Genomic DNA, 54,010 nt, shown 5'->3' on the forward strand with positions numbered 1-54,010 from the left:
ATCGCATCCTGGCCGATATCGCCCGAGCTGCCGAACACGAAGGTCGGAACCGAGGGAAGCGGGTTGATGTCGACCCGCGGAATGATGAGAGACAGGCTGAGCTCGGTCTGCCAGCCCGGCGCCATCGTAATGACGGCGGGGTTCCAGAACATCGAGGACAGGTTGCCCGAACCGGAGGCAGCGCCGGCGAAGGAGTAACCCTGAGCCGAGGCGCTTTGCTCACGGATGGCGAAAGCGCCCGCCTGAGCGCCGCCCTGGGCGACAACGATAGCTGCAAGAGAGACCGCAGCCAGGGTCAAAGAACGAGAGAGACGGCTCATGAAGGATTTCCTGCCCTTATGCATTTTTTGTGCGGGAGAATCCCGCCTTGAGAGCAGTCTGCCAATGCTTAATTTCTGCCGCAATCTATTATTCAAAGCGAATTGAACGGTTAACGTTTTCTTACAATGGCGCCAATGAATATGATTATACTTGCAAATACATGAGGTGGAAAAACATTCGTCGAACCCTACCCCAATGGTTTATATGTAAACAAATGTATTGAACCGCCCCCTACTCGATTTTACTAACCCCATCGGAGAGGTGGAAATCCCACACTTTGTGGCTGCTCGTGGCAAAACAGCAACATCTTTACGGCTAGAACATGCATTGTAGCCCGGCGCAGTCGCGCCAATTATGCACATGACCTAACGAGAGGAGCGCCTGATGAAGCTGGTGAGATTTGGGGCAGCCGGACAGGAGAAACCGGGACTGATCGATGCGAACGGACAGGTTCGGGATCTCTCCGGGATCATTCCCGACATTACCGGGGCAACGTTGTCGTCGGAACACCTGGACCGGGTCCGCCAAGCCGATCCCGATACGCTTCCCCTTGCTCCTTCGGGCGAGCGCCTGGGTGCCTGCGTCGGGCAAGTGCGCAACTTCATCGCCATCGGATTGAACTATGCCGACCATGCAGCCGAGACAGGCGCGGCGATCCCGGCCGAGCCCATCGTGTTTAACAAGGCCCCTTCCTGCATCGTGGGCCCGAACGACGACGTGATCATTCCGCGCAAATCCGTGAAAACGGATTGGGAGGTGGAGCTCGCCATCGTCATCGGCGAGCGCGCCTCTTATGTCGGGGCCAACGAGGCCCTGGAGTTCGTGGCCGGCTACTGCGTCTGCAACGACGTGTCGGAGCGCGAATACCAGCTGGAGCGCGGCGGCACCTGGACGAAGGGCAAGGGCTGCCCGACCTTCGGGCCTCTCGGCCCCTGGCTCGTGACCAGGGATGAAATCCCCGACGCGCAGAACCTGTCCATGTGGCTCGATGTGAACGGCGAGCGCATGCAGAACGGCTCGACCCGGACGATGATCTTCAACGTGGCGCAGATCGTGTCTTACGTGTCGCACTTCATGATCCTGGAGCCCGGCGACGTGATCACCACCGGCACCCCGCCCGGCGTCGGCATGGGCATGAAGCCGCCGCGCTACCTCAAGGCAGGCGATGTCGTGTCGCTCGGGATCGAGGGCTTGGGCGAGCAGCGCCAGCGCTTCGTGGCGTTCGAGGACAACGCGAGCGCGCTGGATACTAGCAAGAGCTGGAAGGGCCACTGATCCGACCCGGATCCGGCCCAAGAACTATCTTTTAACGTGATGGCCGGGCATGTCCCGGCCATTACGTTCAATAGAGCGCCGCACCTCCCCTGTCGGGATCACCGGCAAAAGGCCGGTGGCGACAGGTGCTATATCAGCCCCAGCATGAGCTGGATGTTCTGCACCGCAGCCCCCGACGCGCCCTTGCCGAGATTATCGAGCCGGGCGACCAGGACAGCATGGTTGTAGCTGTCGTGCTGGAACACGAAGAGCTCCAGGCGGTCCGTATCGTTGAGCGCCTCCGGCTCGATCCGCTCGATCTTCTTTCCATCCCGTATGGTGGGCACCACGGTGACGAGCCCCCCCTCCTGATAGTGCCCCAGGAGCGCCGCCTCGAGATCGGCCGCCTTCGGCTTGCCCGGCAGCAAATCGAGATGGAGCGGCACGCTGACCAGCATGCCCTGCCGGAAATTGCCCACGGAGGGAATGAAGATCGGACGCCGGGTGAGGCCGGTATATTTCTGCAGTTCCGGCACGTGCTTGTGCTCGAAGCCGAGGCCATAGAGCTCGAAGGACGGGCCCGTACCGGCCTCGTAGGCCTCGATCATGGAGCGTCCGCCGCCGCTGTAGCCGCTGACCGCATTCACGCTGATCGGATAGTCAGCCGGGACGAGCCCCGCATCCACCAAGGGGCGGATGAGTGCGATCGCGCCCGTGGGGTAGCAGCCGGGATTGGCCACCCGGTCCGCCTTTGAAACGGCGTCCCGCTGCGCGGAGTCGAGTTCGGCAAAGCCATAGACCCAGCCGGGGCTGACCCGGTGCGCCGTGCTCGCGTCGAGAATGCGGGGCTTCTTGCCGCTCAAGTCCTCCACAAGGCCTACGGTCTCGCGGGCGGCATCGTCATGGAGGCAGAGCACCACGAGATCGACCTCGGCCAGGATCTCGCGCTTCGCGGCCGGATCCTTGCGCCGCTCCGGATCGATGCTCCTGATGGCCACACCGGGCACGTCTTTCAGGCGCTCGCGGATGCCGAGGCCGGTGGTGCCCGCCTCCCCGTCGATGAAGACGGTCCTGGTCTCAAGGCCAAGGCCGGATGATCTGTCGAGCGTCGAAGTCATGGTCGATCCAATCTGTCGTCGAGGCTGAGATAGGGCGAAATCGTTTCGTCCCACAAGGTTTCGAAAAAACAAAAAAGCCGCGCAGAGGGCGCGGCTTGCGAGCGGACCTTCAGGCAGCCGTCATCGCAGGCGCGCAGGCGCGGCGAACAAGCCCCATCGGATGTTTGAAACGATCAACATGAGACGATCTATGCGCCGGAAGCTTCGCTTGTCAAGAAATCGTGCGTTCGGCCGCTGTCAGGAACCCGGGGGAGCCGGTGAAGTTGCCCTCGCAACCTTGAAACGACAGGCGGTTTCCATGGCAGGCACGGCGCAGAAGACCAACCCCAAGCTCTGGGAAAAGGTGAAGGCGAAGATCACGAAGGGCGACAAAGGCGGCGAACCGGGTCAGTGGTCCGCCCGCAAGGCCCAGATGGCTGTCGCCGAGTACAAGAAGGCGGGCGGCGGCTACGCCGGCCGGAAGTCCTCTGACAACCATCTTCAGCAATGGCAGGAGGAGGATTGGGGCACGAAATCCGGCAAGCAGAGTTGTGACACGGGCGAGCGCTACCTGCCGCGCAAGAGCCGGGAGGCATTGACGGAAGGCGAATACAAACGCTCGACCGAGAAGAAGAAAGCCGACACCCGAAAGGGCAAGCAATTCTCCAAGCAGCCGCGGGACGTCGCCAAGAAGGCAGCCGCCGCGCGCAAGAGCGCCAGTAACGGCCGCGCCGCCTCCGGGACGACGAAGGCCCAGCTCATGGAGCAGGCGCGCAAGCAGGATATTCCAGGCCGCTCGCGTATGTCGAAGGCAGAGCTGGAACGCGCCTTGTCCTGAATGCGAAAAGGTCCTGAATGCGAAAAGGGCGGCCCTGAAGCCGCCCTTTCCAAAATTCTTGCCTGAATAAGCCTTAGCGCTTCGAAAACTGGAAGCTGCGGCGGGCCTTCTTCTTGCCGTACTTCTTACGCTCGACGACGCGCGGATCGCGGGTCAGGAAGCCTTCCTTCTTGAGCGGGCCGCGAAGCTCCGGCTCATAGTAGGTCAGCGCCTTGGCGAGACCGTGACGAACGGCACCGGCCTGGCCGGAGAGACCGCCGCCATCGACGTTCACCGTGATGTCGTACTGGCCGTCGCGGCTGACGAGCTGGAGCGGCTGCGCCAGGATCATGCGGAGCACGGGGCGGGCGAAGTAGACCTCGACTGCGCGGCCGTTGATCACGATCTTGCCGGAGCCGGGCTTGATCCACACGCGGGCCACAGCGTCCTTACGCTTGCCGGTCGCATAGGCGCGGCCGAGCGAGTCGAGCTTCTGGACGTGCTTCGGGGCTTCCGGAGCGGCGGTCTGGGGGGTGCCCAGATCGGCGAGAGACTGGAGGGTCGCCATGATATTAGACTCTCACGTTCTTGCTGTTGAGGGCACCAACATCGAGCGCTTCCGGCTGCTGGGCCGTGTGCGGATGCTCGGCGCCCTTGTAGACGCGCAGGTTGCCCAGGATCTGGCGGAAGAGCGGGCCGCGGGGGAGCATGCGCTCCACAGCCTTCTCGACCACGCGCTCGGGGAAACGGCCGGCGAGGATGAACTTCGCGGTCCGCTCCTTGATGCCGCCCGGATAACCGGTGTGATGGTAGTACACCTTCTGCTCGCGCTTGCGGCCGGTGAACACCACCTGATCGGCGTTGATGACGATGACGTTATCGCCGCAATCGACGTGGGGCGTGTAGTTTGCCTTGTGCTTGCCACGCAGGCGCATGGCAATAACCGAAGCGAGACGGCCCACAACGAGGCCCTTCGCGTCGATCACAACCCACTTCTTCTCGACGTCGGCGGGCTTCAGCGAAGTCGTAGTCTTCATTGCGCTGTTTCCCATTGGAGCCTCACGGCTCAGGTTCTGAAAAAGACAAACCGCCGCGAGATGCGGCGGCGAGTGACGGCTGTTTAGTGGCTTCATGGCATGAAGTCAACCGCGAAATGAGCACGCCCGGCAGCGCAAAAACCCTTACAAAACTTGGACTTCAGCAGCAGAGGTATTTTTATACCACATATACGGTATCAAAACACCACATCTGATTTTGGCTCTGCGGCAAACCCGGTTATGCTCGCCCGCATCCTTGAACGGGGTTGGCCCGAAGGCTGAGGAAGAGCTCTTGATGTCCGATGACCTGATCTTCTACACGAATCCCATGTCCCGCGGCCGCATCGTCCGCTGGATGCTGGAAGAAACGGGCTGCGCCTATGAGGCCAAGGTCCTGGGCTATGGGCCGGAGATGAAGGACCCCTCCTATCTCAGCGTCAATCCCATGGGCAAGGTGCCGGCGATTCTCCACAAAGGAACGACTGTTACCGAGGCATCGGCCATCTGCGCCTATCTGGCCGATGCCTTTCCCGAGGCGAACCTCGCGCCTCCCGCCAACGATGCCCGCCGGGGCACCTATTACCGCTGGATGTTCTTCGCGGCAGGCCCCGTCGAGGCAGCCTTGAGCAACAAGGCTTTCGGGTTCGAGGTTCCGCCGGAACGGCGGGGCACAATCGGCTATGGGTCCATCGAGGATGTGGTCAACGCCCTGGAGCATGCCGTATCCCAATCCGAATACATCGCAGGCGATCGCTTCACGGCGGCGGACGTCTATGTCGGCTCCCAGATCGGCTGGGGCATGATGTTCGGGACGCTGGATAAGCGGCCGGCCTTGGAAGCGTATTGGAGCCGGATCGGCTTCCGCCCGGCGGCCCTTCGGGCGCGGGAGATCGACGACGCACTTCTCCCGCCGAAAACGTGAGCTAGAGCCTCCGGGCTATCGGCGATCCGGGATCGAATAGGTTCCGGTCGCATGGCAGACCACATCGGCACTGCCTTCGGACGAGATGGACACCTCCCCCACCGCCAGGCGCTTTCCGAGCTTCAGGAGGCGGCAGTGGGCGACGAGCGCGCGGGGCTCCGGCTTTCGAAGAAAGTTGAAGTTGAGGCTCGTCGTGACGGCGAGCGCCACGGGACCGATATGGGCCAGGATCGCCGCGTAAAGAGCTAGGTCGGCCAGCGCCATCATGGCCGGGCCGGAGATGGTGCCGCCGGGGCGCAGGTGGCGCTCGTGATAGTCCATGCGCATCCGGGCCGTGAGCGGCCCGATCTCATCCACGAAGTAGGTGCGCCCTCCCAAATGGATCTGCGGGAATTCCCGGTCGAGGAAAGCCGTCAGCTCGTCCAGGGTCATGATGGGATGATGGGATGCCATTAATGTGCGATGCTCATTGAACTGCCCTGCCCTATCCCATACGTTCCCGTCATGAGCCACGACAATTACCCGAACGAATATATCCGCGGCATCCTCAACAGCGTGAAGACCATCGCGCTCGTGGGAGCCTCGCAGAACCCCGCGCGCCCGAGCTGGATCGTCACGAAGTACCTGCTGGAGCGGGGCTACGACGTGATCCCGATCAATCCGGGCTTGGCGGGCAGCGAGCTTCTCGGCAAGAAGGTCTACGCTTCCCTGGCGGACGTGCCGGGCCCCATCGACATGGTGGAGGTCTTCCGCAACTCGGAAGCCGCGGGCCCCATCACGGACGAGGCTCTCGCCCTCGATCCATTGCCCAAGGTGCTTTGGATGCAGCTTTCCGTGCGCAATGACGAGGCCGCCGCCAAGGCCGAGGCCAAGGGCTTGAAGGTCGTCATGGACCGCTGCCCGAAGATCGAGTTCGGGCGTCTCTCCGGCGAGATATCCTGGCAGGGCGTGAACTCACGCATGCTGAGCTCCAAGAAACCCGTTCTGTCGGGCAAAGGCTTCCAGAAGCTCAGCCTCAACCGGCCTTGAAACCTCTCCATCCGGCAGCCTCCCTGAGCCCTCATCCTGAGGAGCGTAACGGTCCGCAGGACGAGGGCGCCCCCAGTGCTCTCTGAACCCTCCTTCGACACGCCTGCTGCGCAGGCTCCTCAGGATGAGGATGGAGAAAATAGAGCCACTGCAAACGCCTCCTTGACGGAAGAACGATACGTTCTTTAAATAGAACGCATGTCGTCTCACACAGGAACAGGCCTCGCCCCATGACTGACCGTCTGCCCGGTTTCAACACGCTCGCCATCCATGCGGGAGCCGCTCCCGACGCGGCGACCGGCGCCCGCGCCACACCGATCTATCAGACCACGTCCTTCGTCTTCGACGACGTGGATCATGCGGCTTCGCTCTTCGGCCTTCAGGCGTTCGGCAACATCTATTCGCGCATCGGCAACCCGACCTGCTCCGTTCTCGAGGAGCGGGTGGCGGCGCTCGAAGGCGGGACGGCCGCTCTTGCTGTCGCGTCCGGCCATGCGGCGGAGTTCCTCACATTCCACACTCTCCTGCAGCCGGGCGACGAGTTCATCGCGGCCAAGAAGCTCTATGGCGGCTCGATCAACCAGTTCAACCACGCCTACAAGAACTTCGGCTGGAACGTGGTCTGGGCCGACTCGGACGATCCGTCCTCGTTCGAGGCCGCCATTACCCCGAAGACCAAGGCGATCTTCGTCGAATCCATCGCCAATCCGGGCGGCGTGATCGTCGATCTTCAGGCAATCTCGGCTATCGCCAAGAAGCATCGCATCCCGCTCATCGTCGACAACACGATGGCCTCCCCTTACCTGATCAAGCCCTTCGAGCACGGCGCCGACATCGTCGTCCACTCGGCCACCAAGTTCCTCGGCGGCCACGGCAACTCGGTTGGCGGCGTCATCGTGGACGGCGGATCGTTCAACTTCGCGGGCGACGACCGTTATCCCATGCTCTCCAAGCCGAGGCCTGAATATTCCGGCATGGTGCTGGGCGAGACCTTCGGCAATTTCGGCTTTGCCATCGCCTGCCGCGTGCTCGGCCTGCGCGACCTTGGCCCCGCCCTGTCGCCTTTCAACGCCTTCCTGATCCTGAACGGCATCGAGACCCTGCCGCTGCGCATGCAGCGCCATTCGGACAATGCTCTGGCAGTAGCCGAGCACCTTGCGAGCCACAGCAAGATCTCCTGGGTCAGCTATCCGGGACTGCGGTCGGACCGCTACCACAACCTTGCCAAGCAGTACTGCCCCAAGGGTGCCGGCGCGGTGTTCACCTTCGGCCTGAAGGGCGGCTACGAGGCGGGCGTGAAGCTGGTGTCGAACCTGAAGCTGTTCTCGCATCTTGCCAATATCGGCGACACCCGCTCGCTCGTGATCCACCCGGCCTCCACCACCCACCGCCAGCTTTCCGACGAGCAGAAGACCCAGGCCGGCGCCGGCCCGGAGGTGGTGCGCCTGTCCATCGGTCTCGAGGACAAGGAAGACCTGATCGACGACCTGAACCAGGCCCTGGACGCGGCATAAGGCGCCCCATCCGGAAAACGAAAAGGGCGGCTTCGAGCCGCCCTTTTTGCTGGAAGAAGTCCGTTGCTTCAGGCGGCCCGTGAGGCGCCGGATTTCTTGTAGGTGTTGTGGATGGCATTTAGCGAGCGCTCGAGGGCTGTCCAAAGGCGACCCATCTCGTCGGCTCCTTGCGAGTCCGCATCGTATTCCCGCGCGCCCTCGCCGGTCGAGAGGGAGAGCGTGAGTTCAGGGCGGTGCGTGATCTGGCCAGCCCAGACGGGAACCTGGAGGGCATTCAGCGCGCCGCGGGCGTCGGCCACCACGGGCGCTTCCGTGTCCCCGCGCTTGGCTGGAGCGGCGTTGATGACGGCCGCATAAGGCTTGCGCAACTCCCGCGCGATCGCCACCGTGTCCTGAAGCGCCGCGATATCGAACAGGCTTGCGCGGGTGGGAACGATCACCAGCGTCGCGTGCTTGATGGCTTCCGCCACAATGGACGACTTGTTGGGCGGCGTGTCGATGAGCACCCAATCGTAGCCCTCGCGCTTGGCCTCTTTCAGCGCCTCGCCAAGGTTCCGAACATTGTGCTTGAGGCCTAGATATTCCTGGTTCCGGATCTTGTGCCAGAGCGACAGGGACCCCTGCGGGTCGTTGTCGATCAGCAAGGTAGGGCGTGAAGGGTTGGCGATATAACTCGCGAGATGAGCAGCGAGCGTGCTCTTTCCCGAGCCGCCTTTCCGCGAAGCAAAGACCAGCACATTCATGCCTGACTCCTCATAAGGCTTTTCCTACAGCCCTGCGTTCAAGGGTTAACGCCATCTTAATATTGTTCACCTGTAGCAGAGCAAGTACTGATTTCCTAATTCCTGCCCTGATCTCTCTGTGAATATCCTCATGAGCCATCGACCATGGCTGCTTTCCGATCTTCGAGAAGCCTTCGTCTCGTCCGTTGATTCTCTCGCAAAGCACCCGCCCGCAGCATCGGAGCGAGCGCACAAGGCACTGTATACGTTTGGTAATCCGGGTTTCCGGCAATCCCATGCCTGAAGATTAAGCCCGGTTCGATGCGCCTTGGAGAACAGGATCGGCCGACGCGAGGCATTTTCAGGGATTTCGCGCATTTTGCAGTATCGGCCGATGATCGATGATGCCCGTCTGTTTCCGCAGGATCTTGGCCTGAGCTGTCTCGTCCTTGGGACCTCGGCTGGCCTTCCGACACTTTGATTCCTAAAATCGAAACAAGCTGACAAAGGCGGAACCACGCTTTCGCTTGCTCGTTAAGCTCCTAACTTCACCAGTTTAGGAGCTGACAAATGTCGAAGAAGATTCTGTTTGCCGGTGCTCTTCTCGTAGCCCTGGCCCCTGTTGGCGCTTTCGCTCAGTCGGGCGGCGCAGCAGCCGGCGCAACGACGGGTGCCGTCGGCGGCGCCATCGTCGGCGGCCCCATCGGCGCAGCCGTGGGTGGCGTGACGGGTGCTATCGTGGGCGGCCTTGCCGACCAGCAGCAGCCCCGCTTCCGCCAGTATGTGGTGACCCAGGACGTCCCGTCCTATCGCTACCAGGAAGAGGTTCGCGTCGGTGCGACCCTCCCGGCTTCCGGCGTGCAGTATTATGAGGTTCCGGCCGAGTACGGCGTCAGCAACTACCGCTACACGGTGGTCAATGACACCCCTGTTCTGGTCGATCCCGGCACCCGCCGCATCGTCCAAGTTGTTCGCTAATCTCCAGCGGAACAGCTGAAATGGGGGGCGGCCCTTGGGCCGCCCTTTTTCATGTCAGCCGAGGCTCACGCGGGCATGGACAACCGCCATGGCGAGCACTGCCATGGCAAAGACCTGATGCGCCAGTCCGGCCCAAAGCGGCACCACGAGCAGCAGGGTCACGATGCCGAGAACCATCTGTGCCAGCGTCAGGCCGGCCATGGCCGTTGCTCGGCGCGCCGTCTTCGAGGCGGCCGCCAGACGGCGGATGCTCCAGGCATGCCACAGGGCGAATGCGACGATGGCATAGGCCACGAGACGGTGGTTGAACTGAACCAGGATCACGTTGTCGACGAAGTTCTCGATCCAGGGGTTCATCACGAACAGGGCAGAGGCCGGAGGCACGAGTGCGCCGTCCATGAGCGGCCACGTGTTGTAGCTGAGGCCCGCCGTCGAGCCCGCAACCAAGCCGCCCAAGGCGATCTGGAACAGGATCAGCCCGACGAGAATCCGGGGCGCAACGCCTGCCGCTCTCTCCTCGCCGGGCTGCTGGGATCGATCCTTCAAACCGGCCGCCACCCAGACGAGGCAGGCCAGGATGATGCTGGCAACCGTCAGGTGCAGGGCAAGCTTGATCGGAGCCACGGCCGTCATGCCGGGCTCAAGCCCTGACGCCACCATGATCCAGCCGATGGCGCCCTGCAGTCCGCCAAGAGCCCCGATGCCGAGAAGGGTCAAGGCGAGTCGGCGCTTGATGGCTCCCCGTGCCCAAAACCATACAAGCGGCAGGAAGAAGACCAAGCCGAGCAAGCGGCCAAGCTGCCGATGGCCCCACTCCCAGGCATAGATGAATTTGAACTCGGACAAGGTCATGCCCTTGTTCACGAGCTCGTATTGGGAGATCTGGCGATACTTCTCGAACTCGACGGTCCAGGCCTGTTCAGTCAGCGGCGGGATGGCTCCGGTGACGGGCCTCCACTCGGTGATGGAAAGGCCGGAGCCGGTCAGGCGCGTGGCTCCGCCCACCGCGACCATCAGGACGACTAGTGCGGCAAGGCAATAGATCCAGGCTCGGACGGCGGACAGGGATTGGGTCCGGGGCATGCGCGCCAGCGGCATGCCCTCGGTGGAGGCTGCGACAGCCATGCTCACTCTCATCGTGGATTAGGGCTTGAACCCAGAATACGAGCTGTCACATAAAGGCAATGCCTCTTGGAGGCAATTCATGCCAGTGACGCACCGCTACGACGAAGCGTCTGACAAAAGGAACTCGGCCATGGGCGTGCGCCTGCGCAAGCTGATCGGAACAGTGGTGATGCTGGCCTTCATCCTGTTCTATGCGCTGTTCGCCATGGCTGTGGCCGAGGGCAGGATCACTCAGGCACCCAAGCTTGTGCAGACTTTGGCCTACATCGTCCTCGGGCTCATCTGGGTGGTTCCCCTGATGCCGCTGGTGCGCTGGATGGCAAAGCCCGACAAGCCCTAGGCGCCGCCTACCCCTTCGATGATCTTGCCCGTGCCGCCGCAGTTCGGGCACGACGTCACGCCGATGCGCCCGCTGCCCTTGCACTCCGGGCACAGGTTCTCGCCGGTCCCGGGCGTTCCGGGCTCGGCTTCATCGCCAGGGTTTAGCTTCGTCCCATTTGAAGCGGCTTGGTCTTTCGGTGTGCTGGTCATGGCTAAGCTCGCGCTGGATCTCCTGCGATCAACGCAGCAGCGGAATCTGGGTTGCTTGACTGGCCAAAAGAAAAGGCCCGCCTGAAGCGGGCCCTTCCGGAAATCTTAGCGGCAAACCCTGCGGCTGCGGTGCTCCCAGCCCCAGCCGGGCACCCATTCCCGGTATCGCTCGGTCTCGCAATGCTCCACGTAGACACGCTCCCGAACCGGACGCTCGTAATAGACCGGCGCCCGCTCCTCGACGTAAACCGGCGGAGGGGGCGGAGGAGCCCGATAGACCGGAACCGGCGCCGCATAAACAGGAGGAGCAACGGCGGCCCCAACGGCAGCGCCGACGGCGAGCCCACCCAGGGCGCCGATGGCCACGGCCGCCCCGGGGGAGAGGCGATCTCGCGCTGCGGCCGGTTCGGCGGCAGCCAGGCCGGCGACCAACGCCACAGCAGCGGCAGTACCGGAAACAAAACGGAAGACCTTCATGATCAGCACCTACGACCCGAGGGAGGTTACCTGGCTCCCTCTTCCTGCCATCAGATATACTGTTCGAAACCTCTCCAGAAGCTGAATGAAATATTGCAAAGCCCCGGTTGGGCTTGAATTTGCAGCGATGGTAATCGAGCCCTTAACGGGCTCGCTACAGCTCTCCCAAGAGCAACTGTGCCTGGGCGGTCAGTCAGCTACCGTTCGAAGGGGCTCCGCAGCATGGGACGTTGTTCCCAATCCGAGCAATCCCGCTAAGGACAAGATCAATGTGAGGCAGCGCATAAATGCCTACTCTGAGAGAGATTATAATAAAACATACAACCTTTGGCGAATTTTTACCAAGAAATCCAGTGCCGGGCGTCCGAATAAGGGACTGCCCCCTTTTGACGCATTCATCCGGCGCCCAGGTTTCGGCGGACTTTGAAGAAGATCATCCATAGACCTGGAAAGCCGCATCTTGGTTCAGGTCCCGATCAATCTCCCCGGGACGAACAGATCCTTTAGAATTCCAAGCGGGCTTCCATATACGATCAATCTAATATTACGTTTCATCAATCCTTGAGATCCGCCCCTTACGAATATTTTGCAAGCTTGGCTGGTCACGCTATATTGCGGCCGCACAAGGGCAGGATCGACGTTCAGCGATTTTGCAAAAAGGAGACCAATATGCGCAAATTCGTTACGGCTCTGGTCGGCACGGCAATGCTTGTCTCAGCATTGCCGGCGAGCGCAGCCCCCCTCCAGACACGGTCGATGCCGGAAGTTCAGGCGGCATATCCCAACGAGAGCTACGCGCAGTATTACTACCGCCGCGGCTACCATCACCGTCCCTATTACCGCCATCGGCACTACAATCGGGGTAACGGCGCGGCTGTTGCGGCCGGTGTCGCAGGGCTCGCTGCCGGCGCTCTGATCGCCGGCGCCATCGCCAGCCAAGCCCAGCCGGCAGCTGCTCCTCCGCCTCCAGGAACCGTGGATCCGACGGTCGCGGCCTATTGCGCGCGCAAGTACCGCTCCTACGATCCGGGAACAGGAACGTTCCTGGCGAGCAACGGGATGCGGTACGTCTGCACCTATCCGTAAGCGAAAGCTTCTCCTGAAAAGTTTCGGCCCCGCCGCAGCCCTGCGGCGGGGCTTTCGATTTCGGACGCCTTGCATCCTGGCCAAGGCTTTACCTGACGCGGCCCCGCGTTAGAACTCAGAGGATGGCTCGCCTCTGCCCGAGCGGCTTTGGCCCGCATGCCGATCGGCCCGCACCTCGCCCGGCGCAGGCTTTCTCAAACCGAAAATTAGGATCGCCTTATGGCTCAGGACCCTGACAGCAACGGAACGGTTGTTCCTCCCACCGAAGCAGCCATCGTGACCTCCGGCAACATGACGGAACTTGAGCTGGTTCTGCCGGATATGGGCGACAGCGATCTGCCCGAAATCGCGATTTTCCTCGTGGCCTGCGCCATGCGCTTTCACAGCGATCCCGATTTCGTCCATGAGCAGCTGGAGTGGCTCGTCCAGGCGCACGATTCCGAAGTGGACGAAGGCATGAGGCCGGACCAGCTCAATTCCGCCAACGACGATTGACGGGGCGGATCGCCCCGATGCTCCAGAGCATCCTTCGGCGAAATGGGTCCGGTTCCCCCAATGCGGCAAACCGAACCCTGGAGTTGATCCAACGTCAGTGGAAAGAACTCTAGTCGAGGAAGGCCACGGGGGTGCCCTTCTCGACCATTTTCGACAGCTCCTCCACGTCCCAGTTCGTCAGCCTCACGCAGCCCTGGGAATAGACTTTCCCAACCTTCTCGGGCTCCGGGGTGCCGTGGATGCCGAAGGACTCGACGGAAAGATCGATCCAGGTGCTCCCGACCGGGTTGTTCGGACCCGGCTTGATCTCGAACTTCTCCTTCGCCTTCACGCCCTTGAAGCCATACTCGGGATTGTAGGTGTAGTTCGGGTTCGGTGCGACCGCGCGCACCGTATGGGACCCGCTGGGCGCAGGCTTCTCCTCGCTCCCGATGGAGGCCGGGTAGACGGCCATCACCGAGCCGTCCTTCGCCAGCGCGCGCAGCACGCGCTCGCTCTTCACGATTTCGATCTTTGCAACCTTCTCCGGCTGTTTGCCCGGCTCGGCCTTGGCTTCCACATTCGCCACCACGATGGACGCGCCGGCCTCATCGAACCGCTTGCCCGGGTTCAAGGCCTTGAGCAGATCCTGGTCCATATGGAACCGCTCGGCCAAGAGTTCCTCCGGGCTCGAATAGCCCAACCGGTCCAGGCTCGCCTGCTCCTCCAGCTTGTCCGGGACCTTGACGAAGGGGCCTTTCACATCCTCGTCGCGGATCGTGTATGCGATCAGCGCGGGCTCGGCCGAAGCCTCGTTGAGCTTTCTCCAAAGCTCCTCGTCAAGGGCTCCATCAGGCTTCAGGCCCCGCGCCTTCTCGAACGCCTCGATGGCGTTCTGCAAGTTCTCGCCCTTCCGCCCATCGATGACGCCCGGCGAGAAGCGGGCGCGATCCAGAAGAACCTGCGCCTTGATCAGGAGCGGACTGATCTCTTTTTCATTGCCCCCTTCCGCAGACCATTCGGATTTATTGACGGCATCCAAGTCCAACGGCTGGGGCGCAGCAAAGGCCGGGCTCAGGAGGCTGAAAAGCCCGAGAGCGGCGCAAACGACAGGTTTCATGAGATACTCCACAGACGGGGTCATGAACAACAAAGCCCGGGCTGCGTCCCTGTTCCCGCGTTTATTGGCAAATGCGGTAGTCGCCCTTGCGCTGCCGCAGATCGAGGTGCAGGTGGTCGCCATGGGCGGCGTCGGAGCCTGGTCCGAGCACCGTCGTGAAGATGGGACATGCCGCCTTCTGAACGGCGGCCTGGAAAGCGGACTCCGGGGAATCCGCAGAATGTGCGCTGATCGCCAGCGGCCCCCGCTTGGCGAACTCGAACCCCATGACATCGACCCCATTGCCAAAGGCATGTTCGCTCAGCTTTTCACCGTTTCGCTGATCGCGGCACTGGTAGGATGTTCCAATCAGGAGCTTCGTGGGTGCGCTTTGAAAGTGACGCTCGGCCTCGGGAGCGACCGCATCGCTCATCCAGCGCGCAAGGCTCTCCGCGACAGGGCACGCCATCAGGGAGGCCGGCGCAACCTCGACGCCGTTGGGCAAGGCCGACACCAGAACCGGACTGTCGATGCTGCAGGCCTTCTCCCGGACGGACGGACGGCTCTCGAAACGCAGTCCCAAGCGCGTAATGCGTTCGAGGCAGGCGGCATCGGCACTGCTGGGTTCGGGGGCTTTCGGTTCCGCACCGTCCTCCTTGGTCGGCACCTTCACGTCGGACGGCTCGGGCGATGGGACCGCCGGCGGGTCCGGCCGGGGCGGCGGCAAGGGCGGCGACGGGCTCTGTGCCGCAACAGCACCGGCAAGCATCATCAGGGCAACGACGCCTCCCAACCGTCCCGCCATGCGGCCCCAGGTGAGCATGTGAGCTCCAATCTCTCAAGCTTGCCTCTCTATAACCCTCATGCTCCGAAGCTTAGTTCCGCATCATTCTTCGGAGAGGCTTTCTCCGCCTCGCAAGCGCACCAAAAATGAGTTAATAATGGAGCAGGCCCGCTCTCAGCAGGTACCTCGCCAAAGCCTTTTGGCCAAAGCCTCCTGTTGCCCGAGAAAGGATGTATGATGAGTGCGGTTCCGGACGGCTCTATCGACTCCGACAGGATCCTGTCGCTGGCCTCCAAGCATCATGGAAGCCACCAGAGGCCTTGCACGAAGCGCATCGCGGAGCTTGAGGCTCTCACCGCCCGATTGCGGGCCGAGCTTCAGGAAGCCGAGGCTGAACTGCAGCGGGAGAAAGCGCGCGTTCCCTTGCCGGGCGATTTCGTCCGCTGTCCCCTGACGAACTTTTTCGGCCGCGTCACCAAAGTGACGCCCCGTCCTCGCGGACGCGCTTGGGTTGAAATCATCCTCTACCTCGGTCCAGGCTTGCCGGGCCATTCGGCCATGGATCTCTTCGACAGCTGGGAGCTGATCGACCCGCCGGGAGAAAGCAGCGACGCCGCCTCCTCTGCTGCACCATTGTCCGACCCACTCCCTTCCGTGGACAATGTCCCGCGGCTCCCCTCGGTATCCAGCTTCAATATTCTCGGCAAGCCGGCGCTGGCCCTGCAACCGCCCGACAATATCGAAAGCCTGATCGGGGATCTTTGGGCCAATCCCGACAGGCGAACGCGCTGACGCGGTCGGGCCGCAGGCCGCGCCCGCCTGCAACAAATCCAGTCATGTGGCGTTTGCCCAACGGTTTCGCGGCTCCAAACAGCCGTCGAGGCTCCCGACGCGTGGCACTCGGAAGATCTGAACCCTCGAGCCCCTTCCCTGCACCAGCCACGGCATGATCGATCGCTCGAACGATGGGATAGTGAGCAATGGCAGATGATGGCCAGCCGGTCCGCCTTCAGGTTGCAAATGCCCGGCCGGACGACTCGGGCCGAGGCATCGCGCGGATGAGCCGGCAGGCTCTTGCGGAGATCGGTGTCCAGGAAGGCCAAGCCGTCGAGATCATCGGCAAGCGCCACACCACCGCAATTGCCGTCACGCCCTATGCGGAGGACGAAGGGCTGAACATCGTGCGCCTCGACGGCCTGCAGCGCGTCAATGCAGGAGTCGGAAGCGGCGATCACGTGGAGGTGAAGCGCGCCGAAGTACGCCCCGCGACACGGGTCGTGCTGGCTCCGGCCCAGAAAGGATTGCGCCTCCAGGGTTCGGGCGATGCCCTCAAGCGCACCTTCTACCAGCGCCCCCTGACGGCGGGCGACGTGATCTCGACCTCGGTATACTCGCAGCGCTCCGCCGATAAGAGGCTTCCAGAGGAGCTCCGCGGCCTCTTGAACATCCCGGCTTACGGTCTCCAGGAAATCCGGCTCGTCGTGGTTTCGACCCAGCCGCGCGGCATTGTGCATGTCACGGCCGAGACGGAGATCGAGCTGCGCCCGCAATTCGAGGAGCCGCGAGAAGCGCGGCGCGCAGACGTCACCTATGACGATATCGGCGGCCTCGGCAGCACGGTCGATCAGGTGCGGGAGATGGTGGAACTTCCCCTTCGCCATCCCGAGCTCTTCCAGCGCCTGGGCATCGATCCGCCGAAGGGCGTTCTGCTTTACGGCCCTCCGGGCACCGGCAAGACCCGCCTGGCCCGCGCCGTCGCCAACGAAACCGAAGCCCAATTCTATCACATCGCAGGCCCCGAGATCATGGGCCGGCACTACGGCGAGTCCGAGCAGCGCCTGCGCCAGGTGTTCCAGGAGGCCCAGCAGAACGCGCCGGCCATCATCTTCATCGACGAGATCGACAGCATCGCGCCCAAGCGTGAAGAGGTCACGGGCGAGGTCGAGCGGCGTATCGTGGCCCAGCTGCTGACCCTGATGGACGGGTTGGAGCCGCGCCAGAACATCGTGGTGATCGGCGCGACCAACCGGCGCGAAGCCATCGACGAGGCCCTGCGCCGGCCGGGCCGGTTCGACCGCGAGATCGTCATCGGCGTACCGGATGAACCGGGCCGCCGGGAGATCATGGGAATCCACACCCGCGGCATGCCGATCGCCGAGGATGTCAATCTCGACGATATCGCCCGCACCACCTACGGCTTCGTCGGCGCCGATCTTGCGGCGCTTGCCCGGGAAGCCGCCATGGATTCGCTGCGCCGCATCCTGCCGGGCGTCAACCTGAGGGAGGGGATTCCCTCGAACGTGCTGGAGAGCCTGCAGGTCTCTCGGGCGGATTTCGTCAACGCCATGAAGCGGGTTCAGCCCTCGGCCCTGCGCGAGATCATGATCCAGGTGCCGAACGTGACCTGGGACGACATCGGCGGCGTCGAGGAAGCTCGCACACGCCTGCGGGAAGGCGTGGAGCTTCCGCTCAAGAGCCCGGAATCCTTCCGCCGCCTCGGGATACGCCCGGCGAAAGGATTTCTGCTCTTCGGCCCTCCCGGTACCGGCAAGACGTTGCTGGCGAAAGCAGTCGCGCGCGAAGCGCAGGCCAATTTCGTGGCGACGAAGTCCTCCGACCTGCTCTCCAAATGGTACGGCGAGTCGGAGCAGCAGGTCTCACGGCTTTTCGCCCGGGCCCGTCAGGTGGCACCGACCGTCATCTTCATCGACGAGATCGACTCCCTTGCGCCCGTCCGTGGCGGCGGAATGGGCGAGCCTGCCGTCACGGAGCGCGTGGTCAATACGATCCTGGCCGAGATGGATGGTCTCGAGGAACTGCAGGGCGTGGTGGTCATGGCGGCCACGAACAGGCCCAATCTGCTCGACCCAGCCCTGCTCCGCCCCGGACGCTTCGACGAACTGATCTATGTGCCGGTTCCCGATGCCCTCGGGCGCAGGCACATTCTCGGCATTCATACCAAGGCCATGCCCTTGGCCCCGGACGTGGATCTGGACACTATTGCCGAGCGGACGAACCGCTTCACCGGCGCGGATCTTGAGGATCTGACCCGCAGGGCAGGCCTGTTGTCCCTGCGCGAGTCGCTTCAGGCGCAGCAGGTGACCATGGCTCACTTCGAGCAGGCTCTACGGGAGACCCGCCCATCCGTTACGCCGGAGATGGAGCGCGAGTACGAGGAGATGGTCGGCACCCTGAAGCAGACTGGACCGCAGCGCCAGCCGATCGGTTTCCTGCCCTTGAGACAGGCCGCCGAATAAGCCTGCTGCCCGACATCGGGGCCGCACCGCTCAGGGATGTGCCGTGCGGCCTTGCTCGGTTATCGTAGGCAAGAAAAAGGCGCGGGTCCTGGGACCCGCGCCTCGTTCGTCCGCAAAGGTGCTTACTGCGCGCAAGCAACCGGAATGCGGCTCTTGGACTGATAGTCATACACGGTGCGGCAGGGCACACCGTTGATGGTCCGGATCTCATGCGGAGCCGCGTGGGGGAACGGGGAGTTCGGCGTTCCGGAAACGGGAGCGCCCATCATGGGAGAGGCCGGAGCAACCGCGATGCTGCCGGTCGAAACCAGGTCGTCCGCCGGCATCATCGGAGCGGCCACGCCGCCCATGACCTGACCGGCGCAAGCAACCGGGATACGGCTCTTGGACTGGTAGTCATAGACGGTACGGCATGGGACGCCGTTGATCACACGGATCTCATGGGGTGCCGCGTGGGGAAACGGAGAGTTCGGCGTGCCGGAATAAGGCTGGGCCGAGGCCGCGCCGATGGTGCCGAGAGCCATAAGGCCGGCGCCGGCGAAAATCGCGAACTTCTTCATGAATGCCTCCTGTGCTTGTTACGAACATGGCTAAGCGCCATAAAAGACAGAGGCTAAACGCCGTCACCGCCGATGGTTTCCCAATGTAGTTGCCGTGCACGCGTTCGTGATTGTCGCATCTTACAAAGCATAGCTCTGCAATTGCCGAGTTCGAAGCAAGTCGATCCATCACATAATCGTCAGCAGCGCACTGTTGAGCACGATCCTTCGGATCGCAGCCGCGCAGCATATAAAGACTAAGCTTTATTCCCCGGGACAACTACATCAATATACATGTCAGTCCGGGCTCTACGCGATCCCCGCGCGAGCCAGAGGGCGCTCGCCGGTGGACGAACGAAAACCAGCGCCCGTCCGGAACGACCCCTGACGATCGCGGAAGCGCATTCCCTTCTGAACGGGTCGGCGGATCAGGTGAACGCCTGCGAGCCCTCAGGCCGCCGCATCGATGGCGAGGCGTCCCTCATGGATGGCATGGCAGGCCACGCCTCCGAGCAGGGGCGGCACCTCGGTCCTGCAGCGGTCATTGGCAAAAGGACAGCGCGGGTTGAAGGTGCAGCCGGAGGGTGGGCTGATCGGGTTGGGGATCTCGCCTTTCACCGGAATGCGCTGGCGCCCCGTCATGCCCACGTCCGGCACCGCGTCGAGCAGCATGCGCGTGTAGGGATGCTTCGGCTGGGAGAACAGTTCGCGGCCGTTGGAGATTTCGACGATGCGGCCGAGATACATCACGCCGATGCGGCTTGCCATATGGCGCACGACGGCAAGGTTGTGGCTGATGAACAGGTATGTGAGCCCCAGGCGATCCTGCAGGTCGCGCATGAGGTTGAGGATCTGAGCCTGCACGGAAACGTCGAGGGCGGAGGTGGGCTCGTCGCAGACGATGAACTCTGCATTGGACGCCAGCGCCCGGGCGATGGCGATGCGCTGGCGCTGACCGCCGGAGAACTCATGCGGATACTTGCGACCGTCCGCCGGATGAAGACCGACCAGCGACAGCAGCTCGCCAACGCGGTCGGTGATCGCCTTCTCGCTCTCGATCAGCCGGAAGGCCCGGATCGGTTCGGCTACGATGCGGTCCACCTGCCAGCGGGGATTGAGGCTGGCATAGGGATCCTGGAAGATCATCTGGATCCGCCGCCTCAGGCGCTGACGCTCGCCCAGGGCGGCATGGCTCGACATGGAAACGCCGTCGATCATGACCTCGCCGCTCGTGGGCGGCAGCAGGCCGACCACCATGCGGGCCACCGTCGACTTGCCGGAGCCGGATTCGCCCACGAGAGCGAAGGTCTCGCCCTTGGCGATGGAGAAGGACACGCCGTCGACGGCCTTCAGGTACTGCTTCTCGCCTCCTTCCAGGACCCGGTTGAGCCATGGCTTGGAGACATCGAAAACACGGCGCAGGTCATTGACCTCGACATAAGAACGCTCTGTCACGCAACGGCCTCCGAGCCGACTGACGATTGATCGTAGAGATGGCAGGCCACGCGGTGCTCGCTGTGCTGAATGGGTTCCGGCCGATCGACCCTGCAGCGGTCGAACACGTAAGGGCAGCGCGGATTGAATGGACAGCCGGGCGGTATGGCCGACAGGCGCGGCATGGAGCCCGGGATCTGCACGAGGCGCTCCGAGTCGCCTTCCAGCGACGGGATCGCGCCCATGAGCCCCTTGGCATAGGGATGAAGCGGGTTCTGCACCACGTCCCGTACGGGCCCGATCTCCGCAATCCGTCCGGCATACATGACGGCGACCCGGTCTGCGGTTTCGGCGATCACGCCCATGTCGTGCGTCACCAGCATGATGGCCGTGCCGTGCTCGCGCCCCAGCCGCTTCAGGAGCGCGATGATCTGCGCCTGGACGGACACGTCGAGGGCGGTCGTCGGCTCGTCGGCGATGATGAGCTCGGGCTCGCCGCAGAGCGCCAGCGCAATCACCACGCGCTGGCGCATGCCGCCGGAGAACTCGTGCGGGTAGCTGTCGATCCGCTTGTCCGGTGCCGGAATCCCGACCTCCGCCAGAAGATCGATGGCGCGCCTGCGCGCCGCCGAGGCGGACATGTTCGTGTGGGTGCGGATCGTCTCGATCAGCTGCTCGCTCACGCGATAGAGCGGATTGAGGCTCGTGAGCGGATCCTGGAAGATCATGCCGATGCGCTTGCCGCGCACCTTCCGCATCTCGTCCGGGGGCAAGTTGTCGATGCGCATGCCCGACAGGAGGATTTCGCCTCCGGCAATCCGGCCCGGCGGATCGATGAGGCCGATGACGGCCGAGCCGGTCACCGATTTGCCTGCACCGGACTCACCCACGACGCCGAGCACCTCACCCTTGCCGATATCGAATGAGATGCCGTCGATGGCCTTGAGGATGCCGCGCCGGGTGACGAACTCGACGCGCAGATCCCGAACGGAGAGAATAGGTTGAACCATGGACATTGCCTCTCTCATCGCAGTCTCGGATTGAGCGCGTCCCGGAGCCAGTCGCCCAAGAGATTGATGGCGAGGACCAGAAGCGCAAGCGCAATGCCCGGAAACGCGACAATCCACCACTCGCCCGAGAACAGGTAGTTGTTGCCGATCCGGATCAGGGTTCCGAGCGACGGCATGGTCTCCGGCATGCCGGTGCCGAGGAACGACAGGGTCGCCTCCGTGATGATGGCAAGCGCCAGGTTGATGGTGGCGATCACCAGCACCGGCCCCAGGACGTTGGGAAGAACGTGCCGGAACATGATCACGGGAGCCGGCAGGCCGATGAGCCGGGCGGCGGCGATATAGTCCTTGTTCTTCTCTACCATGACCGAGCCGCGCACGGTGCGGGCATATTGCACCCAGAAGCTCAGGCCGATGGAGAAGACCAGCACCGACAAGGTCATCATCTCATCCAGCTGGCCGCCCAGCACCGCCTTCACGACCCCATCTACGAGAAGGGCGATCAGAATGGCCGGAAAGGTCAGCTGCACGTCGGCCACGCGCATGATGAACGCATCGACCGTACCGCCCACATAGCCGGCGATCAGGCCGAGCGCGATGCCCAGGGTCGCAGAGAAGGCGACGCCGAGGAAGCCGACCGCCAACGAGATCCGCAGGCCGTAGAGAATGGCCGAGAGGATGTCACGGCCCTGCTCGTCCGTTCCCAGCATGAAGGGCGCCTGCCCTTCCGCGTTCCAGAGGGGCGGCAGCCGGCTGTTCATCAACTCGAGTTGCGCCGGATCGAAGGGATCCTGCGGGGACAGGACCCCGGCCAGAACGGCGGCCGCCATGAAGACCGCGGTCAGGAAGGCCGCCGCCATCGTCAGCTTGGAGCGCTTGAAGCTCGCCCAGACATCGCTGTCGAAGAACCGGCCGGCCCATGAGGTGGGCTGGGCTTGCGGCGCGGGTGCCGCCTGAATTCCTTCTGCCATGGTTCCCTCCTCAGACCGGTTGCCGGATGCTGGTTCGCAGGCGAGGATCAACCACGGTGTAGAGGATGTCGACGGCGAGGTTGATCACCACGAAGATCAGCGCGACGAGCATGAGGTACGCCGCCATGATCGGGATATCGACATTCTGCACCGCCTGAACGAAAAGGAGTCCCATGCCCGGCCACTGGAACACGGTCTCCGTGATGATGGCGAACGCGATCACCGAGCCGAACTGCAGGCCCACGATGGTGATCACCGGAACCAGCGTGTTCTTGAGCGCATGCCCGAAATGGATGGCGCGGGTGGAAAGCCCCCTCGCCCGGGCGAACTTGATGTAGTCGGTGCGCAGCACCTCCAGCATCTCGGCCCGGACGATACGCATGATCAGGGTCATCTGGAACAAGCCGAGCGTGATGGAAGGCAGTATGAGCGCCTTAAGGCCCGACGTGGTGACAAGTCCCGTCGACCACCAGCCGATGCGCACCGTGTCGCCGCGGCCGTAGCTCGGCAGCCATCCGAGCGTGACGGCAAACAGATAGATCAGCAGAATACCGATCAGGAAGGTTGGAAGCGAGATGCCGACCAGCGAGATCGTCTGGAACACTTTCGCCATAATGCTGTCCCGCTTCAGACCCGAGAAGACGCCCATCAGCACTCCGAACCCGGTAGCGAAGAGGGTCGCACAAAGGGCCAGTTCGAGGGTCGCAGGCATGCGCTCGGCCAGCAGGTCGGAGACAGGCTGCCGGAACTGATAGGACACGCCGAATTCGCCTTGTGCGGCCTGAGCCAGGTAACGCGCGAACTGCACCGGAACCGGATCGTCGAGACCGAGGGAGCGGCGGACCTGTTCCCGCTCCGCGGCAGGTGTATCGAGGGAGACGATCTGGTTCACCGGGTCGCCGGCAAAGCGGAACATCGCAAACGAAATGATCCCGACGGCCAGAAGAACGCCAATAGCCTGAAGCGCACGTCGGATAACAAAAGCAAACATGTACAATCTCTAGATCGCTGCGCCTTGAGCGGAACGGCTCACCCAAGGCCTCCGAATGAATCGTCCCGGGCAGCGGACTGCCCGGGACGAGCGATCAGGCCAGGACTATTCCTTCTTCTGCGCCCAGTAGAGCAGCACTTGGTTGTCGGCGCGCTGGGTCAGGCTCACCTTGTTGGAGACGCCCCAGGCGAGAGCCTGCTGGTGCAGCGGGATGTAGCCGTATTCGTTGGCCGTGATCTGATAGGCCTGCTTGATCATCTGGTCGCGCTTCTCTTTATTGGTCTCGACCAGGATCTTGTCGGTCAGCTCGTCATGCTGCTTGTTGCAGAAGTTGCCGAGGTTCGCTTCACCGCGGGCGGACTGCGGATTGTCGCGGCAGCCCTCGATGTCGAACAGCACGTTGTGGCTGTCGAAGGTGCTCGGTGTCCAGCCCAGCAGATAGAACGAGGTTTGGTAGTTGCCGGACTTCAGCACCTTGGCGAAGTACTGCGCCTTCGGCTGGGTCGTCAGGTTGACCTTGACGCCGGCGCGGGCAAGCATCCCGACGACGGCTTGGCAGATCGCCTCGTCATTGACGTAGCGGTCGTTCGGGCAGTCCATGCCGACCTCGAAGCCGTTCGGGTAACCGGCATCGGCCAGAAGCTTCTTCGCAGCCTCGACGTCGTATTTCGGACGCACGAACTCGTTTGAGAGGCTGAAGAGCTGCGGGGCGATCATCAGCGCGGCCGGCGTGGCCATGCCGCGCATGACGCGGGACTTGATGGTCTCGATGTCGATGGCCTTGTAGAAGGCCTCCCGGACACGCTTGTCCTTGAAGGGGTTCTTGCCCTTCACGTTCGAGAACAGAAGCTCGTCGCGGGTCTGGTCGAAGCCGAGGAAGATGGTGCGCAGCTCGGGGCCAGCCAGCACCTTCGCAGTGGCGGTGCTGTTCACGCGCTGGACGTCCTGCAGCGGAACCGGTTCGATCACGTCCACCTCGCCGGAGAGCAACGCAGCGACGCGGGTGGCATCGGATCCGATAGGCGTGAAGACGATCTCGTCGAGGTTATGCTCGACCTTGCCCCACCAATCCTTGTTGACCTTAAAGACGGTCTTTACGCCCGGCTGATGGCTTTCAATCTTGAACGGGCCGGTGCCGTTGGCGTTCAGAGAAGCATAGCTCGGCGTTGTCGCGGCAGCAGGAGTCGGCGCGACGCTGTTGTTCGCCTCCGACCACTCCTTGTCCATGATATACCAAGTGTCCCACTGGGCATTCAGGATCGGGTTCGGTGTCTTGAGCTTCACGTCCACCGTGTGGTCGTCCACCTTCACCCACTCGGAATCGCTGGTGACATTGGTCTGGAAGTTCGACCCTTGCGCCCGTACTCGGGTGGCCGAGAAGATCACGTCATCGGCGTTGAACGGATTACCGTTGTGGAACTTCACGTTCTTGCGCAGGAAGAGGCGCCAGGTCAGCCCGTCCTCGCTGATCTCCCAGCGCTCGGCGAGACCCGGCTCGATGCCAAGATCCTTGCCGCGCTTGGTCAGGCCCTCGTAAACATGCCCGTGATGCGCAATCGTAGTGGTCTCTTTCAGGGTATAGGGATCGAGCGACTTCAGGTCGCCCTGATTTGAGTAGCGCAGGGTCACGGCCATGGCCGGCAGGGCTGCCCCAGCCATAAGCGTCGCAACTGTGGCGACTACAAATTTCGAACGCATCGTCATGTTGTGTCATTCTCCTCTGGAAGCCCGCGTCTTCGCGCGAGGTTCTTCTTGTCGGAAGACCGCATTATTGCCGCGTTTCTTCCTTCGAGCCCGAAGTTAGGCAGGAAAGCGGGTCAGGGTCTAGCCCTGACTTGGGCCAATCTGATCAGCAATTAGGCACAGAGATCACCGATTAGGCGCCGCAACACGCCCTCGCCTGCCTCGAACTCGCTCACCTCGATGTACTCGTCGGGCTGGTGAGCCTGAGCAATATCGCCTGGCCCGCAGACCACGGTCGACCAGCCGACGCGCTGAAAGAGACCGGCCTCCGTGCCGTAGGACACCACGTGGGTGCCGTTGTCGCCCGTCAGCCGGCGCATGAGGCGCTCGGCGGCGCCGTCCGTTTCCGGCCGCAGCCCAGGCACCTCCGCGATCAGTTCCACGGCCACGCCCGTCTCGGGAGCGATGGCCTTCATCCTCGGCTCGATCACGTCGCGGATATAGGCCCCGTAGCGTGAGAGATAATCCTGTGGGCTCTCCGTCGGGATCGCCCGGATGTCGCTGAAGAACCACGCGGAAGACGAGACCACGTTGGCCGCGCTGCCGCCCACCATCATGCCGCAATGGAGCGTTGTATAAGCGGGCTCGAACGGATTGGCCGGGTCGGCCCGGCGCCTGTTCTCCTCCATCACGTCCTCATGCCAGGCGATGAGCCGCGCCGCGTTCATGACCGCGCTCACCCCCTGGTCGATCCGGCTCGAATGCACCGCGTGTCCGGTGACCTGGGTGCGCAGCTGCACGGAGGCCTTGTGCCCTGTCACCACCGCGTGGCGCGTCGGCTCGCCGACGATCACGGCGGATGGCATAGGAATCGAATCGCACATGGCCCGCACCATGGAAGGCGCCCCGCGGCAGGCGATCTCCTCGTCATAGGACAAGGCGATGTGAACCGGCCGCTTCAGTGACGCCCGCACCATCTCGGGCACGAGAGCGAGCACGAGCGCATCGAAGCCCTTCATGTCCGCGGTGCCTCGCCCGTAGAGGCGGCCATTCCGCTCCGTGAGCGTCCAGGGATCGCTGGACCAGGCCTGCCCCTCGACCGGCACCACATCCGTATGCCCCGACAGCACGATGCCGCCTTCCACCCTTGGCCCGATGGTGGCGTAGAGGTTGGCCTTGTCGCCCTCGGGGCTCATGACGATGTGGCTTTCGACGCCATGGGAGCTCAGCCATTCCCGGCTGAACTCGATGATGTCGAGGTTGCTGCTTGTGGAAACGCTCGGGAAGGCAATCAGACGCGCAAGCATTTCGCGGGGTGACAGGGACATCAGGCAACTCTCCTTGAGTAAGGACGCAGCATCCGACCCCGTCGAGCCCCCGGTCAAGACGCTTTTCTCGGCCGTGAACGTCTAAGATTTGTTGACGAAACAGGCATGCTCCCACCATGATCGCGCGCTCGCCATGACCCGTTCCCCTGTTCATACCTCCGACGCTGCCCCGCCTGCGGGGCCGTACTCCCAAGCCATCCGCGCGGGAGACATGATCTTTGTGTCGGGCCAGCTGCCGCTCGATCCGGGCGGCACCCTCGTAGGACTTGGCGACATCAAGGCTCAGACGCGCCGGGTGCTCGACAACATCGCGGCCATTCTCCGCGCGGCCGGATCGTCCCTGGACCAAGTCGTCAAGACCACCGTGTTCCTGACCAGTCTCGATAATTTTTCCGGCATGAACGAGATCTATGCATCCGTTTTCAAATCACCCTACCCGGCCCGTTCGACCGTGGAGATCGGCCGGCTTCCCGGCGGCATGCTCCTCGAGATCGAATGCATAGCCCTTGCCGAACGGAAAACCCCATGACCGCCTTTGACGTGACCCTGTCCGACATCGAAGCCGCCCGCAGCCGCATTGCCGGGCACGCAAGGCGCACGCCGGCGTACGAAAGCGCCGTTCTGTCCGAGCGCCTCGGCCGCCGGATCGCCGTGAAGATGGAGGCCTTGCAGCTTGCGGGCTCGTTCAAGGTGCGCGGCGTGTTCAACAAGGTGATGACCTTGAGCGAGGCCGAGCGCCGACGCGGCCTCGTGACCGTGTCCGGCGGCAATCACGCCATCGCGGTTGCCAGGGTCGCCGGAGCGCTCGGCCTCGACGCGCTCGTGCTCATGCCCAAGGTCACGCCCCGCTTCAACGTGGACCTGACCGTGAAGTTCGGCGCCCAGGTGGAGCTCTGCGAGGACGCGGCGGAGGCCTTCGCCAAGGCCGAGGCCTATGAGCGTGAGGGCCGGCTTTTCGTTCACCCTTACGACGATCCGGCCGTTATTGCGGGACATGGCACCCTCGGGCTCGAGTTCCTGGAGGACATCCCGGACCTCACCCATGTGTTCGTGTCCATCGGCGGCGGCGGTTTCATGGCGGGCACTGCCGCGGCCCTGAAGGCCAAGCGGCCGTCGCTGACGGTCTACGGCGTGGAAACCACAGGCGCGCAGACCATGACGGAAGCGCTCAAGGCCGATCAGCCGGTGACGATCCGCGCCACATCGGTGGCCCGCACCCTCGGGGCGCCGTTTGCAACCCACCGCACCCTTGCGGCCGCGAAGCTCTTCCTGAAGGAGATCGTGCTTGTGGACGACCAGCCCGTCCTTGCCGATGTGAGCTGGATTCTTCAGGCCGAGAAGCTGCTCTGCGAGCCTGCTGCAGCCTGCGTGCTGACGGCTGCCGAGAAGATCGCCCCGTCCTTGCCGGACGACAGCGTGATCGGCCTCGTGCTCTGCGGCTCGAACCTGTCGCTGGACGATCTCGACGCCTGGCGCCGCCAGCTCGGCGCGGCCTGACGATCGGGCTCCCGCGCATTCGCTCGGGAGCCTGTATCTTTAAGGGTGGCCTTCCACCGGCGGCGTTCCATAGGTGTGGAACGACTCCACGGTCTTCATGCCCCAGGCCTGCCCCTTCTTGCGTTCCTCCTCGGTCCAGACGATGGGCTTCCAGTCCGGCGCGAGGATGAGGCGGGCGCCCGCATTGCACACCTCGACCCGGTTGCCGCCCGGCTCATAGACGTAGAGGAAGAAGGTCTGCTGAACCGCATGCTTGTGCGGTCCCGACTCGATCGGCACGCCGGCCTCGAGGAAGATGTCCGCCGCCCGCAGGATCTCCTCACGGCTGTCGAGCGCATAGGTCAGGTGGTGGAAGCGGCCCTTCGCGCCCGTGTGGTCGCGGGTATAGGCGAAATCGTAGCTCTTGTTGGTGAGCGTCATCCACATGCCGGCCTCGGTGCCGTCGTTGAGGACGATCTGCTCGGTGAGGCGACATCCGAGATACCGCTCGAAGAACAGGCGGTTCTCCCGGATGTCGGACGCCAGGCAGTTCAGGTGGTCGAGGCGCCGCACGTTGACGCCGCGGGCCGGAAAGCGCTGGGCCTGGTTCTTCAGGGCGGGCTTCAGCTCGGGCGGGGCCGCGTACCACTCGGTGTCGTAATAGAGCTCGACCACGTGCCCGTCCGGATCGCGGCAGAGAAAGGCCGGGCCGTGGCCGAGGTCCCCGTCCGTCCATCCGATGTCGTAGCCGGTGCCTTTCAGCGCAGCGACCCGGCGCTCCAGCGCCTGCGGGCTGCGGGCCCGGAAGGCCATGTGGCCCATGCCGGGCTGCTTCGCGGCGGTGAGCTTGAGGGAGTGCCGCTCGTAGTCGTCCCAACCGCGGAGATAAACCGAGTCGCCCTGCCGCCCGCTCTCCGTCATGCCGAGCACGTCGACGAAGAAACGCAGGCTCTCGTCCGGTTTCGGCGTGAGCAGCTCGAGATGTCCCAGATGGGCAAGGTCGAGCATCGGCTCGTCCTGCATGGCGATGTCCTTCCCTTGCGAGAACCCGTTCAATCGGACCCGGACAAGGTGTCCGGGCCCCTTCGTCGTTCGATCAGGCAGCTTTTTGAGCGCCGGAGCCCGGGCTGCCCCAGACCTCCTCGGCGATCTCGACGATCATGCGCAGCTTCGCCCACTGCTCGTCCTCAGCCAGGGTGTTGCCTTCCTCGGTGGAAGCGAAGCCGCACTGGGGCGACAGGCAGAGCTGATCGAGATCGACGTACTTCGTCGCCTCGTCGATGCGGCGCTTGATGTCGTCCTTGCTCTCGAGGATGCCGGTCTTGGATGTGACGAGACCGAGAATCACGGACTTGCCCTTCGGCAGGAAGCGCAGGGGCTCGAAGCCCCCGGCCCGGTCCGTGTCCCATTCCATGAAATAGCCGTCGACCGGCATGCGGTTGAACAGCACCTCCGCCACGGGCTCGTAGCCGCCGGACGCGATGAAGGTCGAGCGGAAGTTGCCGCGGCACAGGTGCATGGTGATCGCCAGATCCTCAGGCTTGTCCTTGAGCGCCTCGCGCACCATGCCGGCATAGATCTCCGGCTGCTTTTCCGGGTCGTCACCGCGCTGGCGCAGCATCTCGCGCTGGTCGGGATCGCACAGATAGGCGAACGAGATGTCGTCGAGCTGCAGATAACGGCAGCCCGCATCGTAGAAGGCATGCACGGCCTTGTTGTAGGCCGCGCCCACATCGGCATAGAAATCGTCCATCTCGGGGTAGACGCCCATGTTCATCATCTTCCGCCCGCCCCGGTAGTGGAGCATGCTCGGGCCCGGGATCGTCATCTTCGCCACGCGATCCGTGTTGTCCTTCACGAAGCGGAAGTGGTCGATCATCGGGTGATGGCCGGAGAAGCCGACCTTGCCGGTGACCCGCAGTGCCTTTGCGATGCCGACGCCGCCCTTGAAGTTCATGCCGGAATCGGCCTCGATCGAGGTGACGCCGTCGAGGTGCTCCAGGAAGTCGAAGTGCCAGTAGGCGCGGCGGAACTCGCCGTCGGTCACGGCCTGCAGCCCGATCTCCTCCTGGCGCTTGATCAGGGCGCGGATCTCCCGATCCTCGACCTCCTTCAAGGCCTCGGCAGAAATTTCGCCGTCATGATGCTTGTGGCGGGCTTCCTTCAGGGCCGCCGTGCGCAGCAGGCTGCCCACCATATCGGCGCGAAAAGGCGGTGTGGTGCGTTGCATGGTCCTCATTCCTCCAAGTGTGGTGTTCGAGAAGCGTGATGATCTAATGAGCGGCAGCGCGCCGGCTTCTTCTTCGCCGTGACTCCGAGATGCTGCTCGAGAGCGGCGGGGTCTTCGATGAGCGCGCGGCTCGAACTGGCGTGGACGATCGCGCCGCGGTCGAGGATGAGCGCGCTGTCGGTGACCCCCAGGATCTTCTGGGCGTGCTGCTCCACAACGATGGCCGACATGCCCTCCCCGCGGATGATGCGCGTCAGGGCCGCCAGCAGCTCCTCGATGATGATCGGCGCCAACCCTTCGGTCGGTTCGTCGAGCAGCAGGAGCTTGGGGTTGAGCACGAGTGCGCGGGCGACCGCCAGCATCTGCTGCTCGCCGCCGGAGAGCTGGTTGCCCAGGTTGGACCGGCGCTCCCTGAGGCGCGGGAACATTTCGTAGGCACGATTGACGTTCCACGGTCCCGGGCGGGCCACGGCGGTCAGGTTCTCCTCCACCGTCAGGGACTTGAAGATGTTGCGCTCCTGCGGCACCCAGCCGATGCCCGCATGGGCTCGCTTGTCGGGACGCGCCGAGGTCAGGTTCTGGCCATCGAGCACGATGGTGCCGCTGCGATGGCGCGTGACGCCGATGATGGTGTTCAGCAGCGTCGTCTTGCCGGTGCCATTGCGGCCGAGCACCGCCAGCGACTCGCCGGGCTTGAGGCGCAGGTCGATGTTCGAGATCACCACGGCGTCGCCATAGCCTGCGGAGACGCCCTGAAGGGCCAGAAGATCACTCATCGACGCTCTCCCCAAGATACACGGCCCGCACCTTCGGATCGGTGGACACCTCCTCGACGGTGCCTTCGGTGAAGAGCGCGCCGTTGACCAGAACCGAGATCCGGTCCGCGAAGCTGAAGACGAGGTCCATGTCGTGCTCGATCAGAAGAACCGACACGTCCCGCGGCAGGGCGGCGACCGTTGCCAGCAGCTCATGGCGCTCCGCCTCCGGCACGCCGGCAGCAGGCTCGTCCAGCAGGAGGACGCGGGGCCGGCACGCAAAAGCCACGGCGATCTCCAGCAGTCGCTGCTTGCCATAGGCGAGTTTCGAGGTGCGCTCGTCCAGCACGTCGGTCAGGCGGAAGCGTTGGGCGATCTCGACGATCTCGTCGACGATGGCTGTCTTGCTGCCAATGACCCGCCACCAGTCGCGCCCGCCGCCCATGCGCTCGGACACCGCAAGCCCAAGGGTTTCGAGCGGCGTCATGGCGGGAAAGAGCTGGTTGATCTGGAAGGTGCGGGCAAGGCCGCGCTGCACGCGCAGCTCAGGCCGCAGGCCGGTGATGTCCTCGCCCTGGAGAATGATCTGCCCGGTGGTGGGCTTGATGACGCCGGTCAGCAGGTTGATGAAGGTGGTCTTGCCGGCCCCGTTGGGGCCGATCAGGGCGTGGCGCGCGCCCTGCTCCAGGCGGAACGTCACGTTGTCGGTCGCCACGAGGCCGCCGAAGCGCTTGATGAGACCTTTGGTTTCAAGAGCCGGTGTCATGTCAGACCTCCCGGGCCGGCGTGGTTGTCAGGGGCTGCGGCCGGTCCACGGTCCGGCCCCTGGATCGCGGCCACAGGGCGCGTACCCTTTCCGTCAGGCGTTCCCGGCCCGCCAGCACGATCAGCACCAGGATCAGGCCGATCCAGAACTGCCAGTATTGCGGCGTCCAGGCTGAGATCACGTCCTGCAGGACCTTGAAGATGATGGCCCCGATCAGCCCGCCGTAGAGATAGCCGACGCCGCCGATCACCAGCACCAGCATCACGTCCGCTGAGCGATGGAAGGCGAGCACGTCGAGCGACACGAACTGGGTGGTCTGCGCCAGCAGAGCGCCGGCCACGCCCGCATAGGCCGCCGAAAGGGTGTAGATCGCCACGAGGCGGCGGTTCACCGGGATGCCGACGGCCCGCGCCCTCAGGGCATTGTCGCGGATCGAGCGCAGTGACAGGCCGTAGGGCGACACCACGATCCGGCGGGCGACGACGAAGAGCAGAAAGGTCACCACGAGGCTGTAGGTATAGGCGGTCGTGCCGAAGATATCGAACTCGAACAGGCCGAGGATCGGCCCCATGGCGATCCCCTGAAGGCCGTCGGCTCCGCCCGTGAGCCAGGATGCCTGGTTGGCGATCTCGCCGAGAACAAGCGCGACGCCCAAGGTCACCATCAGCTTGGTCAGGTCGGAACCGCGCAGCACGAGAAAGCTGGTCACGAAGCCGAGGACGGCCGCCGCAATGGCCGCCACGCCCAGGCCGAGCAGCGGATCGGCAAATCCGTCCCTTGCGAGAATCCCGGCCGCATAGGCGCCGAGGCCAAAGAAGGCGGCGTGACCCAGGGACACGATGCCGGCATAGCCGAGGATCAGGTCGAGGGAGAGGGCGAAAAGGCCGATGATCGCGATCTCGTTCAGGATCAGGTGGCGCTCGGGCAGGAGGAACAGGGTGGAGGCCGCCACGAGCCAGAAGGCGATCTCGCCGATCTTCCACCGCCCTCGTCTGTTCAAGGAGGCCCTGACGGAATCGGCGGTGTTCGACAGCATCGGAGTGTTTCCTGTTGGGTCAGCGCGCACGGTCGAAGAGTCCCTGTGGGCGAAGAACGAGAACGACGATCATCAGGGTGTAGATGACGAAGGCGCCGACGCTCGGCACGTAGTACTTGCCGGCCACGTCGGCGATCCCGAGCAGCAGGGAGGCCAGGAATGGGCCGGTGATGCTCGTGGTGCCGCCGACCGTCACGACGATCAGGAAGTAGATCATGAACTTGAGCGGAAAGGTCGGGTCGAGGCCCAGGATCTCCGCGCCCAACGCTCCCCCTAAGCCCGCCAGGCCGGACCCGACAGCGAAGGTGGCGGCGAAGATCAGGCTCACATTGATGCCGAGCCCACGGGCGACGCGGGGGTCGTCGACGGCGGCCCTGAGGCGGCTGCCGAAGCGCGTCTTAGTAAGTATGAGCTGCAGGGCGACCACGAGGGCGCCGCAGACCGCGATGATGAAGCTGCGATACAGGCCGACCTGGATGCCGAGGATCTCGACGCGCCCTTGCAGCCACGAGGGCAACTGGATCAGCTGCTGCTGCGATCCCATGCTGTAGTCGATGGCTGCCACCGCCATGAAGACGAGGCCGATGGAGAACAGGACCTGATCGAGGTGGCTGCGGGCATAAAGCCGCTTGTAGAGGGTTCTCTCGAGCACGAGGCCGATCAATGCCGGAACGATGAAGGCGAGCGGAAGGGTTGCCAGGAACGGCACGCCGTGGCGGTTCATCAGAACGGCCGTCACATACCCACCCGCCATGGCAAAGGCGCCGTGGGCCAGGTTGACGAAGTTCATCAGGCCGAGGGTGACGGCCAAGCCGCAGGCCAGCACGAACAGCAGCATGCCGTAGGCAATGCCGTCGAAGAGAATGGTCAGCACCGCGTTCTCCGAAAAACTCAAAAACGGAAGCGCCGCAGGTTGCGGCGCTTCGCTGATGTGGCGATCAGTTGGACTTGGCGGCCTTCACCGGGTCCTTGACGTTCGCGATCGTGGCAAACTCCACGTTGTAGAGCTCACCGTTCACCCGCTCCACCTTCCGCACATAGATGTTCTGCACGATGTCGCGCGTCTGCGGATCAATCGAGATCGGCCCGCGCGGGCTGGTCCAGCTCATGCCCTTCATCGCATCGATCAGCGCCTGGCCACCCTGACCGTTGGTCTTCTTCAGGCCCTCGTAGATCAGGTGCATGCCGTCGTAGCCGCCCACCGCCATGAAGTTCGGGCGCATGTTGGGGTTGGCCCTCTTGAACGCTTCCACGAACGCCTTGTTCTCAGGGCTGTCATGGGCCGCCGAATAATGCTGGGTGGTGATGGCGCCCAGGGCCACGTCGCCCATGCCGTTGAGGATGTCGTCATCGGTCACGTCGCCGGGGCCGATGAGCTTGACGCCGCTCTTGTCGAGACCGCGCTCCACGAACTGCTTCATGAACTGCGCGCCGATGCCGGAGGGCACGAACACGAACAGGGCGTCCGGCTTGGCGTCGGTCACCTTCTGCAGGAAGGGCGAGAAGTCGGGGTTTGCCAGCGGCACACGCAGGTTCTCGACCTGGCCGCCCTTGCCTGCGAACGCACCGGTGAAAGCCTTCTCGGCATCGATGCCGGGGCCGTAGTCCGAGACGAGCGTGACCACCTTCTTGATGCCGTTCTGGGCCGCCCACTCCGCCATCGGCACCGTGGCCTGCGGCAGGGTGAAGCTGGTGCGAACGATGAAGGGCGAAGCCTCGGTGATCGTCGCGGTCGCTGCCGCCATGACGACTTGAGGCACCTTGGCCTGGGTTGCGAGCGGCGCGGGCGCGAGAGCCAGCGGGGTGAGGCCGAAGCCTGCCATGACGCTGATCTTGTCGTTGACGATCAGCTCCTGCGCCAGGCGCTTGGTCACGTCCGCTACGCCCGTGTCGTCCTTCACGATCAGCTGGATCTTTTTGCCCGCCACCGTGTCGCCCTTCTGCTGCATGTACAGCTTGGCCGCCGCCTCGATCTGCCGCCCCGTCGAGGCGAACGGCCCCGTCATCGGCAGGATCAAGCCTACCTTGAGGGTCTCCTGGGCCAGGGCCGAGCCGCTCAGGGCCAGCATGGCCGCCGCAGCACCTACAAATGTCCGACGTAGCATTTCCTCTTCTCCCTCTTCGGCTTTCAGCCTTTGCAGTCTAGGCGCGGATGCGCCTCTTGATGAGCCCGGAACCTGGCACCAGGTCCATGTCCCTCTGGTTTGTCAGCGCTCGCTCCAGATTGCGGTGCGCGATGCGCGCATGCTCGCGCATGATCGCCTCGGCACGGGTTCCCTCCCGCCGTTCAATGGCCGAGAGGACGCAGTGGTGCTGGTCTTGGGCGATGCTCAAGATTTGGTTCAGCTCCGGGGACCGCGATTGGACGGGAACCAGGGCGCTCGGCGAGGCGAACGGCAACGCGCTGACCCGTTCAAGCTGCCGGGCCAGGGTCTGGCTCTCGGCCATCCCGATCAGGATGTGGTGGAACTTTGCGTTCAGCTCCACATATCGGGAAAGATCGATCTCGGTAGTTCCCCGGCGCATCACGTCGTCGATGGCGTCCAGGCAGTCGGCAGCGTTCCGCAGATCCGTTCGGCTCACGCCGCGCTCGGCCGCAAGCCGCGCTGCGAGTCCCTCGAGCGTCCCGCGGATCTCGATGGACTCGAAGACCTCCTTTTCCGAGAAGGTCTTGACCGAGAAGCCCCCGGACGGAATGGCCTCCAGCAGCCCCTCCTCCTCCAGCCGCACGAGAGCCATGCGGACCGGAGTGCGGGAGACGCCGAGACGCTCGACCATCTGCAGCTCGGATACCCGCTCGCCGGGATTGAGCTCCCCGCGCAGGACGAGCTCGCGAAGGGCGAACTGCGCCCGCACGGTCTGGGTCATCGACCGGTCGCTGCCCTTGTCGGCTGTCTTGATCATGGTGTCCTTCGGCGACTCCGGCGAGGCTATCGACATCAGGCGGCCCTGTCAGCCGTGTCGATGGTGATATCCCCGCCTGCCACGCGGGACACGCAGGTGCAGAGCTTCCTGTTCTCGGCCTTTTCCTCGTCGCTGAAGAAGACGTCCCGGTGATCGACGGTCCCGCTCACGTCGAGGATGTACAGGGCGCACAGACCGCACTCCCCTCGCCGGCAATCGGAAATCATCCCGACGCCGGCCGCCTCAAGGGCCTCCAGCATGGTCTTGTTCGGCGGAACATCCACCTCCATGCCAAGCCGGGGAATCTTCACCCGGAACGGCTCGGTCGCATAGCGGCCGCTGTTGCCGAAGGTTTCGAACCGCAGCTGGTCCACAGGGCGTCCGCTCCGTTGCCAGGCGCGCTTGGCCGCCTCCAGCATCCCGATGGGGCCGCACACATAGAGCTCGCCGCCGGGCGCGAGTCGGGCGATCTCCGCATCGAGATCGACACGAGCCCCCTCCTCGTCGAGGAACACCTGAAGCCGGTCGCCGATCCGTAGCCGCAGCTCGTCGGCCAGGGCCATGTCCTGCCGGCTCCGACAGGCATAAAGAACGCGAAAATTCGCGCCTGCGTGGGCAAGCGCCAGGGCCATGGTGAAGATCGGCGTGATGCCGATCCCGCCCGCGAGCAGGATGTATTCCGGCCGCCCCAGGCTGAGGTCGAAGTGGTTGCCGGGGGTCGAGACGCTGAGTTGGGCCCCGGTCTGGAGGCTCCACATGTAGAGAGACCCGCCGCGGCTGTCGCGAAGCCGCTTCACGGCGATCCTGTAGAGCCCGTCCTGGCAGGGCCCGACGATGGAGTAGGACCGCACGTCCGGCCTCTCCCCGATGTGCACTCCCACATTGATGTGGCTGCCCGGCGTCGGCACCACGAACTCTCCCTCCGGCTCGATCTCGAAGAGCCGGATGTCGGAGGTCAGGTCCCGCACCGAACGCAAGGTGCCTTTACGCCACTCGACTTGCTTGCCCATGATGAAGCCTACTCGGCAGCCTCGCTGGGCAACGGCAGCGCCTGCCCATGCTCGGCCTCCAGCATCCGGTCGATCAGCTTGCGGGCCCAGAGGGCGCCGGCGTCGATGTTGAGGTTGTAGAACGGCATCCTCGGGTTTCTGTCGATGGCGATCTGCTGGGCCTCCAGCACCACGTGGTCCTGATCGTAGACGCCCTTGCCCTCGTTCACATGGGCCTTGTTGATGTCCCGGGAGAGCTGCTCGTCGTCCGTCCGGAACGTTCTGACGAAGTTCCAGAAGTAGTGACAGGACTTGTCCGTCTCCGGCGTGATGGCTGCCAGGAAGGCGCCGTTGACGCCCTGCGACCGGTCTCCTTCGGGAGCGCCCGTGCCGGTGACCGCTACGCCCACATCGCCGACCACGGTGGAGGGCGCCTGGAAATAGATGATCTGCCAGCGGTCCACATGCTCGCCCGGCCGGTTCAGCTGCTTGGCCCAGAAGGGCGGCGGCTCAATGTTGATCATCCAGCGGGTCACGGTCGCCGTGCTGTCCGTGTGCGTCACGTCGAAGGGCGAGCTGGTGATCGCCTCGTCGCCGATGCTGCCCGCGTGCACATAGGTCTCGTGGGTGAGGTCCATCAGGTTGTCGATCACGAGACGGTAGTCGCACTTCAGGCTGTAGAAGGTGCCGCCCTCGCCCACCCATTCGGTGCCGTCGTTCCAGTGGAAGTCCGTGATCTTGGCCGGATCCGCAAGCGCGGGATCCCCCGGCCACACCCACACGAGGCGATGCCGCTCGGCCACCGGGTAGGACCGCACGCAGGCCGAAGGATTGATGGTCTTCTGCGCGGGCATGTAGGTGCAGCGCCCGGCGGCGTTAAAGACAAGGCCGTGATAGCCGCAGACCACCTCGTCGCCCTTGAGATGCCCCATGGACAGGGGGAGCAGCCGGTGCCAGCAGGCATCCTCCAGCGCCGTGACCTCGCCGTCCGACCGGCGGTAGAGCACCATGTCCTTGCTGCAGATGGTCCGGGCCGCCAGCTCATGCTTGATCTCATGGCTCCAGGCCGCAGCGTACCAGGCGTTCAGCGGAAAGGATCGAGCATCTGTCATTGTCTTCCTCCACGGATTCAGAATGTATACAGAGCCGTGAGCACAGCAATCATACGAATGGCTATTTCCGACGAAATTCGATGCTGCAGAGCAGCGAGATGGGTTGAGCTTAGCGATTATGTATACATGGAAAGAAGCGCCGCAGGTTGCGGCGCTTCGCTGATGTGGCGATCAGTTGGACTTGGCGGCCTTCACCGGGTCCTTGACGTTCGCGATCGTGGCAAACTCCACGTTGTAGAGCTCACCGTTCACCCGCTCCACCTTCCGCACATAGATGTTCTGCACGATGTCGCGCGTCTGCGGATCAATCGAGATCGGCCCGCGCGGGCTGGTCCAGCTCATGCCCTTCATCGCATCGATCAGCGCCTGGCCACCCTGGCCGTTGGTCTTCTTCAGCCCCTCGTAGATCAGGTGCATGCCGTCGTAGCCGCCCACCGCCATGAAGTTCGGGCGCATGTTGGGGTTGGCCTTCTTGAAGGCTTCCACAAACGCCTTGTTCTCAGGGCTGTCGTGAGACGCGGAGTAGTGATGGGTGGTGATCGTCCCCAAGGCCACGTCGCCGATGTTGTTCAGCAGATCGTCGTCCGTGACGCTTCCCTCCGCCAGGAGGCGGATGCCGCTTTTGTCGAGGCCGCGCTCCACGAACTGTTTCATGAACTGCGCGCCGACGCCGGAGGGCACGAAGGCCAGGAGAGCATCGGGCTTGGCGTCGGCCACCTTCTGCAGGAAGGGCGAGAAGTCGGGGTTCGCCAGCGGCACCCGCAGGTTCTCGACTTGGCCGCCGGCCTTGGTGAAGACTTCGGTGAAGGACTTCTCCACGTCGATGCCGGGACCATAGTCCGACACCAGGGTCGTCACCTTCTTGATGCCGTTCTTGGCCGCCCAATCCGCGAGCGGCACGGTGGCCTGGGCCGCCGTGAAGCTGGTGCGCACGATGAAGGGGGACGCTTCCGTGATCGTCGAGGTCGCGGCGGCCATGACGACTTGAGGCACCTTGGCCTGGGTTGCGAGCGGCGCGGGCGCGAGAGCCAGCGGGGTGAGGCCAAAGCCTGCCATGACGCTGATCTTGTCGTTGACGATCAGCTCCTGCGCCAGACGCTTGGTCACGTCCGCCACGCCCGTGTCGTCCTTCACGATCAGCTGGATCTTTTTGCCCGCCACCGTGTCGCCCTTCTGCTGCATGTACAGCTTGGCCGCCGCTTCGATCTGCCGCCCCGTCGAGGCGAACGGCCCCGTCATCGGCAGGATCAAGCCTACCTTCAGGGTCTCCTGGGCCAGGGCCGAGCCGCTCAGCGCCAGCATGGCCGCCGCAGCACCTACAAATGTCCGACGTAGCATTTCCTCTTTCCTCCCTTGTTGGCCTTCCTCAGTGCTCCCTGTCAGACCTTGATGGCCTCTTGGCTGGAGCCGAGGAAGAGTTTGCCTTGATGGCTTAGAACGGCATGGCCTATTCCGGCTTGATGCCGGTACGCTTCACGAGCTCTCCCCACCGGCCCATTTCCTTGGCGATGTGATCGCGGAATTCGGCCGGAGTGTTGGTCCAGACCTCGGCTCCTTCCAGAGACAGGCGCTCGGCGATCTCGGGCGCTGCCATCGCGGTTCTGATCTCCGTGTTGAGGCGCTCGATCACGGTTTTCGGCGTCCCGGCCGGAACCAGGATTCCATACCATTGGGACGCCTCAAATCCCGGAAACCCGGACTCGGCAACGGTCGGAACGGAAGGGGCGCCCTTGAGGCGCGAAAGGCCGGAGACGGCGAGCGCCCGCATGGTGCCCGCCTCCACATGCTGAAGCAGGTTGGGAGCGCCCGTGAAGGTGAGCTGCACACGGCCTCCGAGCAGGTCCGTCACGGCAGGCGCCGTGCCCCGGTAGGGAACATGGGTCATCGTGATCCCCGCCCGGTCGGCGAGCGCCACCATGGCGATGCGAGCCGCACTGCCGACGCCGCCGGACGCATAGTTCAGCTTGCCGGGATTCTGCTTGGCGTAGTCGATCAGCTCCTGAAGCGTCTTTGCCGGGACATCCGGGTGAACGACGAGCATGTTGTGCACATTCGCGATGCCGCTGACCGGCTCGAAGCTCTTGACGGGGTCATATTGCAGCTTCGGATACAGGGCCGGGTTGACCGCGAAGGTGCCGATGTGACCCATCACGATGGTATGACCGTCCGCGGGGGCGCGGGCTACGGAGCCCACGCCGACGGAGCCGCCGGCGCCTGGGCGAGATTCGACGATCACCGGAGACTTGAACGCGCCTTCAAGCCGTTGCCCGAGAAGCCTCGCCAAGATGTCGGTCGATCCGCCGGGCGTGAAAGGAACGACCAGGATGATGTTCTGGCTCGGATATGTTTGGGCTGCGGCGCGGGCGGAGTGCGTGGCGGCCATGCCCCAGGCGGCCGCACCGGCAAGCACGTGACGGCGCGTGAGGTTGGAACGAACGGGCTCTTCGGACATGCCGTCTTTCATGTGCAGTCTCCTCCCAGCATCCCGGCTGGATCGATGTTGGTCTGATAGACGTCGAAAAATCAGCGTCCCTGGTCGTCCGGATACTTGGGGGTCATGGGATCGATCCGATGCGCCTGGAAGCGCGAGGCCAGGGCCGTGATCTCGATGGACTCGACGAGGCCGGCGAGCGCGAACGGATCGTTCTCCGCGAAGGCTTGTGCCGCCTCACGGGAGGCCGCCTCCAGCACGCCGAAATTGCCGGTTGGCGCCTCGCCATCGTCCTCCGTCAGGGCACTGCCGATCAAGACCCTGGCAAGCCCGCCTCCGCCCGAGGCCACGTGCTGGCGGTGCGCATCCCGGTGCTGCTCGCGCAAGGCGTTCATGCCGGGCTTGTGGCGGCAGGTCATGAGCCAGTACATGGGGTCACGCCGCCACGGCCGGAGACGACGTCGCCTTGTTCTCCATGACGATCATCCCGGCCCCTGTCATGGAGGCTGGCACGAAGTAGTGCTTGTGGCGCACCACCACATCGCGATCCATGGCGCCGCGCATGACGAGCCACATCATCAGCTCCGCGCCCTCGCTGCCGAACATCTCCACATATTGCTCGCGGGACATGGCCGCGAGCTTGTCGGGATCGGTGGCGATGTCCCTCAAGAAGGCTTCGTCGGCCGGCGGGTTGACGAAGCCGGCGCGGGCGCCCTGAAGCTGGTGGGAGAGGCCGCCGGTGCCGAGCACCACGAAGCGCTCGTCGCCAGGATAGCTCTCGATGGCCTGGCGCAGCACCCGGCCCATCTCGTAGCAGCGGCTCGGAAGCGGGATCGGGTACTGGATCACGTTGACGAAGATCGGCACCACCCGCACCGGCCACTGGTCCGGACGACCCCAGAAGAGCTCCATGGGAACCTGGATGCCGTGGTCGACCTCGATTTCCTGGCAGATCATCGGATCGAACCGGTTCTCGACCAAGGTGTCGATGAAGTGCCAGGAGAAGTCGACGGCGCCCCTGAACGGCGGGATGGCGCGAGGGCCCCAGCCCTCGTCGACGGGGCGGTATTCCTCGGCGCATCCCACCGCGAAGGTCGGCACCTTGTCGAGGAAGAACGAGTTGCCGTGATCGTTGAAGATCACCACGGCTACGTCGGGCTTGTGCTCCTTCACCCAGTCCTGGCCCGGAATGTATCCGTCGAAGAACGGCTTCCAGTCCGGCGTGTCCCGCAACCCCTTGTCGATCGCGGCGGCAATCGAGGGAACATGCGATGTTCCCAGACCTCCAATGAGCTTCGCCATGGCTATTTCTTCCCTAAACGGTTGCGCAGGAAATCGTCGTGATCCATGCCGGCCTGATGGGCGCCGATCTCGGTGATGCGCACAGGGTCGACGGCCGAGATCTTGAGAATGAAGAAGAGGTTGCCGCCCAGCCGCACCATCTCGCGCCAGTTCCGGGACATGACGGCTTCCTTCTCCTCGGGCGTCAGCCCGAAACGGTCGAGATAGGCGCCCTCGTCCTGCCGGAAGGCCTCGCGGTTTTCAGGCTTGCTCAACCCCATGGCCATCTTGTTGATGCGGTATCCGGCGAGCGACCGCTTGCGGTCGAACAGCGGCGTGTCTGGGATCTTGTCCTGACCAGGCTTGTCTTCCATGGCTTTCACCTCCCCGTTTCCGCCGCACCTTGGGTGCTTGCGGGTTTGTTTTCGAAACCGAGCCACCGCAGCAGGGCGCTGGAAACCTGCCCGGGCTGCTCGAGCAGGGACATGTGGCCGCTGTCCTCGATAACGACGAGCTCGGCGTTCGGGATAAGCTCCGCCATCTCCTCGTGCTGGGCAAGCGGGCTCCAGCGATCCTGGCGCCCCACCATGACCAGCGTCGGGCAGGTGATGCCGGCTAGGCGGGGGCGCAGATCCGGGCGGTTGAGAAGCGCCTGGATCTGGCGGTGATGCTGCTCCGGTGTGGCCCGCAGGACCATCGCCTTGAGCGGGTCCAGCAGGGTTCGATCATCGACCCTGTCCGCATGGAGCATCGGCGGAAGCCAGCGATCCGCCAGGGCCTCCATGCCTTGCGTGAACGCCAGATCGACCAGAACCTGCCGCTTGGCCTCATCGCCTTCCCGGCGGGAATCGACGCCTGTGTCGATGAGGGCGAGCTTCGCGATGCGCTCCGGCGCGAGATGCACCATCTCCATGGCAACCCGGGCCCCCATGGAATGGCCGATGGCGACGAGGGGACCATCCGCTATCCCTAAGGCCGAGCGGGCCATCGCGTCGATGGAGTCGTGCTGCGAGAAGTCCGCAACGAGAACTCTCGCGTGCGGCTTCAAGGCTTCGATCTGCCCGCTCCAGATGCTGGCGTCGCAGAGGAGCCCCGGCAGAAGAAGGATTGTTGGCTGTTCGTTCATCCCTGATGACCTCGAGGCTCGTGCCGGGCGTATCCGGAGTCCACCGAAATAACGGCCTTTACTGCTTCGGGATGCCCGCCTTCTCGATCACGGCCCGCCACTTCTCGATGTCGGATCGCAGACGCTCGGTCAGTTCGGCCGGGGTCTCGCTGCGGGCCTCGATTCCGAGATCGAGCAGGCGTGCCTTGATGTCCTGTGCCGCCAGGATTTCCTTTAGGCTTCCGTTCAGCTTCTGAACGAGCGCTTCCGGCGTTCCCTTCGGCGCGAACAGGGCATTCCAGGAGGTGACGTCGAATCCTGCGACGCCCGCCTCCTGAACGGTCGGAACATCGGGCAGAGCGGCCGAGCGGCGCGGCCCGGAGGTGGCAAGCGCCCTCACCTGCTGCCCTTCGAGGGCCGATTTCAGGGCAGCCTGGGAGTCGATCAGAAGGTGCGTGTCGTCCCGCAGGAGGGACACCAGGGCATCCGGCGTGTTGCGGAAGGGGACATGCCTGAGATCCGCGCCCGCCTCGCCCTTGAACAGAACGGAGGTCAGATGTTGGGTGCTCCCTACCGCGACCGTCGCCACGTTCAGGGTTCCCGGCTTGTCCTTGGCGTATTGGATGAGGTCCTTGAGGGACTTGTGCTCCGAATTCGCGTTCACGGCGAAAAGGAAGTCGAAGGTTCCCAAGGTGGAAATCGGCACGAAGTCCTTCAGGGGATCGAACGGGAGATTGGAGAACAGCGGCACGCTGACGGCGGTGCCGTTCGTCAGCATGGTGAGCGTCTGCCCGTCCGGCGCGCTCGACAGGGCAGACCGGGCCGCCGTGATGCCGCCGGCTCCCGGCATGTTCTCGACGATGAAGCGTTGCCCGAGCTTTTCGCTGAGCTTCTCGGCAACGATCCTGATCGTCACGTCCGCCACGCCGCCGGCGCCGAACGGCACGATGATCTTGACGGGCCGTGTCGGGTAATCCGACTGCGCCAGCGCAGGGCCGGAGACAGTCAGCCCCGCAGCCATGGCAAGAGCCAGCATCATGGATCGTATGGTAATCGTGCCGAGCATGATTGAGGTTTCCTTCCCTGTATTTTTTGTCTGACGGTCAGTCGTCGAATCTGAACAGCCGCGCCGGATTGTCGACGAGAAGCTTCTGCCGGAGCGCCGGATCCGGCGCATAGAGCGGCACGAGATCTACAAGGTCGCCGTCGTCGGGCATCACCGGCACGTTCGGATGAGGCCAGTCGGTTCCCCACAGAACCCGATCGGGTGCCAGCTCGACCAGCGCCCGGCCGAAGGGGGCGACATCATGAAAGGGCGGTCCCCCTCGCGAGATGCGCTCGGGGCAAGTGACCTTCACCCAGCACTTCTCGTCGTCGCGCACCAGATCCATCAGGGCAACGAAGCCCGGCTGATCGAGACCCTGGCTCGCATCGACCACGCCCATGTGGTCGAGCACGTAGGGAACCGGCAGGCTCATCAGGCGCGGCCGGAACTCCTGGATCAGGGTCGCGGGCAGATACAGATCCACGTGCCATCCAAAACCTGCGATGCGCTCGACGATGCGGTCGAAGGCGCTCATGTCGGGCATCTGGCCGAGGCGCGGCAGGAAGGTGAAGCGGCACCCTTCTATGCCGGCCTCCAAGAGATCCCTGAGCTCGCGCTCGCCGAAGCTGTCGTCCACATTGGCGATCCCCTTGTAGCGCCCGCCGCTCTGCGCGATGGCGTCGGTCACCACCCGGTTGTCGCGGCCGTGAGGCGTCGCGTTGACGATCACCGCCCGCTCGACGCCGAGGCGGTCATGCAGGGCGCGAAACATCTCGAGCGGGGCATCGGGCGGCGTATAGGGCCGCTCCGGCACGTAAGGATATCGCTCGCCGGGGCCGAAGATATGGCAATGGGTGTCGCAGCTCCCGGGCGGGAGCTTGAAGGACGGTGCCCTGGGATCAGGGTGGGGAGGCGGGATCGTCGGCACAGGCGTCATTCAGGTGATCGAGCCCTGTCATGGATCGGAGACGGCATGGTTCCACCCATGAAATGCGATAGAGCTAAAATGAAGCAAATGGTTTGTTTTTGGGGATTGATGAATATACTTCATGTATCTGGTCTGCCGGACCGGCAGCCACCCCCGATACGGACCGCTCATGCGAATTGATTTCCTCGGGCTTCATGCCTTCGTGGCCATTGCGGAGCGCGGCAGCTTTCAGCTCGCGGCAGCCCATCTCAACCTGTCGCAGACGGCGCTGAGCCATCGCATCCGCAAGCTGGAGGAGGATCTCGGGGTCAAGCTCCTTTCCCGCACCACCCGGGAGGTCTCGCTCACCCAGGCCGGCCTGAACCTGCTGCCGAAGGTGAAGCAAACCATCGAAAGCCTCTCGGGATCCCTGGACGAACTGCGGCAGGAGGGCCGCAGCCGTCAGGAGACCCTCTCCATCGGATGCCTGCCCACCATCGCGTCCGGCCGCCTGCCCTCGGCTCTGCGCCTCTTCCAGGAGCAGCACCCGGACGTGGTGCTGCGGATCTACGACAATTCGGCGACGGAGATCAGCAACCTGGTTCAAAACGGCACGATCGCCTTCGGCATCACCCTCGTTGCCGCCCATCGGTGGGATTTCGACATCGAAATGCTGATCAAGGATCCCTTCACGCTGGTCTGTCCGGAGGACCATCCGCTGGCGTCCGAATCCGCCGTGAGCTGGTCCGATCTCGCGGAGGAGCCCTTGATCCGGATCAGCCCGCAGACGGGCAACCGCATGATCATCGACGACGCCCTGGGAAGCCGGCGCGAGGGCCTGAGCTGGCGCTACGAGGTCCAGCACATCCAGACCGCCGTCGCGCTGGTCAAGGCAGGCGTGGCGCTGACGGTGATTCCCAGCCGCGCTTTCGACGCCGTCGACGAGCGGGGCCTCAAGCTGGTGCCCCTGCGCAACCCGAGCATCACGCGCCAGCTCGGCATCATCTCGCGGCGGGGAACGCCCCTCTCCCCATTGGCTGACGAACTGCGCAAGATCATCGTCCAGGTTTTCACGGGCGAGAAGGGCAGCTCGCAAAAGCGGGTTGCCCGGAAGCTCTCGTAATTCCTGAATAAAATTCATCAAAAGCTATAAACAAACCATTTGCTGCATACACCTTCCCTGATGCACCTTCCCCGGACCTTGTTCACAGTTCAGGGGGAGAAGGACCATTCAGCGGCGCATTCCACGCACGATGACAAGTCGGTCGCAATAAAGCCGGACGCGGCGCTGCTTGAACTCCTGAGCTCTTCCTTTTGAGGCTGCCATGACCACTGGAAAGACCGGACTTGTCGTCACCGCCCATCCCGGTGACTTCGTATGGCGCGCCGGCGGCGCCATCGCCCTTCATGCGAAGAAGGGCTATCGCATGAAGATCGTCTGCCTCTCGTTCGGCGAGCGCGGCGAGAGCCAGTGGGCCTGGAAAAAGGGCGACGTGTCCCTGTCCGAGGTGAAGGCGCAACGCCGCGAGGAGGCCGAGCGGGCCGCCGAGACTCTCGGGGCCGAGATCGAGTTCTTCGACGCGGGCGATTATCCGCTCTACACGACTCCTGAGATGCTGGACCGCCTGATCGACATCTACCGGGAGCTCAAGCCCTCCTTCGTGCTCACCCACTCCCTGGAGGATCCCTACAACGTGGATCATCCCGAGGCCACGCGCTTTGCGCAGGAGGCCCGCATCATCGCCCAGGCCGCAGGCCACAAGCCCAACCCGGACCTGACTTACAACGCACCGCCGGTCTTCCTCTTCGAGCCGCATCAGCCCGAGCAGTGCAACTACAAACCCAACCTGATCCTGAACATCGACGATGTGTGGGAGACCAAGCGCAAGGCCTTCGAGATCCTCGCGGCTCAGAAGCACCTGTGGGAATACTACACCCGCGTGGCCCTGAACCGCGGCATGCAGGGCGGGCGCAACTCCGGACGCGCCATGACCTACGGCGAAGCCTACCAGCGCATCTTCCCCCAGATCGTCGAGGAACTCGCATGAAGCCCGTCGTCGTCACCAACACGCCGCGCATCGACCAGTCCCTTGTCGACCGCCTCGCGGAACTCGGCGTAGCCACGGCCCATGAAGCCATGGGCCGCTCGGGCCTCATGAAGCCCTATATGCGGCCGGTCTGGGCGGGAGCCCAGGTGGCCGGCAGGGCCGTGACCGTGCTGGCGCAGCCCGGCGACAACTGGATGATCCACGTGGCCGTCGAGCAGTGCAAGCCGGGCGACATCCTGGTCGTCGGCGTGACCACCGACAACACGGACGGCATGTTCGGCGATCTCCTCGCCACATCCCTCCAGGCGCGCGGCGTCGTCGGCCTCGTCATCGACGCCGGGGTGCGCGACGTGAAGACCCTCACCGAGATGGGCTTTCCCGTCTGGTCCCGGGCCATCTCGGCCAAGGGCACCGTCAAAGCGACGCTGGGCTCCGTCAACGTGCCGGTCGTCTGCGCCGGGGCGCTGGTGAATCCCGGCGACGTGATCGTCGCCGACGACGACGGGGTGCTGGTGGTGCCCCGCCGGGAAGCCGAGGCAGTTGCGGTCGCAGGCGAGGCACGCGTAGCCAACGAAGGCTCCAAGCGCGAGCAGCTTGCCTCCGGGGTTCTCGGCCTCGACCTCTACAAAATGCGTGAGCCGCTGGAGAAAGCCGGCCTCGTCTACGTCGAATACAAGGATGAGGACTGAGAGCCTCATCCATCCCCCCGGCAGGATGGTGTGAACCTATGAGCCTTGAGATCGCCTTCATCGGCTATGGAGAAGTCGGGCAGCTCTTCTCGCGCCAGCTTGCCCCCAAGCCGGGCGTGCGCGTGACGGTCTACGACATCCTGTTCGACGATCCCGGAAAAGGTGCGGATCTGCGGCAGCGCGCTGCGGACGCCGGGGTTCATGCCGCCGGCAGCATCGCCGAGGCCTGCCGGGCAGCCAACATCGTCATCTCGGCCGTCACGGCAGACTCCGCGATCAGGGCGGCCGAGCAGGCGGCACCATGCCTCCAGCCGCAGCAGACCTATGTCGATCTCAACTCCGTCTCGCCCGCAACGAAGCTCAAGGTGGCCGAGCAGGTTCTGCCCAAAGGGGCGGGCTTCGTCGAGTTTGCCGTCATGGCACCCGTGGGCGGAGTCGGAATCGAGGTCCCGATCCTGGCCGGCGGTCAGACGGCACAGGACGTCTCGGCTCGCCTGAACGATCTCGGCATGAAGATCACCCCGGTCAGCACCGAGATCGGAACGGCCTCCTCCACCAAACTGTGCCGCAGCATCGTGATCAAGGGCATGGAAGCCCTCATGGTGGACTTCAGCCTTGCGTCGGAAAAGGCCGGCGTCATGCCCGCGGTCCTGGCGAGCCTGACCGCGTCCTATCCCGGCATGGATTGGGAGAACCTCGCAAAGGTCATGATGTCCCGCGTCCGGCAGCACGGCATCCGGCGGGCTGCGGAGATGCGCGAGGCCAGCCGCATGATCGACGAGCTCGGCCTCGACGGCTCGCTCGCAAGCGCCATCGCCGACCGGCACGAGAGCTTCGCCAAGGCAGGCAAGCCCGACTAGCCTTCAGCCTTCAAGCGGCGTTCCCACCCCGAGCAGCGCCTCGCCCTGGTTCACGGAAAGGCTGGTCAGGCGGTAGAGGATGAAACCGTCCTTCTCCGACCGGATGGTGGCGAGAACGGCGCCGAAGACATCCCGGATCTCGCCGAGCACCTCGCCTGCCGCCACAGGCTCGGAGAGGTCCTTTTCGGCATACCACAGCCCTCCCACGGGAGCGGACGGCACCCACATGGTGACGAATTCGGGGTTCGCCTGAGGAGCGGCCTGCACCGGGCCGGCGAGCATGCCGAGATGGTGCATCACGCGCTCGATGCCTGCCATCATCTGCCCGACGCTCTCCTCGCCCCAAAGGCCATTCCCGCTGACTTCGGGCAGCAGGCTCGGGATGCCGAGCCTGTAGGCGGCGTTGATGGTATAGCCCTCCCCGCCCGCCGCCACGGCCACGGGCAGGCCGAAAGCGGTCGCCAGCGCCTTGGACTTCTCGCAACCGTTCGGAAAGATCGTGAAGGGAGCAAGGGCCTCGTCGAGGTCGCCGCCATGCAGATCGAGATAGGCATCGGCCAACGGGTAGACGCTCGTCACGAGCCAGTGGGCGAGCCGCTCGCTCACCGTGCCGTCGGGCTTGCCCGGAAACATCCGGTTCAGGTTCTTGCCGTCTTCCGGCATCACGTAGATGCTGCGCTTCCGGAAGCCCTGCAGGTTGAGGATCGGCAGGACGAGGATCGTGCCCTTGATGCGCTCCGGGCTCATCCTCAGCACGCGAACGGCCGCCTCGATCGAGCAGTACTCCGAGCCATGGACGCCGGCGGTGACGAGCAGGTATGGCCCCGACTCCGCGCCCTCGACGATGCCAAACGGGATCTCCACATCCCCGATCGGGCTGATGTGGCCGTGTTCGACACGCGCCTGTCCGGTGCGGAGCGTTGGGAGCGTTTTCATGGTCCGGGTTCCGTAAGCGGTTCTACTGTGCGTACTTGCCCTGGAGATAGGCAAGATAGGGTGCAGGATCGAGGCGGCGTCCCGTTTCGCGCTCCAGCAGCTCGTCGCGCATGAAGCGGCGGCCATGCTGCCAGATCCGGGTGCGCAGCTCCTGGGCGAGCACGGAGTACTCGCCCGCCTCGATGGCGCCGTCCAGCGACGGGTTCTGCGTCCGCAGGGTTTCCATCACCTGCGCGCCCATCACGTTGCCGATCGTGTAGGTGGGGAAGGAGCCGATATAGCCGGTCGACCAGTGCACGTCCTGCAGCACGCCCTTGGAGTCGTTGGGGACATCGAGGCCGAGATCGCGCTTGATGGCCGCGTTCCAGGCTCCAGGCAGGTCGGACACGGGAACCGAGCCGTCCATGAGCGCGCACTCGATATCGACCCGCAGCATGATGTGGAGATCGTAGGTCAGCTCGTCCGCCTCAACGCGGATGAAGCCGGGCTCCACGCGGGTGACGGCCCGGTAGAACCCCTCCGCGCTCACGTCGCCGAGCTGATCGGGGAAGTGGCGCTGCAGTTCGGGGAAGTGCAGCCTCCAGAAGGTTGGGCTGCGGACGATATGGTTTTCCCAAAGCCGGGACTGGGATTCGTGGGCGCCGAAGCTTGTGCCGCCGACGCCGTAGAGACCCACCAGGTCGGTGGCCAGCGTCGTGCGGGTATAGGCCGGATCGACGCCCTGCTCGTAGAGCCCGTGGCCGACCTCGTGAGCCGTGCCGAACATGGAAGCCGGAAGATAGTTGCGGCTGTAGCGGGTGGTGATGCGCACATCGTTGCGGGTGAACGACACCTCGAACGGATGGACCGTGGTGTCGAGGCGCCCGCGCCCGAAGTCGTAGCCGAGCTTTTCGGCAAGTGTCAGGCCGAAAGCCCGCTGCCCCTCCTCGGGAAAGTCGCGGAACAGGAAGTCCGAACGCGGCGCAGGCCGGGACCGGGCCGCATCCAGGATCGGCAGGATGCCGGTGCGGAGCTTCGCGAACAGGGCCTTGAGGCTCGCGGCCGTCTCTCCCGGCTCATAGATCGACACCATGGCGTCGTAGGGATGCTCGGTCCAGCCGATGCAGTCCGCATAGGCCCGCGACAGTTCGACGGTCTTCGCGAGATGCGGCGCGAAGATCGAGAAGTCGCTCTTCGACCGCCCCTCGATCCAGGCGGACTGCGCCACCGTGCGAAGCGCGGCGCGCTCCTGGATCAGGGAGGCCGGAACCCTGCGGTGATGCTCCACCGCGTGGCGCGTCTGGAGGACGATGCGCCTCTCGGCAGCATCTTCGGAAAGCCCTTCCACGGCCTGCTCGGCCGCCTCGAGGGCCTTCTCGGTCTCGGGCGCCAGGAGCAGGTCGCGGGCGACGCGGGTCAGGGTCGCGATCTGGTGCCCCCGGGTTTCCGCTCCGCCTTCCGGCATCATGGTGCGGGAGTCCCATGTGAGGACGGAGGCTGCGTTCAGCACGTCGTTGACGGCGGCGATACGCTCGTTGAGCGCCGACAGGGATGTTGGCTGGGTCATGTCCTGAACTCTTCTAGATCACTCGGTTCCACCGGTGTTGAGATGGCAGGCCGAGAAGCGGCCGGGGCCGATGGCGGCGAGCGGCGGCGCCTCGCGCTTGCAGCGCGGGCCGGCAAAAGGACACCGGGGGTGGAAGTGGCATCCGCTCGGCGGATTGAGCGGCGACGGGATCTCGCCGGCAATCGGGCGAAAATCCTTGCGCCCCACGCCGACGCGCGGAACGCTCTCGAACAGCGCGCGGGTATAGGGATGGTTCGGCTTGGCGTAGAGCTCGGCGGTGGGCGCCAGCTCGACGATGCGGCCGAGATACATGATCGCGACCCGGTCGGACACGTGCCGCACCACGCCCAGATCATGGCTGATGAAAACGCCGGTGAGGTCGAGGTCCTGGCGCAGATCCATGAACAGGTTGAGCACCTGAGCCTGGATCGACACGTCGAGGGACGCCACGGGCTCGTCGAGCACGAGAAGATCCGGCTTCATGGCCAATGCACGGGCAATGGCGATGCGCTGCCGCTGGCCGCCGGAGAACTGATGCGGAAAGCGTCTGCGGTAGCCCGGATCGAGCCCCACGCGCCCGAGCATGTCGGCCACGTAGGCGTCGGCGTCCCGGCCCTTGACGATGTTATGGGCCACGGGGCCTTCCGCCACCGTATCGCCGATGCGGATGCGCGGGTTGAGGCTCGCGAAGGGATCCTGGTGGATCATCTGAACGCGGGTCGTCAGTTTCTGCGTGCGCCGCCCCTGCACTTTGGCGACCGGCGCGTTGCCGAACAGGATCTTGCCGTCGCTCGGCGTGTAGATGCCCGCGATCATGCGCCCGAGGGTGGACTTGCCGCAGCCTGACTCGCCCACGAGGCCCACGACCTCGCCCTTGGCAACCGTGAGGCTCACATCCGTCACCGCCCGAACGATCTCGGACTTCTGGCCTGCACCGAGCAGGCCCGCAATGCGCTCGCCCAGATTGGGGCGCTTTACGAAGCGCTTCGATACGTGGTCGATGTCAAGGAGAGCGGAGGGCATGAAACGGGCTCGATCGGGTAATGACAAAGGGCGGTGCGTCCATCTTCGAAATGCTGGACGGGCGGCGTGGTCGTGCAGGCAGGGCCCGCCTTGGCGCAGCGGGGCGCAAAGGCGCAGCCTGAAGGCAGATTGGCCAAGGAAGGCGTCGAACCTGGAACCTGCGGAAGCCGGGTTCCCGGCTCGTGCTCGGCCGGAACCGATGCGAGGAGGCCAGCCGTGTAGGGATGCCGCGGCGAGGCGATGACGGAATCCGCCGGACCGCTCTCCACCACGCGGCCCGCATACATGACGCAGATGTCGTCGGCGAGGCTCGACACCACCGCGAGATCGTGCGTCACCCACACGAAGGCCGTGCCGGTCTCGTCCGCAAGGCGGCGCACCTCGGCCAGGATCTGGCCCTGGATCGACACGTCGAGGGCCGTCGTCGGCTCGTCGGCGATGATGACGGCCGGGCTGTGCAGAAGGGCAGTTGCGATCGCCACCCGCTGACGCATGCCGCCGGAGAGCTGATGCGGATAGGCATCGAGACGCTCCTCGGGGCTCGGGATGCCCACCTTGGCCAGCGCGTCCCGGGCCCTTGCGCGGGCCGCCTTGCGCGAGACCCGGGCATGGGCCCGCACCGCCGCGATCATCTGCGTTCCGATCTTGAGCACCGGATTGAGCGTCATCATCGGGTCCTGGAAGACCATGGCGATCTGGGCGCCCCTCACCCGGCGCATCGCCTCGCCCTTCAGGCGGGTAATGTCCTGACCGTTCAGGATGATTTCGCCGCCTGCCACTTTGCCGGGAGCTTCGATCAGGCCCAGGATCGAGTAGCCCGTCACGCTCTTGCCGGAACCGGACTCGCCGACGAGGCCGAGGATGCGTCCGCGGGCGACCTCGAAGCTGACGCCGTCGACCGCCTTCAGGACGCCGGCCCGTGTCTGGAATTGCGTCTGGAGATTGTTGACGCGAAGAACGGCATCGCTCATCGGCTGTTCCTCGGGTTCAGGACGCTGCGAACCTGGTCGCCCACGAGATTGATGGCAACGACGGTCAGCATCAGGGCAATGCCGGGATAGATCGAGATCCAGTAGCGGCCCGACAGCAGGAACTGGAAGCCGTTGGAAATGAGCGAGCCCAGCGAGGGCTGGGTGATCGGAAGACCAAGGCCCAGGAACGACAGAGTCGCCTCAAGCGCGATGGAGTTCGCCACCTGCACGGTCGCCACCACGATCAGGGGCGGCAGCGCGTTCGGCAATAGATGGCGGAACAGCACATGACGGGCGGGAAGCGGCGTGGAAAGCGCCGCCTCGATGTAGTCCTTCCGTCGCTCGGCGCTTGCCGCGCCATGGGTGGTGCGGGCAAAGTAGGCGTATTGGGCCGCAACCAGGGCGGCGACGAGCTGCATCAGCCCCTGCCCCAGCATGGCGACGAGCACCAGCGCCAGCAGGATCGCCGGCAGCGAGAGCTGCAGGTCGATGATGCGCATGATGATGGCCTCGATCCGTCCGCCGTAATAGGCGGCAATGAGGCCCACCGTCGTGCCGAGCACCAGGGCGAAGGTGCCGGCCATGACGCCGACGATGAGGCTCGTGCGCAGCCCGAAAAGGATGGCCGAGAAGATGTCCCGGCCCGCGGCATCGGTGCCGAGCCAATGGACGTAGCCGCCCGAACCGGTTTCGCCCGGCTCGAGACGCGCATCGAACAGGTCGAGCGTTTCCTGGTTGTAGGGATCCTGCGGGGCCACGAAAGGCGCGAGCACGGCCATGAGGACGACGGCGACCACAACGATCAGGGCCGCGACGGCAACGGGGCTGCGCTTGTAATCCGACCAGAAGTTGGCAAGCCGGATCGAGCCTGTTTCGACGGGAGCCGCCAGGGCGGGAGAACTGCTCATGACGCTGCCTTTACGCGAATGCGCGGATCGAGCTGTCCGTAGATGAGATCGACGACGAGATTGATCATGACGAAGAGGAAGACCACGAGGATGAGGTAGGCCACCATCACGGGACGGTCGAGCACGGTGATCGAGTCGATGATCAGCTTGCCCATGCCGGGCCAGTTGAACACCGTCTCGGTGACCACCGCGAAGGCGAGCGTCGAGCCGAGCTCGAGGCCGAACACGGTGACGATGGGGATCGAGATGTTCTTGAGCACGTGCAGGCCGACGACCTTGCCCTCGGACAGCCCCTGGGCACGGGCGAAGCGCACATAATCGGAGCTCATCACCTCGACCGTTCCGGCACGCGTCAGGCGAATGAGCAGGCCGAGCTTGAACAGGGCGAGGTTGAGCGCCGGCAGGAGGATGTGGCTCCAGCCTTCGAGCGAGGTGATCGACAGGTTCATGCCGAGCACCTCGGTGGTCGGCCCGCGGCCGCCCGAAGGCAGCCAGCCGAGCTCCACGGCGAA

At 64.2% G+C, this 54,010-nt stretch carries 59 protein-coding genes (2 of these 59 only partly in view); 17 read left to right on the forward strand and 42 right to left on the reverse strand.

Translation table 11 applies throughout. The annotated features are described in order from the left end of the window. Positions 1-320 carry the 5' end (the start) of an OmpP1/FadL family transporter gene (locus JKG68_RS13295; RefSeq protein WP_202060139.1) on the reverse strand. It extends 967 nt beyond the left edge of the window, so the window shows 320 of its 1,287 coding nt (coding positions 1-320); the start codon lies at positions 318-320; the stop codon falls past the left edge of the window. A gap of 385 nt (positions 321-705) precedes the next feature. Between JKG68_RS13295 and JKG68_RS13300 the strand changes: the two genes are divergently transcribed. Beyond that, complete coding sequence (locus JKG68_RS13300) at positions 706-1,596, forward strand: fumarylacetoacetate hydrolase family protein (RefSeq protein WP_202060141.1); 891 nt, start codon at positions 706-708, stop codon at positions 1,594-1,596. 128 nt (positions 1,597-1,724) lie between these two features. On the opposite strand, the gene argC is transcribed toward JKG68_RS13300, so the two are convergent. Then, positions 1,725-2,693: an N-acetyl-gamma-glutamyl-phosphate reductase gene (gene argC / locus JKG68_RS13305; protein WP_202060144.1), complete on the reverse strand. Its 969-nt coding sequence runs from the start codon at positions 2,691-2,693 to the stop codon at positions 1,725-1,727. A gap of 298 nt (positions 2,694-2,991) precedes the next feature. Between argC and JKG68_RS13310 the strand changes: the two genes are divergently transcribed. After that, a complete protein-coding gene (locus tag JKG68_RS13310; protein WP_202060147.1) occupies positions 2,992-3,510 on the forward strand; it encodes a DUF5872 domain-containing protein in 519 nt (172 codons plus the stop codon). A gap of 73 nt (positions 3,511-3,583) precedes the next feature. Here JKG68_RS13310 and rpsI read toward each other — a convergent pair whose 3' ends face one another. After that, positions 3,584-4,057 carry a 30S ribosomal protein S9 gene (gene rpsI / locus JKG68_RS13315; protein WP_202060149.1) on the reverse strand — a complete coding sequence of 158 codons (474 nt, stop codon included), beginning with the start codon at positions 4,055-4,057 and terminating at the stop codon, positions 3,584-3,586. A 4-nt stretch (positions 4,058-4,061) separates the two neighbouring features. After that, positions 4,062-4,526, reverse strand: a complete 465-nt coding sequence (rplM, locus tag JKG68_RS13320; protein ID WP_202060151.1) for a 50S ribosomal protein L13 — start codon at positions 4,524-4,526, stop codon at positions 4,062-4,064. 295 nt (positions 4,527-4,821) lie between these two features. Between rplM and JKG68_RS13325 the strand changes: the two genes are divergently transcribed. After that, positions 4,822-5,448: a glutathione S-transferase family protein gene (locus JKG68_RS13325; RefSeq protein WP_202060153.1), complete on the forward strand. Its 627-nt coding sequence runs from the start codon at positions 4,822-4,824 to the stop codon at positions 5,446-5,448. Between the two features lie 15 nt (positions 5,449-5,463). On the opposite strand, the gene JKG68_RS13330 is transcribed toward JKG68_RS13325, so the two are convergent. Further along, positions 5,464-5,901, reverse strand: coding sequence for a PaaI family thioesterase (locus tag JKG68_RS13330; protein WP_202060155.1), 438 nt, complete (start codon positions 5,899-5,901; stop codon positions 5,464-5,466). A gap of 51 nt (positions 5,902-5,952) precedes the next feature. On the opposite strand from JKG68_RS13330, the gene JKG68_RS13335 reads away from it, so the two are divergent. Then, positions 5,953-6,477 (forward strand): CoA-binding protein, encoded by a 525-nt coding sequence (locus JKG68_RS13335; RefSeq protein ID WP_246515396.1) that lies wholly within the window; start codon positions 5,953-5,955, stop codon positions 6,475-6,477. A gap of 230 nt (positions 6,478-6,707) precedes the next feature. Continuing rightward, positions 6,708-7,991 carry an O-acetylhomoserine aminocarboxypropyltransferase gene (locus tag JKG68_RS13340; RefSeq protein WP_202060159.1) on the forward strand — a complete coding sequence of 428 codons (1,284 nt, stop codon included), beginning with the start codon at positions 6,708-6,710 and terminating at the stop codon, positions 7,989-7,991. 68 nt (positions 7,992-8,059) lie between these two features. On the opposite strand, the gene JKG68_RS13345 is transcribed toward JKG68_RS13340, so the two are convergent. Next, positions 8,060-8,734: an AAA family ATPase gene (locus JKG68_RS13345; protein ID WP_202060161.1), complete on the reverse strand. Its 675-nt coding sequence runs from the start codon at positions 8,732-8,734 to the stop codon at positions 8,060-8,062. A 549-nt stretch (positions 8,735-9,283) separates the two neighbouring features. Between JKG68_RS13345 and JKG68_RS13350 the strand changes: the two genes are divergently transcribed. After that, on the forward strand, positions 9,284-9,691 hold the full coding sequence (locus tag JKG68_RS13350; RefSeq protein WP_202060163.1) for a DUF1236 domain-containing protein: 408 nt from the start codon (positions 9,284-9,286) through the stop codon (positions 9,689-9,691). 54 nt (positions 9,692-9,745) lie between these two features. Here the strand turns inward: JKG68_RS13350 and JKG68_RS13355 are convergent, their stop codons facing one another. Beyond that, a complete protein-coding gene (locus tag JKG68_RS13355) occupies positions 9,746-10,789 on the reverse strand; it encodes a COX15/CtaA family protein (protein WP_246515408.1) in 1,044 nt (347 codons plus the stop codon). Positions 10,790-10,895: 106 nt separating this feature from the next. Between JKG68_RS13355 and JKG68_RS13360 the strand changes: the two genes are divergently transcribed. Further along, entirely contained in the window at positions 10,896-11,156 is a 261-nt protein-coding gene (locus JKG68_RS13360) for a DUF2842 domain-containing protein (protein WP_312890792.1), read from the forward strand. Here JKG68_RS13360 and JKG68_RS13365 read toward each other — a convergent pair. Then, complete coding sequence (locus JKG68_RS13365) at positions 11,153-11,347, reverse strand: hypothetical protein (protein WP_202060167.1); 195 nt, start codon at positions 11,345-11,347, stop codon at positions 11,153-11,155. The genes JKG68_RS13360 and JKG68_RS13365 overlap by 4 nt on opposite strands. A gap of 105 nt (positions 11,348-11,452) precedes the next feature. Next, a complete protein-coding gene (locus JKG68_RS13370) occupies positions 11,453-11,824 on the reverse strand; it encodes a hypothetical protein (protein ID WP_202060170.1) in 372 nt (123 codons plus the stop codon). A gap of 669 nt (positions 11,825-12,493) precedes the next feature. On the opposite strand from JKG68_RS13370, the gene JKG68_RS13375 reads away from it, so the two are divergent. Together JKG68_RS13375 and JKG68_RS13380 are read left to right on the forward strand one after the other, a co-directional pair. Then, positions 12,494-12,910 (forward strand): BA14K family protein, encoded by a 417-nt coding sequence (locus JKG68_RS13375; protein WP_202060172.1) that lies wholly within the window; start codon positions 12,494-12,496, stop codon positions 12,908-12,910. A 219-nt stretch (positions 12,911-13,129) separates the two neighbouring features. Continuing rightward, complete coding sequence (locus JKG68_RS13380) at positions 13,130-13,405, forward strand: hypothetical protein (RefSeq protein ID WP_202060174.1); 276 nt, start codon at positions 13,130-13,132, stop codon at positions 13,403-13,405. Between the two features lie 109 nt (positions 13,406-13,514). Here JKG68_RS13380 and JKG68_RS13385 read toward each other — a convergent pair whose 3' ends face one another. Next, positions 13,515-14,504: a L,D-transpeptidase family protein gene (locus tag JKG68_RS13385; protein WP_202060176.1), complete on the reverse strand. Its 990-nt coding sequence runs from the start codon at positions 14,502-14,504 to the stop codon at positions 13,515-13,517. A 61-nt stretch (positions 14,505-14,565) separates the two neighbouring features. After that, a complete protein-coding gene (locus JKG68_RS13390) occupies positions 14,566-15,306 on the reverse strand; it encodes an extensin-like domain-containing protein (RefSeq protein WP_202060178.1) in 741 nt (246 codons plus the stop codon). Between the two features lie 195 nt (positions 15,307-15,501). Here JKG68_RS13390 and JKG68_RS13395 point away from each other — a divergent pair, with 195 nt between their 5' ends. Both JKG68_RS13395 and JKG68_RS13400 read left to right on the forward strand, forming a co-directional pair. Next, positions 15,502-16,059 carry a hypothetical protein gene (locus JKG68_RS13395; protein ID WP_202060180.1) on the forward strand — a complete coding sequence of 186 codons (558 nt, stop codon included), beginning with the start codon at positions 15,502-15,504 and terminating at the stop codon, positions 16,057-16,059. Positions 16,060-16,247: 188 nt separating this feature from the next. Next, positions 16,248-18,524 (forward strand): CDC48 family AAA ATPase, encoded by a 2,277-nt coding sequence (locus JKG68_RS13400; RefSeq protein WP_202060182.1) that lies wholly within the window; start codon positions 16,248-16,250, stop codon positions 18,522-18,524. Between the two features lie 122 nt (positions 18,525-18,646). Here JKG68_RS13400 and JKG68_RS13405 read toward each other — a convergent pair whose 3' ends face one another. The 7 genes from JKG68_RS13405 to argE all read right to left on the reverse strand — a co-directional run bounded on the left by JKG68_RS13405 (position 18,647) and on the right by argE (position 26,480). Further along, positions 18,647-19,084 (reverse strand): hypothetical protein, encoded by a 438-nt coding sequence (locus tag JKG68_RS13405; protein WP_202060184.1) that lies wholly within the window; start codon positions 19,082-19,084, stop codon positions 18,647-18,649. A gap of 429 nt (positions 19,085-19,513) precedes the next feature. Beyond that, positions 19,514-20,518: an ABC transporter ATP-binding protein gene (locus JKG68_RS13410; protein ID WP_202060186.1), complete on the reverse strand. Its 1,005-nt coding sequence runs from the start codon at positions 20,516-20,518 to the stop codon at positions 19,514-19,516. Next, entirely contained in the window at positions 20,515-21,507 is a 993-nt protein-coding gene (locus JKG68_RS13415) for an ABC transporter ATP-binding protein (protein WP_202060188.1), read from the reverse strand. Before JKG68_RS13415 ends, JKG68_RS13410 begins: the two co-directional genes overlap by 4 nt. A 14-nt stretch (positions 21,508-21,521) precedes the next feature. Beyond that, positions 21,522-22,478, reverse strand: coding sequence for an ABC transporter permease (locus JKG68_RS13420; protein WP_202060190.1), 957 nt, complete (start codon positions 22,476-22,478; stop codon positions 21,522-21,524). Between the two features lie 10 nt (positions 22,479-22,488). Beyond that, entirely contained in the window at positions 22,489-23,469 is a 981-nt protein-coding gene (locus JKG68_RS13425) for an ABC transporter permease (protein WP_202060192.1), read from the reverse strand. A gap of 105 nt (positions 23,470-23,574) precedes the next feature. After that, positions 23,575-25,173: an ABC transporter substrate-binding protein gene (locus tag JKG68_RS13430; protein ID WP_202060194.1), complete on the reverse strand. Its 1,599-nt coding sequence runs from the start codon at positions 25,171-25,173 to the stop codon at positions 23,575-23,577. A gap of 152 nt (positions 25,174-25,325) precedes the next feature. Beyond that, complete coding sequence (argE, locus tag JKG68_RS13435) at positions 25,326-26,480, reverse strand: acetylornithine deacetylase (RefSeq protein WP_202060196.1); 1,155 nt, start codon at positions 26,478-26,480, stop codon at positions 25,326-25,328. A 133-nt stretch (positions 26,481-26,613) separates the two neighbouring features. On the opposite strand from argE, the gene JKG68_RS13440 reads away from it, so the two are divergent. Next, entirely contained in the window at positions 26,614-27,009 is a 396-nt protein-coding gene (locus tag JKG68_RS13440) for a RidA family protein (RefSeq protein WP_202060198.1), read from the forward strand. Further along, positions 27,006-27,977, forward strand: coding sequence for a threonine ammonia-lyase (locus JKG68_RS13445; RefSeq protein WP_202060201.1), 972 nt, complete (start codon positions 27,006-27,008; stop codon positions 27,975-27,977). Before JKG68_RS13440 ends, JKG68_RS13445 begins: the two co-directional genes overlap by 4 nt. A gap of 39 nt (positions 27,978-28,016) precedes the next feature. Here the strand turns inward: JKG68_RS13445 and JKG68_RS13450 are convergent, their stop codons facing one another. From JKG68_RS13450 to JKG68_RS13535, 18 genes are all read right to left on the reverse strand, one after another. Further along, positions 28,017-28,979, reverse strand: a complete 963-nt coding sequence (locus tag JKG68_RS13450) for a catechol 2,3-dioxygenase (RefSeq protein ID WP_202060203.1) — start codon at positions 28,977-28,979, stop codon at positions 28,017-28,019. 73 nt (positions 28,980-29,052) lie between these two features. Next, positions 29,053-30,186: a 5-methyltetrahydropteroyltriglutamate--homocysteine S-methyltransferase gene (locus JKG68_RS13455; RefSeq protein ID WP_202060205.1), complete on the reverse strand. Its 1,134-nt coding sequence runs from the start codon at positions 30,184-30,186 to the stop codon at positions 29,053-29,055. A 5-nt stretch (positions 30,187-30,191) separates the two neighbouring features. Further along, positions 30,192-30,962 (reverse strand): ABC transporter ATP-binding protein, encoded by a 771-nt coding sequence (locus tag JKG68_RS13460; RefSeq protein WP_202060207.1) that lies wholly within the window; start codon positions 30,960-30,962, stop codon positions 30,192-30,194. Next, a complete protein-coding gene (locus JKG68_RS13465; RefSeq protein ID WP_202060209.1) occupies positions 30,955-31,707 on the reverse strand; it encodes an ABC transporter ATP-binding protein in 753 nt (250 codons plus the stop codon). Before JKG68_RS13465 ends, JKG68_RS13460 begins: the two co-directional genes overlap by 8 nt. A gap of 1 nt (position 31,708) precedes the next feature. Continuing rightward, on the reverse strand, positions 31,709-32,743 hold the full coding sequence (locus JKG68_RS13470) for a branched-chain amino acid ABC transporter permease (RefSeq protein ID WP_202060212.1): 1,035 nt from the start codon (positions 32,741-32,743) through the stop codon (positions 31,709-31,711). A gap of 19 nt (positions 32,744-32,762) precedes the next feature. Then, positions 32,763-33,617 carry a branched-chain amino acid ABC transporter permease gene (locus JKG68_RS13475; RefSeq protein WP_202060213.1) on the reverse strand — a complete coding sequence of 285 codons (855 nt, stop codon included), beginning with the start codon at positions 33,615-33,617 and terminating at the stop codon, positions 32,763-32,765. Positions 33,618-33,681: 64 nt separating this feature from the next. Further along, positions 33,682-34,848, reverse strand: a complete 1,167-nt coding sequence (locus JKG68_RS13480; protein ID WP_202060215.1) for an ABC transporter substrate-binding protein — start codon at positions 34,846-34,848, stop codon at positions 33,682-33,684. A gap of 37 nt (positions 34,849-34,885) precedes the next feature. Further along, complete coding sequence (locus tag JKG68_RS13485; protein ID WP_202060217.1) at positions 34,886-35,647, reverse strand: GntR family transcriptional regulator; 762 nt, start codon at positions 35,645-35,647, stop codon at positions 34,886-34,888. A gap of 35 nt (positions 35,648-35,682) precedes the next feature. Continuing rightward, a complete protein-coding gene (locus tag JKG68_RS13490; RefSeq protein ID WP_202060219.1) occupies positions 35,683-36,657 on the reverse strand; it encodes a PDR/VanB family oxidoreductase in 975 nt (324 codons plus the stop codon). Positions 36,658-36,665: 8 nt separating this feature from the next. After that, entirely contained in the window at positions 36,666-37,748 is a 1,083-nt protein-coding gene (locus tag JKG68_RS13495) for an aromatic ring-hydroxylating dioxygenase subunit alpha (protein WP_202060221.1), read from the reverse strand. Positions 37,749-37,919: 171 nt separating this feature from the next. After that, on the reverse strand, positions 37,920-39,086 hold the full coding sequence (locus tag JKG68_RS13500; protein WP_202060223.1) for an ABC transporter substrate-binding protein: 1,167 nt from the start codon (positions 39,084-39,086) through the stop codon (positions 37,920-37,922). Positions 39,087-39,195: 109 nt separating this feature from the next. Then, positions 39,196-40,212 (reverse strand): Bug family tripartite tricarboxylate transporter substrate binding protein, encoded by a 1,017-nt coding sequence (locus tag JKG68_RS13505; protein ID WP_246515398.1) that lies wholly within the window; start codon positions 40,210-40,212, stop codon positions 39,196-39,198. 59 nt (positions 40,213-40,271) lie between these two features. Beyond that, entirely contained in the window at positions 40,272-40,610 is a 339-nt protein-coding gene (locus JKG68_RS13510) for a YciI family protein (RefSeq protein ID WP_202060225.1), read from the reverse strand. 4 nt (positions 40,611-40,614) lie between these two features. Next, a complete protein-coding gene (locus JKG68_RS13515; protein WP_202060227.1) occupies positions 40,615-41,481 on the reverse strand; it encodes a class III extradiol dioxygenase family protein in 867 nt (288 codons plus the stop codon). A gap of 2 nt (positions 41,482-41,483) precedes the next feature. Beyond that, on the reverse strand, positions 41,484-41,834 hold the full coding sequence (locus JKG68_RS13520; protein WP_202060229.1) for an extradiol ring-cleavage dioxygenase: 351 nt from the start codon (positions 41,832-41,834) through the stop codon (positions 41,484-41,486). A 5-nt stretch (positions 41,835-41,839) separates the two neighbouring features. Beyond that, complete coding sequence (locus JKG68_RS13525) at positions 41,840-42,586, reverse strand: alpha/beta fold hydrolase (protein ID WP_202060231.1); 747 nt, start codon at positions 42,584-42,586, stop codon at positions 41,840-41,842. A 58-nt stretch (positions 42,587-42,644) separates the two neighbouring features. Then, positions 42,645-43,631, reverse strand: coding sequence for a Bug family tripartite tricarboxylate transporter substrate binding protein (locus JKG68_RS13530; protein ID WP_202060233.1), 987 nt, complete (start codon positions 43,629-43,631; stop codon positions 42,645-42,647). 37 nt (positions 43,632-43,668) lie between these two features. Then, positions 43,669-44,547: an amidohydrolase family protein gene (locus JKG68_RS13535; protein WP_202060235.1), complete on the reverse strand. Its 879-nt coding sequence runs from the start codon at positions 44,545-44,547 to the stop codon at positions 43,669-43,671. Between the two features lie 160 nt (positions 44,548-44,707). Between JKG68_RS13535 and JKG68_RS13540 the strand changes: the two genes are divergently transcribed. The 4 genes from JKG68_RS13540 to JKG68_RS13555 all read left to right on the forward strand — a co-directional run bounded on the left by JKG68_RS13540 (position 44,708) and on the right by JKG68_RS13555 (position 48,114). Then, a complete protein-coding gene (locus JKG68_RS13540) occupies positions 44,708-45,640 on the forward strand; it encodes a LysR family transcriptional regulator (RefSeq protein WP_202060237.1) in 933 nt (310 codons plus the stop codon). Between the two features lie 202 nt (positions 45,641-45,842). Next, a complete protein-coding gene (locus tag JKG68_RS13545) occupies positions 45,843-46,565 on the forward strand; it encodes a PIG-L deacetylase family protein (protein WP_202060239.1) in 723 nt (240 codons plus the stop codon). After that, positions 46,562-47,254: a 4-carboxy-4-hydroxy-2-oxoadipate aldolase/oxaloacetate decarboxylase gene (locus JKG68_RS13550; RefSeq protein ID WP_202060241.1), complete on the forward strand. Its 693-nt coding sequence runs from the start codon at positions 46,562-46,564 to the stop codon at positions 47,252-47,254. Before JKG68_RS13545 ends, JKG68_RS13550 begins: the two co-directional genes overlap by 4 nt. 38 nt (positions 47,255-47,292) lie before the next feature. Beyond that, positions 47,293-48,114 carry a DUF1932 domain-containing protein gene (locus JKG68_RS13555; protein WP_202060243.1) on the forward strand — a complete coding sequence of 274 codons (822 nt, stop codon included), beginning with the start codon at positions 47,293-47,295 and terminating at the stop codon, positions 48,112-48,114. Positions 48,115-48,117: 3 nt separating this feature from the next. On the opposite strand, the gene JKG68_RS13560 is transcribed toward JKG68_RS13555, so the two are convergent. The 6 genes in view from JKG68_RS13560 to JKG68_RS13585 are tightly spaced (at most 22 nt apart) and all read right to left on the reverse strand, a layout consistent with a single transcriptional unit that may run on beyond the window. Beyond that, positions 48,118-49,050 (reverse strand): succinylglutamate desuccinylase/aspartoacylase family protein, encoded by a 933-nt coding sequence (locus JKG68_RS13560; protein WP_202060245.1) that lies wholly within the window; start codon positions 49,048-49,050, stop codon positions 48,118-48,120. A gap of 22 nt (positions 49,051-49,072) precedes the next feature. Then, complete coding sequence (locus JKG68_RS13565) at positions 49,073-50,596, reverse strand: carboxypeptidase M32 (protein ID WP_202060247.1); 1,524 nt, start codon at positions 50,594-50,596, stop codon at positions 49,073-49,075. Positions 50,597-50,614: 18 nt separating this feature from the next. Continuing rightward, positions 50,615-51,619, reverse strand: a complete 1,005-nt coding sequence (locus JKG68_RS13570; protein ID WP_202060249.1) for an ABC transporter ATP-binding protein — start codon at positions 51,617-51,619, stop codon at positions 50,615-50,617. Next, complete coding sequence (locus tag JKG68_RS13575) at positions 51,571-52,590, reverse strand: ABC transporter ATP-binding protein (RefSeq protein ID WP_202060251.1); 1,020 nt, start codon at positions 52,588-52,590, stop codon at positions 51,571-51,573. Before JKG68_RS13575 ends, JKG68_RS13570 begins: the two co-directional genes overlap by 49 nt. After that, complete coding sequence (locus JKG68_RS13580) at positions 52,587-53,498, reverse strand: ABC transporter permease (protein WP_202060254.1); 912 nt, start codon at positions 53,496-53,498, stop codon at positions 52,587-52,589. The genes JKG68_RS13575 and JKG68_RS13580 overlap by 4 nt, the downstream gene beginning before the upstream one ends. Further along, positions 53,495-54,010, reverse strand: the 3' portion of a protein-coding gene (locus JKG68_RS13585) for an ABC transporter permease (protein WP_202060256.1). 459 nt of this gene lie beyond the right edge of the window; only the last 516 of its 975 coding nucleotides appear in the window; its start codon lies beyond the right edge, outside the window; the stop codon is at positions 53,495-53,497. The genes JKG68_RS13580 and JKG68_RS13585 overlap by 4 nt, the downstream gene beginning before the upstream one ends.

Origin of the sequence: Microvirga aerilata (genome assembly GCF_016743775.1) — a bacterium.
In the GTDB taxonomy this organism is placed as follows: domain Bacteria; phylum Pseudomonadota; class Alphaproteobacteria; order Rhizobiales; family Beijerinckiaceae; genus Microvirga; species Microvirga aerilata.

Coding starts and splice junctions, on each gene's coding strand:
- JKG68_RS13465 (WP_202060209.1), bottom strand. CDS start 31,707: ATGACACCGGCTCTTGAAACCAAAGGTCTCATCAAGCGCTTCGGCGGC.
- JKG68_RS13325 (WP_202060153.1), top strand. CDS start 4,822: ATGTCCGATGACCTGATCTTCTACACGAATCCCATGTCCCGCGGCCGC.
- JKG68_RS13490 (WP_202060219.1), bottom strand. CDS start 36,657: ATGGGCAAGCAAGTCGAGTGGCGTAAAGGCACCTTGCGTTCGGTGCGG.
- JKG68_RS13580 (WP_202060254.1), bottom strand. CDS start 53,498: ATGAGCAGTTCTCCCGCCCTGGCGGCTCCCGTCGAAACAGGCTCGATC.
- JKG68_RS13390 (WP_202060178.1), bottom strand. CDS start 15,306: ATGCTCACCTGGGGCCGCATGGCGGGACGGTTGGGAGGCGTCGTTGCC.
- JKG68_RS13370 (WP_202060170.1), bottom strand. CDS start 11,824: ATGAAGGTCTTCCGTTTTGTTTCCGGTACTGCCGCTGCTGTGGCGTTG.
- JKG68_RS13575 (WP_202060251.1), bottom strand. CDS start 52,590: ATGAGCGATGCCGTTCTTCGCGTCAACAATCTCCAGACGCAATTCCAG.
- JKG68_RS13415 (WP_202060188.1), bottom strand. CDS start 21,507: ATGGTTCAACCTATTCTCTCCGTTCGGGATCTGCGCGTCGAGTTCGTC.
- argE (WP_202060196.1), bottom strand. CDS start 26,480: ATGTCCCTGTCACCCCGCGAAATGCTTGCGCGTCTGATTGCCTTCCCG.
- JKG68_RS13530 (WP_202060233.1), bottom strand. CDS start 43,631: ATGCTCGGCACGATTACCATACGATCCATGATGCTGGCTCTTGCCATG.
- JKG68_RS13480 (WP_202060215.1), bottom strand. CDS start 34,848: ATGCTACGTCGGACATTTGTAGGTGCTGCGGCGGCCATGCTGGCCCTG.
- JKG68_RS13485 (WP_202060217.1), bottom strand. CDS start 35,647: ATGATCAAGACAGCCGACAAGGGCAGCGACCGGTCGATGACCCAGACC.
- JKG68_RS13520 (WP_202060229.1), bottom strand. CDS start 41,834: ATGGAAGACAAGCCTGGTCAGGACAAGATCCCAGACACGCCGCTGTTC.
- JKG68_RS13550 (WP_202060241.1), top strand. CDS start 46,562: ATGAAGCCCGTCGTCGTCACCAACACGCCGCGCATCGACCAGTCCCTT.
- JKG68_RS13560 (WP_202060245.1), bottom strand. CDS start 49,050: ATGAAAACGCTCCCAACGCTCCGCACCGGACAGGCGCGTGTCGAACAC.
- JKG68_RS13460 (WP_202060207.1), bottom strand. CDS start 30,962: ATGAGTGATCTTCTGGCCCTTCAGGGCGTCTCCGCAGGCTATGGCGAC.
- JKG68_RS13555 (WP_202060243.1), top strand. CDS start 47,293: ATGAGCCTTGAGATCGCCTTCATCGGCTATGGAGAAGTCGGGCAGCTC.
- JKG68_RS13425 (WP_202060192.1), bottom strand. CDS start 23,469: ATGTTTGCTTTTGTTATCCGACGTGCGCTTCAGGCTATTGGCGTTCTT.
- rpsI (WP_202060149.1), bottom strand. CDS start 4,057: ATGGCGACCCTCCAGTCTCTCGCCGATCTGGGCACCCCCCAGACCGCC.
- JKG68_RS13350 (WP_202060163.1), top strand. CDS start 9,284: ATGTCGAAGAAGATTCTGTTTGCCGGTGCTCTTCTCGTAGCCCTGGCC.
- JKG68_RS13360 (WP_312890792.1), top strand. CDS start 10,896: ATGCCAGTGACGCACCGCTACGACGAAGCGTCTGACAAAAGGAACTCG.
- JKG68_RS13300 (WP_202060141.1), top strand. CDS start 706: ATGAAGCTGGTGAGATTTGGGGCAGCCGGACAGGAGAAACCGGGACTG.
- JKG68_RS13420 (WP_202060190.1), bottom strand. CDS start 22,478: ATGGCAGAAGGAATTCAGGCGGCACCCGCGCCGCAAGCCCAGCCCACC.
- JKG68_RS13385 (WP_202060176.1), bottom strand. CDS start 14,504: ATGAAACCTGTCGTTTGCGCCGCTCTCGGGCTTTTCAGCCTCCTGAGC.
- JKG68_RS13535 (WP_202060235.1), bottom strand. CDS start 44,547: ATGACGCCTGTGCCGACGATCCCGCCTCCCCACCCTGATCCCAGGGCA.
- rplM (WP_202060151.1), bottom strand. CDS start 4,526: ATGAAGACTACGACTTCGCTGAAGCCCGCCGACGTCGAGAAGAAGTGG.
- JKG68_RS13515 (WP_202060227.1), bottom strand. CDS start 41,481: ATGGCGAAGCTCATTGGAGGTCTGGGAACATCGCATGTTCCCTCGATT.
- JKG68_RS13395 (WP_202060180.1), top strand. CDS start 15,502: ATGATGAGTGCGGTTCCGGACGGCTCTATCGACTCCGACAGGATCCTG.
- JKG68_RS13355 (WP_246515408.1), bottom strand. CDS start 10,789: ATGCCGCTGGCGCGCATGCCCCGGACCCAATCCCTGTCCGCCGTCCGA.
- JKG68_RS13495 (WP_202060221.1), bottom strand. CDS start 37,748: ATGACAGATGCTCGATCCTTTCCGCTGAACGCCTGGTACGCTGCGGCC.
- JKG68_RS13365 (WP_202060167.1), bottom strand. CDS start 11,347: ATGACCAGCACACCGAAAGACCAAGCCGCTTCAAATGGGACGAAGCTA.
- JKG68_RS13570 (WP_202060249.1), bottom strand. CDS start 51,619: ATGCCCTCCGCTCTCCTTGACATCGACCACGTATCGAAGCGCTTCGTA.
- JKG68_RS13380 (WP_202060174.1), top strand. CDS start 13,130: ATGGCTCAGGACCCTGACAGCAACGGAACGGTTGTTCCTCCCACCGAA.
- JKG68_RS13500 (WP_202060223.1), bottom strand. CDS start 39,086: ATGCTACGTCGGACATTTGTAGGTGCTGCGGCGGCCATGCTGGCGCTG.
- JKG68_RS13455 (WP_202060205.1), bottom strand. CDS start 30,186: ATGCAACGCACCACACCGCCTTTTCGCGCCGATATGGTGGGCAGCCTG.
- JKG68_RS13340 (WP_202060159.1), top strand. CDS start 6,708: ATGACTGACCGTCTGCCCGGTTTCAACACGCTCGCCATCCATGCGGGA.
- JKG68_RS13540 (WP_202060237.1), top strand. CDS start 44,708: ATGCGAATTGATTTCCTCGGGCTTCATGCCTTCGTGGCCATTGCGGAG.
- JKG68_RS13430 (WP_202060194.1), bottom strand. CDS start 25,173: ATGACGATGCGTTCGAAATTTGTAGTCGCCACAGTTGCGACGCTTATG.
- JKG68_RS13510 (WP_202060225.1), bottom strand. CDS start 40,610: ATGTACTGGCTCATGACCTGCCGCCACAAGCCCGGCATGAACGCCTTG.
- JKG68_RS13525 (WP_202060231.1), bottom strand. CDS start 42,586: ATGAACGAACAGCCAACAATCCTTCTTCTGCCGGGGCTCCTCTGCGAC.
- JKG68_RS13445 (WP_202060201.1), top strand. CDS start 27,006: ATGACCGCCTTTGACGTGACCCTGTCCGACATCGAAGCCGCCCGCAGC.
- JKG68_RS13470 (WP_202060212.1), bottom strand. CDS start 32,743: ATGCTGTCGAACACCGCCGATTCCGTCAGGGCCTCCTTGAACAGACGA.
- JKG68_RS13440 (WP_202060198.1), top strand. CDS start 26,614: ATGACCCGTTCCCCTGTTCATACCTCCGACGCTGCCCCGCCTGCGGGG.
- argC (WP_202060144.1), bottom strand. CDS start 2,693: ATGACTTCGACGCTCGACAGATCATCCGGCCTTGGCCTTGAGACCAGG.
- JKG68_RS13565 (WP_202060247.1), bottom strand. CDS start 50,596: ATGACCCAGCCAACATCCCTGTCGGCGCTCAACGAGCGTATCGCCGCC.
- JKG68_RS13330 (WP_202060155.1), bottom strand. CDS start 5,901: ATGGCATCCCATCATCCCATCATGACCCTGGACGAGCTGACGGCTTTC.
- JKG68_RS13345 (WP_202060161.1), bottom strand. CDS start 8,734: ATGAATGTGCTGGTCTTTGCTTCGCGGAAAGGCGGCTCGGGAAAGAGC.
- JKG68_RS13310 (WP_202060147.1), top strand. CDS start 2,992: ATGGCAGGCACGGCGCAGAAGACCAACCCCAAGCTCTGGGAAAAGGTG.
- JKG68_RS13505 (WP_246515398.1), bottom strand. CDS start 40,212: ATGAAAGACGGCATGTCCGAAGAGCCCGTTCGTTCCAACCTCACGCGC.
- JKG68_RS13450 (WP_202060203.1), bottom strand. CDS start 28,979: ATGCAGGACGAGCCGATGCTCGACCTTGCCCATCTGGGACATCTCGAG.
- JKG68_RS13405 (WP_202060184.1), bottom strand. CDS start 19,084: ATGAAGAAGTTCGCGATTTTCGCCGGCGCCGGCCTTATGGCTCTCGGC.
- JKG68_RS13375 (WP_202060172.1), top strand. CDS start 12,494: ATGCGCAAATTCGTTACGGCTCTGGTCGGCACGGCAATGCTTGTCTCA.
- JKG68_RS13335 (WP_246515396.1), top strand. CDS start 5,953: ATGAGCCACGACAATTACCCGAACGAATATATCCGCGGCATCCTCAAC.
- JKG68_RS13400 (WP_202060182.1), top strand. CDS start 16,248: ATGGCAGATGATGGCCAGCCGGTCCGCCTTCAGGTTGCAAATGCCCGG.
- JKG68_RS13545 (WP_202060239.1), top strand. CDS start 45,843: ATGACCACTGGAAAGACCGGACTTGTCGTCACCGCCCATCCCGGTGAC.